This window comes from Collinsella sp. AF11-11, assembly GCF_003465485.1.
Taxonomy (GTDB): Bacteria; Actinomycetota; Coriobacteriia; order Coriobacteriales; family Coriobacteriaceae; genus Collinsella.
Map to the genome: position 1 here is coordinate 1 of NZ_QSAS01000012.1, position 50,296 is coordinate 50,296.

Below are 50,296 nucleotides of genomic sequence, written 5' to 3' on the forward strand. Positions count from 1 at the left end.
TTTTACCAGCTAGTTCCTCTTACTCGTCTAGGAGATCCTCTGGCATGTCGTTGCCGTCGCCTAGATCGACAGGGGTTTCTTCGGGGGCAGAGCCGTCTTCTGTGGCTTCACCTTCGGGCTTCTCCTTGGCGGCCGTCATGCGGGCTACGGCGCAGATGCGGTCGTTGTCGTCGACGGTCATCATCTTGACGCCCTGGGTGGCGCGGCCGGTCTGGCTGATCTCGTCGGTCTTGACGCGAATGACCGTCGCGCCCTCCGTCACGATGAACAGCTCGTGCTGCGGGCCCACCGTCTTCATGGCCGCGAGGTTGCCCTTACGCTCGGTCATTTGGATGGTGTAGACGCCCTGGCCGCCGCGATTCTGCTCCGGGTAGTCCGCGACCGGCGTGCGCTTGCCGTAGCCGCGCTCGGTGATGACGAATAGATCGCCGTTGCCGTTAGTGACTTCCATGCCCAGAACGCTCACGCCGTCCTTCATACCGATACCGCGAACGCCGCTGGTATCGCGGCCGGTGGCGCGCACCTGTTCCTCGGAGAACATGATCGCCTTGCCCGCGGTGGTGGCCAGGATAATCTTGTCTCCCTCGCGCACGCGGCGCACGTTCAGCAGCGCGTCGTCGTCACGCAGGTTGATAGCGATCAGGCCGTCGCGGCGGCTGCGGTCATATGCGCTCATTACGGTCTTCTTGACCATGCCGCTCTTGGTGGCAAACATCAGGTACTCGTCGGCAGGGAACTCGCGGCAACTGATGACGCTCGCGATCTTCTCGCCCTCCTCGAAGGGCAGCAGGTTGACGATCGCGGTACCGCGCGCCTGGCGCGTACCCACCGGCAGCTCGTGCACCTTCAGGCGATAGACCTTACCCTTGTTCGAGAAGAACAGCACGTACTCGTGCGTGGACGCGATGAACATCTCGTCGATGACGTCGTCCTCTTTGAGGTTGACGCCCGACACGCCCTTGCCGCCGCGCTTCTGGGCGCGGTAGGCGGCCACCGGGATGCGCTTGACATAGCCGGTGTGGGTGATGGTCACGACCATGTCCTCATCGGCAATGAGGTCCTCGACGTCCAGGTCCTTCTCGACATGGCTGATCTCGGTGCGGCGCTTATCGCCGAACTTCTTGGAGATCTCGCGCATCTCTTCCTTAATGACGCCCAGGATCTTCTCCTCGTGCGCCAGCAGGTCCTCGTAGTAGGCGATGGCGCGGCGCAGGCCGTCCAGCTCTTCCTGGATCTTGTCGCGCTCCAGGCCGGTCAGGCGGCGCAGCTTCATCTCGAGGATGGCCGTGGTCTGCTCGGGCGTAAAGCCAAAGCGCTCGATCAGGCGGCTGCTGGCCTCGGAGTCGGTCTGCGAGGAGCGGATGATGCTGATGACCTCGTCGATATGGTCAAGGGCCATCAGGTAGCCCTCAAGGATATGCGCGCGGGCCTGGGCCTTCTTAAGGTCGAAGCGGGTGCGGCGGGTGACGACGTCGACCTGGTGGTCGATGTAGTGCTGCAGCATCTCGCGCAGGCTCAGGCATTTGGGAACGCCGTTGACAAGCGCCAGGTTGTTGGCGCCAAAGGTCGTCTGCAGCGAGGTGTACTTGTACAGGTTGTTGAGCACGACCTGCGGGATGACGCCCTTCTTGAGTTCGATGACCAGACGGATACCCTTCTGGTTGGACTCATCGCGCATATCCGAGATACCCTCGATGCGCTTGTCGTTGACGAGCTGGGCGATCTTCTCCTGCAGGGTGCCCTTGTTGACCATGTAGGGAATCTCGGTAAAGACCAGGCGGCTGCGGCCGGTCTTGGTGGACTCCACGTGAGCCTTGGCGCGCACGGTAATGGAGCCACGGCCGGTCTCGTAGCTCTGCTTAATACCGGCACTGCCCATGATGATGGCGCCGGTGGGGAAGTCCGGACCGGGCATGATCTGCATGAGCTCGTCGACAGTGGCGTCGGGATTATCGATCAGGTAGCAGGTTGCCTCGATCGCCTCGGTGAGGTTATGCGGGGCGATATTGGTGGCCATGCCGACGGCGATGCCCTGACTGCCGTTGACCAGCAGGTTGGGGAAGCGCGCAGGCAGCGCCTGAGGCTCGGCGAGCGATTCGTCGTAGTTGGGCTGCCAGTCGACGGTATCCTTCTGCAAGTCACGCAGGAGCTCCATGGCGGGCTTTGCCAGGCGGCTCTCGGTGTAACGCATGGCCGCCGCGCCGTCGCCGTCGATGTTACCGAAGTTGCCGTGACCGTCGATGAGCGGCGTGCGCATGGAGAACCACTGCGCCAGGCGGACCATGGCCTCATAGACCGCGAAGTCGCCATGCGGGTGGTACTTACCGATAACTTCGCCGACCGTCCAGGCCGACTTCTTGTGCGGGCGGTTGGGGTAGATGCCGCTCTCGTTCATCGCGTACAGGATGCGGCGGTGCACCGGCTTTAAGCCGTCGCGCACGTCCGGCAGGGCGCGCGCCGTAATGACCGACATCGAATACTCGATAAATGACTGCTTCATCTCGCGGCCAAACTCCGAAATCTGGAGCTGGCCGCCGTTGATATCCTCGCCGGCCGAGGCGCCACGGTCGACTTCGCCAAAGCTCTCCTCGAGCTCACCGTCGTCGTCCTCTTCCTCTTCATCATCGGCATCGGGGTTATAGGCGTCCGGATCGCCGTCCTCGCCCTGCTCAGCACGGGCAAGCAGGCGCTTCAGATCATCGGGCATACCGGCATCGCCGGCCTCGCCCATACCCTCGTTATTGTTGATATCGTCTGCCACGTTACCTCCTCATGGTTTGCGTGGTCCATTAATCATCCTGCCACGGAGACGGCTTTTCCAGGTGCCGCAGATTCGCTCGAAAGAGGAGGGAAGCGTACTTGGGTACGCGACCGACGATTGAGGGCGAAGGTGCGGTGGCTGGGAAAGCCGAACAGGTTAGGCGTCTAAGAAGCGCGCGTCGTGCGCGTGTTTTTCAATGTACTCGCGGCGATAGCCGACCTCGGAACCCATCAGCTCGCGCACGGCGCGGTCCGCCACCACGGCGTCCTCGATCGACACACGCTGCAGGATGCGGGTCTTGGGATCCATCGTCGTCGAGGCAAGCTGCTTGGGGTCCATCTCGCCCAGGCCCTTGTAGCGCTGGACGGTATAGCCCTTGCGCTTCTTGGTGATCTTGCCATCCTTGGCCTTGCCGGCCTCGTCGTTGTCGTCGGGGTTCAGGCCCAGACTCTGGATGGTGTCGCGCAGGATCTCGTCTTCGGGCTGGCGGCCGTTGGGATACACGTAGTGGATCTTGTTGCGCACCTTAATGCCAAAGATGGGCGGGCAGGCAACATAGACGTAGCCGGCATCGATCAGCGGACGCATGTACTTGTAGAAGAACGTCAGCAGCAGGATGCGGATATGCGCACCGTCGACGTCTGCATCGGTCATGATGATGATCTTGTGGTAGCGCGCCTTGGTGATATCGAAGTCGCCGCCGTCGCCGGCACTCGTCGTGACGCCGCAGCCGATCGCGGTAATCAGCGACTGGATGGTGTCACTCGAGAACGCGCGATGGTCACCAACGCGCTCGACGTTCAAAATCTTGCCACGCAGGGGCAGAATCGCCTGGATGTCTCGGCGACGGCCGTCCTTGGCCGAACCGCCTGCCGAGTCGCCCTCTACGATGAAGAGCTCGGTCAGCTCGGCATCGCGCACCGAGCAGTCGGCGAGCTTACCGGGCAGGGATGCCGTCTCGAGCAGGCTCTTGCGGCGGGTCGCCTCGCGCGCCTTGCGGGCGGCGTTGCGCGCCTTGCAGGCCTGTTGCGCCTTCTTGACGATCTCGCGAGCAGGCTTGGGATGCTCCTCGAGGTAATCGGCGAGGCCGTCGGTCACGATCTTGAGCGTGAGCGCGCGCATATAGGAGCTGCCGAGCTTTGCCTTGGTCTGGCCCTCAAACTGAGGATCGGGCAGCTTGACCGAGATAACGGCCGAAAGGCCCTCGCGCACATCGTCGCCGGTCAGGTTGGCGTCTTTTTCCTTGAGCAGGTTCTGCTTGCGCGCGTAATCGTTGATTACGCGGGTGAGCGCGGTGCGGAAGCCCTCAAGGTGCATGCCGCCCTCGGGAGTGTAGATGTCGTTGGCGAACGACATGACGTTCTCGCCGTAGCCGCTATTCCACTGCAGGGAAACCTCGACCTCGCCCATCTTGGTCACAGGCGCGTCCGGATCCGATTTGCCCTCGATGTAGATGGGCTCCTTAAAGGCCTCGGGGACGTCCTTGCCCTCGTTGAGGAACTTGACGAAGTCGATGATGCCGCCCTCGTAGCAAAACTCCTCCACGTGGGGAGTCGCCTCGCGCTCGTCGGTCAGCACAATCTTAAGGTTCTTATTGAGGAACGCCGTCTCCTGCAGACGGTTGTGCAGCGTATCGAAATCGTAGATGCAGGTCTCGAAGATCTCGTCGTCGGGCCAGAAGGTGACGGTGGTGCCCGTTGAATCCGAGGTGTCCACGACCTCCATCTTCTTGACGGTCTTGCCGCGCGAGAACTCCATCTCGTAGGTGTTGCCATCGCGGCGAACCTGAACGACCACGCGCTTGGACAGTGCGTTGACGACGGAGATGCCCACGCCGTGCAGGCCGCCCGAGACCTTATAGGCCGAGTTATCGAACTTACCGCCGGCGTGCAAGATCGTCATGACGACCTCGAGCGTCGGGATCTTTTTAACAGGGTGCTCGTCGACGGGGATGCCGCGCCCGTTGTCGACGACCGTGATGGAGTTGTCGGCGTGGACCGTCACCTGGATCTCGGTGCAGAAACCGGCCATGGCCTCGTCGACGGAGTTGTCAACGATCTCCCACACCAGGTGATGCAGACCGCTGGCGCTCGTCGAGCCGATATACATGCCCGGGCGCTTACGAACGGCCTCGAGACCTTCGAGAATCTTAATCTCGCCGCCATCGTAATCGTTTTCGTTTGCCACACGTCCTCCTTCAGTCAAGAAAATGTGTACAGCCTTACTAGTTTATCGTAAAAAAATACCATCGGGAACGAGGGTATTTGGCTCTACAAGGCCACCAGATGCGATTTAAGGCTCTTTTTTGCTTTGCACGCCCTTGGCCCACTCGGCACTGGCTCTCATGGCATTCTCGAGGGCCTCGCGCAGTTTTTGGTCTTCGATGGGCGCCACTTGGCGCTCAATCTCGGTGCGCTCGGCCTCACTTAGGTCGGCATACGGGGCCGGCGGTCGCTCGGTCGTCGCCGGGCGCAGGCGCTCCTTGGCGGCGGGCGGCGTGTGACCGGGCGCGGTGGTTTTGAACACCAGGCCGTCCACATGCGCACCGGCGCGCTCCATGCGCGCGCGGATGATCTCGCGCAACAGCGTCATTTCCTGCGTCCACGAGGGCGAGTCGAGATACACCAGCAGCTCATTGGACTCGGGCAGGTAACGCAGTCCCGTCACATGCCGCCCCTCGCGCGTGCCCGAGCACACCGCGTTCCATGCGCGATAGACCGTGCGCGACTCCTCGGCGGCCTCCATCTGCGCACGGCGCTTAGGCGTTGCAGCCGCCAGGATGCGCTGGCGCTCTGCGTTCAAAAACCCGCTGAAGGCGACTGTCTCGCTCTCGCGCTCGTAATTAGCACGTCTCACCCATGCTCACCACCTTGGCTCGATCAAGCAGGTCATCGGTAAAGTACCCCAGGTTGGTCGTGGTTATGACCGTCTGGATATCATCGCCGATCAGCCGCAGGAAAGCGCCGCGACGCTCGCCGTCGAGCTCGCTCATCACGTCGTCCAGAAGCAGCAGTGGGGCGGTGCCCAGGACATCGCGAGCCACGGCCACCTCGGCCACCTTCCAGGACAGTACCAGCGTGCGCTGCTGTCCTTGGCTGGCAAATGAACGGGCGGAGCGACCCGCCACGGTGAACTCGATCTCGTCGCGATGCGGTCCCACCAACGTCACGCCGCGGCGAATTTCCTCGTCGGCATGCTCGTCAAGGGCGGCCAGCATGCGCTCGTACGCCCAACCCTTCAGCTCTTCGCGATCCTCGACCTGGGGCAAATCCCCCAGCGTGGACGCATAGGTCACGTTGACAGCCTCGCCGGACGCCACTTGCCCGTAGGCAGTGTGCACATGGCCCGCCAGCCGGTCGAGTAGGGCCAACCGGTGCACGAGCAGGGCCGAGCCCGCGCGAGCAATCGAATCGTTCCACGCGCCGAGCATCTCGCGACAGCACCAGGTCTCCTTGAGCAGGGCGTTACGCTGGGTCACGCAGCGCCCATAGGTGCTCGCAAGATCGGCATAACGCGCGCTCAGCTGCATGCCAAAGTCATCGAGGGCGGCGCGGCGCACACTGGCGCCTCGCTTAACCATGTCCAGATGGTCGGGGCAAAACAGCACGCTCGGCAGAATCCCGCGCACACCGGCGGCAGAGCATCTCTTGCCGTTGCGACTAAACGAGCGCTTACCGTCCTCCGCGCTCAATCCCATATCAAGCACGCGGCCGTCGCCCTCGAGCCTCAGCTCGATCTTGCACGAGCCCACGCCGTCATGGACGAGCTCGGCTGCGGTCGGATGCCTAAACGAGGCGCCGCTCGTCAGCAGCTGCAGCGCCTCTATGAGATTGGTCTTTCCCGCCGCGTTGGGTCCCGCAAGTATCGTCACGCCCTCATCCAGGGCAAGGCGATAGCTATCGAAGCTGCGGTAGTGCGCGACGGAAAGATCGCGGGCGAACATGGTCATGGCGCAGCGCTAGATGCGGACCGGCATGACCAGGTACAGGTAGTTGATCTTGTCGTAGGACTTGAAGATGCCCGCCTGCGAGTAGCTCTTGAGCTCCAGCGTGATCTCCTTCTCCTTGGACAGGGCATTGAGGCAGCCGAAGATGTAGTGGTAGTTGAAGGCGATAGTACCCGACTCGCCCTCGGCCTCGACATCGATCGTCTCCTGCGCAAGGTCCTGGTCATTGGAAATGGAGGACAGGCCCATCTGTCCGTTCTCGACATCGATCTCGAACTTGACGGCGGGGTTGGCGCTCGCGATAACGGCCACGCGCTTGAGGGCGGCGTTAAAGGCGGCGACGTCGATCTTGACGCTCGTCACGCACGAATCGGGGATGAGCTGCTTGTAGTTGGGGTACACGCCCTCGATGCGGCGCGACACGTAGGTGGTGTTGCCGGCCTCAAAGACGACCTGGGTGTCGGTGGCCCCGATCATGATGGTCGCCTGGCTGGCCATGATGTTCAGTGCGTCGTTAAAGGCGTCAGCCGGAACGTTGAGCTCAAAGGAGCCCTCGAGGGTCGAGGTCTCGACCTGCGTATCGCACACGGCCAAGCGGAAGGAATCGGTCGCCACCAGGCGCACGGTGTTGTTCTCGACCTTCATGTGCACACCACCCAGGATGGGGCGGGCCTTGTCGGTCGAGGTGACGCGCCACACGCGGCCGACCATTTCGGACAAGATATCGGTCGGCAGCTCCACGGCACTCTCGATGGCATAGGCCGGAAACTCGGGGAAGTCATTGGCATCGAGCGTATTCAGGCGGAAAGAGCTCTTCTCGCAACCAATCAGCACCTGGCGCTCGGACAGCTCAAAGGTGACCGGGGCATCGGGGAGGGTCTTGGTGATATTGGAGAGCATCTTACAGGGGATAACCATCTCGCCCTCTTCTTCGACATGCGCCGCGATGCGATGACGGATCGAGATGGTGTAGTTAGAGGTTTGGAATTCCAAGATGCCGTCTTGGGCCTTAACGAGCACGCCCGACAGGATGGGAAGGGTGGATGCCGAAGCGACACCCTTCATAACGACGCCGATGGCTTGTGTAAGCGAACTCTGGCTGACGGTGAACTTCATCTTTTAATACCTTTCTATAGATATAAATATCTTAATAATAGTAATAGCACTGACGAAACTGTTGATTACTCCCAAAGACGCAGGTCAGACCTAGAAAGAGAATCGACAGCAACCTGTGTGCAACAAGGGTGGTTTTCCACGTTCAAAACCTGCGCAAAACTTTTCATCACCGCGGATTGGGTTTTAGACACCTTATGCCCGTGGTTTCGACAAGTTTTCAACAGGTGTCTCTATTTCCCTACGAGCGCAGTGTAATTTTATCGCGCAGCGACTTGAGGTCTTCGGTGACGGTGCGGTCTTCCTGGATCATCTTCTGGACCTTTTTGTAACTCGTGCTGACGGTCGAGTGGTTGCGATTGCCAAATTCGGCGCCCACCGCCGTGGTCGTCATCTCGCACATCTCGATGGCCAGATAGATGGCAATGTGGCGTGCTTTGGCGATATTGGCGTTGCGACGCGGGCCGATGAGCTCCTCGTGCGTCACGCCGTACTGCTCTTCGATGACGGACTGAACCGTCTGGACGTTGATCTTTTTGGCCGATGTGTCGAAGTACTGGCTGGCGATGGCGTCGATATCGTCAAAGGTGAGCTCCCCGCCCTCGCGCTCGCGGTCGCCCGCCTCGCCGGCGCAGCGCTCGCAAAAGCTCTCGAGTTCGCGGATGTTGGTGCCCGACACCTCTGCCATGTGTTTAAAGTGCTCGTCGGTCAGGTGCCCGCCGTCGCCCCCATAGGCCGCCAGCAGCGAGTCGTCGCCTGCCTCGGGAGCGGCGACGATGGTGTTCTCGTAATAGCGCTGCAAGATCTTGTATTTCATCTCGTAGCTGGGCTCTGCGACCAGGCAGAGCATGCCGGCGTTGAAGCGGCTGGTCAGACGCTCGTCCATGCTCAGGTCCTTGGGGGCGCGGTCTGCCGCGATGACGACCTTCTTGTTGTTGCGGATGAACTCGTCCATGAGCTGGAAAAAGTAGTCCACGCTCGCGCGCTTGCCGATGATGTTTTGGATGTCATCGATGATGAGCACGTCCACGCCGTGGTATGCCTGCATGATGGGGGCGTTGCTCTTCTTTTGGCGGTCGAACTCGGTCATCAGGTCGTCCAGATATGCCTGGGAGTTGGCATACTTGACCTTGATCTCGGGCGACTTCTCGGCGAGCTCGTTTTTGATGGCAAGCAGCAGGTGCGTCTTGCCCAGGCCCGATTTGCCGTAGATGAACAGTGATGTGCACGTGCCACGCTCGTCCGCGAGGGCGGCAAACTTGAGTGCCGAGCGATAGGCATGGCTGTTCTCGGGGCCGTAGACAAAGTTCTCAAAGGTAAATTTTGAGTTCGCGGCGAGCGGGGCTCCATCCGCATTCTGCTCGGCCGGTACGGTCGGTGCCGGCATGGGTGAAGCGGGGGTCGCAGCTTGCGTGGACTTAGTCGGCGCTCCGCCCTTCATCTGGTTCATCATGCGACGAAAATCATCGGCCGAGAGCGTGTTCTTGATTGCAATGCCCGAATCCGCGCCCGCCGCTGCGTCGTGAGCGATAGGCATGTGCGTGACGGGTGCGTTCGTTGACGTCGCCGCCGCGGTCGGCAACGGTGCCATGGTTTCACGGGAAACATCGCCGTGCTGGTGCTCGATTGTCGGCACGTCGCCTGCGGAGGCCGGCACCGCCGGGGAGGCAGCGGGAGCCGCGGCGGGCGCCGTCGCAGCAGCGGCTCCCGCCACGGCTCCTTGCGGTGCCACGATGTCGAGCGCAATCGGTGCAAAGGCGATTTCTTCCAGATAGGCCTCAATAGTCGGCTGATGCTTTTTGAGCTGCGCGATGGCAAAGCGCGAGGGGGCCTCGATCGTGAGCGTATCTTCGGTCAGGCTTATGGCGCGCGATTGCCCCAGCATGTTGATGAGGCGTGCATCTTGGCCGTCGCGCTGGCAAAAGGCGATGGCATCCCCCAGGATGATGCTTGCTTCCTCGTCCACTGTCTCTCCCGTTCTTTAGCTCTGAGCTCGCACGCGAGCGGCGCCGAGTTCGGTCAGATGGTATTTCTGGCCATGCTTGATGACCAAGCCGGCCTGCGCCAAGTCATTGAGCGTGCGTGACCAAGTGGGGGCCGAGTTTCCAAACGCCCTCGCCAGATCGGTAGCACCGCACGCTTGATTTTGCGCCAGATAGCCCAGCGCGGCGTTGCCGCGATCGCTTACGAACACGTCCGGTTGTGGCTGCGCATACTGATTTGCTGCATTAGGATACATCATTTGAGCTGCTGGTTGTTGAGAACTCTGCATCGGTGGCATTTGCTGTTGAAAACTTTGAGGCCACTGTTGGTAAGGCTGCGGAGTCATCTGCTGGGCCCAGGGGTTGTACTGCTGCTGCGGCATCTGCTGGTACGGCTGCTGATATCCCTGCTGGTACTGCTGCGGGAACTGCTGGCCATACCCCAGTGGCGGCATCTGCTGATATGGATATCCCTGTTGGTACGGCTGATAGCCCATTTGCTGGCCACCCGGTGCCCCCGTCGCCTGCTGCATTGCTGCTGCATCCTGATCCGCCAGCGGCATGGCCTCTGGCGCGTTTGGCGGCATCGACATCGATGCCGCCTGGGGCTCTTGTGTAGGAAGCATTCCGGGCTGCTGCATCTGTCCCACGGGGGGCTGCATCTGTTGCGTTGCCATGGGCTGCTGCGCAAAAGCTCCCGGCAGGGGATATGTGGGCTGCTCCGTCTCGGGCCGCACGGCAGCACCGCGTCCGCCGGCACGCTCTATTTCCTGCACGCGTTTAGGGTCCAGGCTTACCGTAACCACGGTGCCGTTGCCCATGTTGTCCTCGATGGACACGGCCCCGCCGGCGTTTTCCAAATACTCCTGCACCATGGGAAACCCTGCTCCGGTTCCACGGATGTAGCGCTTCATCTTGCTGTTTGCGCTGGTAACGCCAAAGTCGAAAGCACGCTCCTTGTCGTCGATGCCGGGTCCTTGATCAGCGAAGCGGATGGTGTCTCCGCCGTCCAGAATCGAGATGATGGGCTCGGCAAAGTGCGCGTGGATAAAGTTTTCGACAATCTCGCGGATGACCATGAGCGAGATATGGCCACCTTGTTCTTTCATGCACTGGTAGACGGTGTTGGTCGTCTCTTCCAAATACGTGCGGACATCTTGCGGATCAATGACGATCACACGCGGTGTCGACAGCATATCGTCATAGACGGCGATCCGCGCGGCGTACATGGCTTTTGGCGCCTGCGTGGTCGTCTGCTCGCCTTCCTCACGCTCTTCGCGCACGCCGGTGATGTGCTCGTTGTCGGGTGCCGGGTCTCCGGAATCGACCATGGTGTAAAAGTCGTCAGACATGCCGCTCGCAATCTTTCAAAAGGTTTCGAACAAATAGTAGCTCACCGTGCAATGTTTCTCATCTTTCGACAACTTTTCAAAACCTGTTGAAAACTTTGGAAAACGGACGAAAAGTTCTCAACATTGCCAACATGACCTGTTGAAAACTCGATGAAATATCGTGAAAAGTTGCCATGCACCGCTAAATCGAGCTCGGCTTATGGGGGAACCGTGTGAACTGCGCAACCTTTTACCTTTGATTTCTTGACATTTGAACATTGATTTCCCTACAATCTTCAAGCTCACGTGTCTATATCTGCGTCCGCGCCCCCGCGGACACTCGAAATGCAGCAGGAGGAACTTAAGATGAAGCGTACGTATCAGCCTAATAAGCGTAAGCGTGCCAAGACCCATGGCTTCCGTGCCCGTATGGCCACTAAGGGTGGTCGTGCCGTGCTCGCCCGTCGTCGCGCCAAGGGCCGCAAGCGTCTCACTGTCTAGCAGCGATACACACATCTCGCATGAAGACTATTAAGTCTCGGCAAGATTTCGAGCATGTGTTCAGTCAGGGGCGTCGTTTCAATCACCCTCTGATTCGAATGACCATATGTGAATCGGTTGGCGAAGGCGACTCCGGAAGGGTCGCCTTCGTTGGTGCTAAACGGCTCGGTTGTGCTGTCGTGCGCAGCCGTTCTAAGCGTGTGATGCGCGAGGCCGCCCGCAGCTGTGGATTTCCCGTTGCGGGTTATGACATCATCTTGTTCGCAACTCCCAAGACGAGGGTTTCTTCGCCTCAGGAGATGGACAATGCATTGCGTTCGCTTATGAAACGCGCCGGCGTTGCCGGGGAGGAGCGATGAGCAATCACGTTTTGCGACGTGTTGCCATCGCTCCTATTCGCATATATCAACAGGTTATTTCGCCCTTATTGCCTGACGCCTGCATTTATTACCCAACGTGCTCGCAATACGCCGTCCAGGCGATTGAGAAGTACGGTGTTTTGAGAGGCTGCTGGCTTGCCGTGAGGCGCATCGCTCGCTGCAATCCCCTGCACGTCGGCGGTTATGACCCTGTGCCCTAGCGGGCACTCGCTATCGGAGGAAAACTTACATGTGGGATTGGATCGTTAACATCCTTTTCGAGCTGCTCAAGCTCATCCAGACCTTTGCGGTCGACTGGGGCCTGTCCATCATCATCCTGGTGGTCATCATCCGTCTGCTGCTGACGCCGCTTATGCTCAAGTCGACTAAGTCGACGGCACGCATGCAGGTGCTGCAGCCCAAGATGCTCGAGATCCAGGAGCGCTATGCCGACGATCCCCAGCGTCAGGCCGAGGAAATGCAGAAGTTCTACAGCGAGAACAAGTTCAACCCGATGGCTGGTTGTCTGCCGCTGTTGATTCAGATGCCTGTCCTGTTCGCCCTATTTACGCTGCTGCGTAACCTGCCGGACTACTTTAACGACGGCACGTTCTCGTTCTTTAATATTCTGCCCGACCTGACCACCACGCCGAGTGCCTCCTTTGCCGATGGCTTTATGGTCGCGCTGCCTGCGCTGGTCTGCCTGATCCTGTTCGCTGTCCTGACCCTGATTCCGCAGCTCTATATGTCGCGCAACCAGACCGGCCAGCAGGCTCAGAGCATGCGTATGATGGCCGTTGTCATGACGGTCATGATGCTTTGGATGGGCTGGAGCCTTCCCGTTGGTGTTCTGCTGTACTACGACGTCTCGTCTGCTTGGCAGGTTATCCAGCAGATTTTTGTGACGCAGAAGGTCATCGACAAGGCGAAGGCCGATGAGGAGGAGCGCCTTAAGAACGCGCCGCTGCAGGTTGAGGTCACTCGTCGCGAGAAGAAGCCGCGCCCGCACAAGAAGAAGTAGCGGGATATCAATCTTATTTAGGTACCTAACTTTTGGAGTACGTTATGTCTGAAGAGATCATCGAGGATATGCTTGAGGAGGTTGCCCCGCAGGTCGCGGGCGATTATCCCGAGATTGCACAGCGCTACAAGGCCGGTGAAGAGCTGACCGACGAGGAGCTCGACACCATTGCCGATGTCGCGATTTCCATCCTGCGTTCCATCCTTTCGCACTTCGATGCCGCCAACTCTCCTATCGATGAGTATGAGGGCGACGAGGGTGAGCTGATTCTGGATGTAACGGCTCCCGACCTTGCTGTTCTCATTGGCCGTCATGGTCGCACCCTTGATGCCCTTCAGGTTATGTTCTCTTTGCTAGTGAGCCGCAAGCTTGGCTTTAGGTATCCGGTTGTAGTGGACGTCGAGGGATACAAGAGCCGCCGTCAGGACAAGGTTGCCTCCATGGCTCAGTCTGCAGCCGAGCGTGCCATCCGCACTCATAAGAGTGTTTCGCTTCCGCCCATGAATGCCTATGAGCGTCGACTGGTTCACATTGCACTTCGTGGCAATGATGCCGTCGATACTCATTCTGAGGGTTCTGACCCTGATCGCCATGTGGTGATTGTTGCTCGATAATCTGCTCGAGCTTATGCTAAGGGGACGTGGTTTCCACGTCCCCTTTTTTTGTCAAAAGTTCTCGATACACTGATTTTTGTCAGAAAGGAGCTTTCGTTGTTAGTACTTACTGATCAGCAAGCTGACGAGATGTTGACTCGTCTAACTTCCTATTGCAAAGAGTATTCCTTGAGCGTATCTGATGTTGAGCTGAGGAAATGTATTCAGCATTTGGATTTGGTTCTGGAAACAAATAAGACAACTAATCTCACCCGTATTCTTAACGTAGAAGATGCTGCGGTACTTCATATCCTCGACTCACTTGTTTTGCTCCCCTATATCAATAAGGCTCCTGAGGGAGCTTTGCTCGATATGGGGACAGGTGCGGGCTTCCCTGGTATTCCGTTAACCATAACCACGCATCGTAAAGCTACTTATATTGACTCTGTTGGTAAGAAGGTTGATGCCGTCAATTCTTTTGTTCATGCTCTTGGGTTGAAACATGCTCATGCGGTCCATGATCGTCTTGAAGAATATGCTCGAAGCCATAAGAAGCAGTTCTCTGTCGTAACTGCCCGCGCACTGGCTCCTCTACCGATTCTTGTTGAGTATGCAGCTCCGTTCCTCAAGGATGGAGGGCTATTTGTTATCACCAAGGGCAATCCTTCGGATGAGGAGCTTGCTTCTGGCATGTCAGCAGCTAAGATTTGTGGCTTCACTTTGCTTCTGAATGACGCAATCGATTTGCCTGAGGGCTTGGGCCACAGGGAGTTCATTGTTCTTAAGAAGAGTCATCCAGCATCTGTTTCATTGCCTCGTGCAAATGGCATGGCAAAGAAGAATCCGCTTGCCTAGATGTTTCACGTGAAACATAATGGATACTAACAACTTGCAGTGTTTCACGTGAAACATGGCAGTTGATATCGAATCGGAATGTTTCACGTGAAACATCCTCCGTTTGACAGCTTTAATACACACCAGGAGGGACCGTGGGATTTCGCGACGTTAAGCGTTCTAAGAACGCAAAAGACACGCGTATCATTGCAATCATCAATCAAAAAGGCGGCGTCGGTAAGTCAACAACGGCTGTAAACCTTGCAGCAGCACTGGGTGAGCAGGGTCGTAAGACACTGATTGTCGATTTTGATCCGCAGGGAAACAGCACCAGTGGATTTGGAATTGAAAAAGAAGACCTTGATCAATGCATCTATGATGCATTGCTGAATGATGTGCCCGCAGAATCGCTTGTTCTTGATACAAATTGCAAAAAGGTATTTGTAATTCCGGCTACAATTCAGCTTGCAGGCGCCGAAATTGAGCTCGTAAGCGCAATTGCTCGTGAAACCCGCCTCAAAGATTTGCTTGAGCCGATTCAGGACGAGTTCGATTTTATTTTCATTGACTGTCCTCCTTCGCTCGGCTTACTTACCATCAACGCCTTGACCGCAGCAGACAGTGTTTTGATTCCAATCCAGTGCGAGTATTACGCACTCGAGGGCGTTACGAAGCTGCTTGAGTCAATGAAGATGGTCAAATCACGTCTGAACAAGAGTTTAGACACCTATGGTGTGCTTATGACCATGTATGACTCGCGTACTTCTCTATCGAATCAGGTTGTTGAGGAGGTTCAATCGTACTTTGGGGACAAGGCGTTTAAGACGCTGATCCCCCGTACGGTTAAAATCTCCGAAGCTCCGTCTTTTGGAGAGCCAGTAATTACCTATGCACCTCAAAATAAGGGTGCAAAAGCGTATATGAACCTTGCAAAAGAGGTGATCAAGCGTGCCTAGTGTAAAGAAACGTGGCGGATTGGGGCGTGGACTCAATGCTTTGGTCTCTGAGGCCGAGTATGAGACCGGTAGTTCGTCTGCACCTGCTTCAAATGCTGCATCTGAAACAAAACTACCTATTGAAGATATCGTTCCTAACCCTAATCAGCCGCGAATTCACTTTAACGAAACTGAACTTCGTGAGTTGAGCGAGTCAATCCAAGAACATGGCGTTTTGCAGCCGCTTTTGGTTCGCAAGAATGGAAACGGCTATGAGATCATCGCTGGAGAGCGTCGTTACCAGGCGTCAAAGCTTGCTGGTCTTGAGGAGCTGCCTGTCATCATTAAAGATGTTAATGATGAAGAGATGCTGGCTCTTGCTCTTATCGAGAACCTTCAGCGTTCTGATCTGAATCCCGTTGAAGAGGCTAAGGGATATCGCCAGCTCATCGATGCCAGCGGTATGACCCAGGAGGCATTGTCGAAGGCTGTAAGTAAGTCACGCTCTGCAATTACAAACTCGCTGCGCCTTCTCGATCTCCCTGAAGTTGTTCAGCAGATGATTTTTGAGGGTAAACTTACTGCTGGTCACGCACGTGCGATTCTTGCAGTTCCCTATGAGGATGCTCGAATTCGACTTGCAGAGAAGGTTATTGCGGAGGGCCTTTCCGTAAGAGCGACAGAAAATCTTGCTCCATTGTTTTCTGCCGGAGAGACACCTAAGGCGCCGCGGCCTGCAACGCCTCAGTCTTTTAAAAAGGCCGCGCGTGTACTTCGTCAGGTGTTTAATACCAACGTGCGTGTGAAGAGCTCGCGTGGAAAGAATAAGATTGAGATTGAGTTTAAAGACGAAGAAGAGCTCTCTCGTATTCTTGGTGAAATGATTCAGTTTGATCAAGGAGGCCAAGATGAGGAATAAGATTCTAACTGCAATTGCATTGGCGACGACTGTCGCGGCTGGTGCCTTTGCTGGATATAAGATCGCGACAGACGATGAACTTCGAGGTCGTTTGCTTCGTGGCGCGCAAGATATCGTTGATACGTCCAAGAAGAAAATGGATGTTATGACAGAAGATGTTGCCATGCGCACTGCTCAGGTAACGAAAAATCCTAAGATTAATCAAGGTTGGGTTAGCAACCAATGGGAAAATGTAGGCTATTAGGTACCTAACAATTACTCAGCATATTCTAAGGGGCCCTTGTCTGATTCATGAGACAAGGGCCCCTTATTTTGGCCGTAAAAAATGGGACAGGAAGCAACTGATTCAAAATTGAGGTCAATAAATGAAACGGCCCCGGTTGCATATCCTGCAACCGGGGCCGTTCGATGTTTCACATGAAACGTTTTGGAGTGCGACTCCCCTATGCGTTCTTCTGAACTTTGAAGCGCTGTTTCAGCTGTCCGCAAGCGGCGTCAATATCGTTACCACGGGAGTTACGAATCGTGGTCTCGATGCCACGGGACTCAAGACGACGCTGAAGATCCTCAACCTTATGAATCGGCGACGGCTTGAGCGGGCTGCCCTCGATGTCGTTAAGTTGAATCAGGTTAACGTGGCACAGCGTTCCCTCGCAGAAGTCGCAGAGTGCCTGCATCTCGGGATTCGTGTCGTTGACGCCTTCGATCATGGCATACTCATAGGTCGGGCGGCGGCCAGTCTTCTCGGTGTAGAACTGAAGCGCTTCGTGAAGGCGAAGCAGCGTGTACTTCTTAACACCGGGCATGAGCTTATTGCGCGTCGACTGGATGGCGGAATGCAGGGAAACGGCAAGAGTGAACTGCTCGGGGATATCGGCAAATTTGCGAATACCGGGAATAACGCCGCTGGTAGAGACGGTGAGGTGACGAGCGCCGATACCGATGCCATCGGGGTCGTTGAGGATACGCAGTGCCTTGAGAACCTCGTCGTAGTTGGCAAACGGCTCGCCCTGGCCCATGAAGACAACGCTTGTGGCACGCTCGCCAAAGTCGTTGGATACATGAAGCACCTGGTCGACGATCTCTTGAGCGGTCAGAGAGCGCTTGAGGCCGTTGAGACCGGTAGCGCAAAAGGCGCAGCCCATGCCGCAGCCTGCCTGGGTGGAAACGCAGACGGAAAGTTTGTTACGACGGGGCATGCCGACAGTCTCGACGGAAATGCCATCGTGGTACTCGAGCAGATACTTGCGCGAGCCATCTTTGGAAACCTGCTTGGTGAGTTCAGTCGGCGTATCAAAGGCAAAAGCCTCTTTAAGCTGCTCACGGAAAGCCTTGGGAAGGTTGGTCATATCGTCAAACGAACAAACGTTCTTCTCAAAGACCCATTCGATGAGCTGCTTCGCGCGGAAGGCGGGCTGGTCAAGTTCGGCCACGAGCTCGCGAATATCGTTTTGGCTCAAGTCGCGAATGTCCTGAGATTTAGTCCTGGGATTCATGGAAGCCTTTCGATTTTGGGGAAACGTAGAGGGTATCGCTACAATATGGTATCAGCTGCAGAAATTATAGAGGAGGAGTCTGCCCATGCCGGGTAAAAGCCTAGAGAACATGCACGTAGCGGTCTTGGCGGGCGGTCATTCCGCCGAGCGTGAGATTTCGCTCAATTCGGGAAAGAACGTCGTGGTGGCACTGAAGGAGGCCGGCTACACCTCGGTGGAGCTGCTTGACACGGCCGCTGATGACTTTATGGTAACCATGGCGACCGGCGGATTCGATGTGGCATTTATCGCCATGCACGGCGCCGGCGGTGAGGATGGCGCCATGCAGGGTGCCATGGAGACCCTGGGTATCCCCTACACGGCCTCGGGCGTACTTGCCAGCGCCTGCGGTGCCGACAAGGAGGTCTCTAAGCTCCTATACGCCAAGGCGGGCATTCCCATTGCCCCCGGCCTTGCGCTCGAGGTGGGCGACGAAGTCGATATCGATCATATCGTCGAGGTTTGTGGCGAGCGCTGCTTTGTGAAGCCGGCCGTCAACGGTTCCAGCTATGGCATTTCCCTGGTCCATGAGCCCTCCGAGCTGCCCGCGGCAATCGCCAAGGCGTTTGAGTACGGCGACAAAGTGCTGGTCGAGAAGTGCATCGAGGGTACCGAGGTCACCGTCGGCGTATACGGCGAAGATGACGTGCGCGCCCTGCCGATTGTCGAGATTCGTAAGCCCGAGGACTGCGAGTTCTACGATCTGGACGTGAAGTATGTCGACCCTACGGATATCCATCGCATTCCGGCGCAGATTTCACCCGAGAATTACGCTCGCGCTCAGGAACTTGCCTGTGCCGCTCACAAGGCCCTCGGTTGCCTGGGTATCTCGCGCAGCGACTTTATTGTGAGCGAGGACGGCCCCGTTATCCTCGAGACCAATACCATTCCCGGCATGACCGATACGTCGCTGTATCCGGATGAGATCCGCCACACCGACGACATGACGTTCCCGCAGGTCTGTGACAGCCTGATCCGTATGGGCCTTCGTCGAGCGGGCATTGCATGCTAATCGAGGACGCGGTTTCGTCAGGAACGCCGCAGTTTGTCATCGACTCCTATGCCACGCTTGCCGACCGCGCCAAAACGCAGTCCTTCGGCCTTATCGAGGAAGATGTGATTATCCTCGATACCGAGACCACGGGTCTTTCGGTGCAGGACAACGAGCTGATCGAGATCTCGGCGGCCCGTCTTTCGGGCCGCGAGGTCATCGACCGCTTCGATACCTTCGTGCATCCCAGGCAGCTGATTCCCGCCGAGATTACCGAGCTCACGAGCATTACAAATGCCGATGTTGCAGATGCCCCGTCGGCGGTTGAGGCCGTCGCCGCTCTCGCCGATTTTGTCGGTGGCTGCCCGGTGATCGCACACAACGCCACGTTCGACCGCTCGTTTATCGAGTCGGTCAAAGGCGGCGTCAACGTGAGCGATATTTGGATCGATTCGCTGGCGCTGTCGCGCATCGCGCTTCCGCGCCTGGCCTCGCACAAGCTGTCTTTTATGGCCGATCTGTTTGGCTGCGACTCGGTATCACACCGTGCCAATGCCGACGTCGACGCCCTGTGTGGCGTATGGCGCGTGTTGCTCGTGGCGCTCACCGACTTGCCCCAGGGCTTCATGGCGCGCCTAGCCGACATGCATCTGGACGTGCCTTGGTCCTATCGTCCTATCTTCTCATTCTTGGCAGGGCAGAACCCTGGTTCCATCTTCTCTCTCAGCGCCGCTCGTGCTGACGTTCTCAAGGCCGATCGCGCCGACGATCGGGTGGACGCCGATGAACTGCCGGTTCTCAAGATGCCGAGTCGTGAGGAGATCGAGGCAGACTATGCGCCAGGTGGCCTGGTCAATCGCATGTATCCCACCTACGAGCCGCGTGATGAGCAGATCGCGATGGCGCTCGAGGTCCGCGATGCGCTGGTCACGGGCACTCATCGAGTAATTGAGGCAGGCACCGGCGTCGGCAAATCGATGGCCTATCTGGTGCCTTTTGCCGAGGCAGCACGCCGTAACAACATCACGGTTGGTATTGCGACCAAATCGAACAATCTTGCCGACCAGCTTATGTACCATGAGCTGCCAAAACTTGCGGAGCAACTGGACGGTGGTCTGTCATTTTGCGCTCTCAAGGGGTATGACCACTATCCGTGCCTGCGCAAGCTTGAGCGCATGAGCCGCGGCCAGGTCGAGATTACCACCAAGCGCGATCCGGCGGACACGCTCACGGCGGTCGCGGTCATTATGGCGTACGTCTGCCAATCAGCCGATGGCGACCTCGACTCGCTCGGCATTCGGTGGCGCAGCGTCAACCGTCCCGACTTTACGACGGCCTCGCGCGAGTGTGCTCGTCGCCTCTGCCCGTTTTTCCCTGATAAATGTTTGGTCCATGGCGCTCGCCGTCGTGCGGCGCATGCCGATGTGGTGGTCACCAACCATTCCCTGCTGTTCCGCAACGTCGCGGCCGAGGGCAGGATTTTGCCGCCGATTCGTCATTGGGTAATCGACGAGGCCCATTCCATCGAGCGCGAGGCGCGCCGTCAGTGGGCGCGCGTGGTGTCGGCGGACGAATCACGCGTCCTGTTCGAGCGCCTGGGTGGCTCGAGCACCGGCGCGCTAAGCCAGGTTTCCCGTGATTTGGCAACCTCCGAGGGCTCTACGCTCTATCTGGGCCTTACTGCCAAGGCGACGTCGACGGTTGCCCGCGCGAGCATGGCAATCGCCGACGTGTTCGATGGCGTTCGCGAGCTCGGCCGCCGTGCGCGTGGGGGTTATGACAATGCCAATCTATGGATTGGCCCCGAGCTGCGCGAATCAGACGACTGGCATGATTTCTTACAGTCGGCCTACACTGGCATCGACGCATTGGAACAAGCTGACAAGAGCGTCGACGCGCTGGTGCAAGCCGTCGCCGCCGACAAGCCCGAGGTTGTTGTCGACCTGGGTGATATCTCGCGCCGCCTGCACGAGCTGGCCGAGAACCTCAAACTCATCATTGATGGCACCGATGAGCACTACGTGTATTCGCTGCAGGTCAATCGCAGGCTGCGTGCCGGCGGAGAGTCGATGACCGCAGAGCGCATCGACATTGGCGAGGCCTTGGCAACCGAGTGGCTGCCCGAGGTTCACACGGCTATCTTTGCCTCGGCGACCATGACGGTGTCCAAAAGCTTTGAGCACTTTAACCATGCGGTCGGCCTTGATCGCATCGGTGCTTCAACGTCGTCATCGCTGCACTTGGATTCGAGCTACGACTTCGATTCGAACATGGCTGTAGTCGTTGCGGGCGATATCCCCGATCCGCGCGATCGTGAGAGCTATCTTACGGCGCTCGAGCGCGTACTGGTCGACGCCCATCTTGCCATGGGCGGATCGGTGCTCACGTTGTTCACCAATCGGCGCGACATGGAGGACCTATACGCCCGCGTTGAGCCCAAGATGGCCCGTGCGGGTCTGGAGCTCAACTGCCAGCAGCGCAACTCATCTCCTCGTCGCCTGCGCGACCGGTTTATCAACGAACCGACCTCGTCGCTTTTTGCGCTCAAGGCCTTCTGGGAGGGGTTTGATGCCAGCGGCGAGACGCTGCGCTGCGTCATCATTCCCAAGTTGCCGTTCTCGAGCCCCACGGACCCGCTCTCGTGCGAGCGCAACCTGCGCGAAGACCGCGCATGGGCGCGCTATTCGCTGCCCGAGGCGGTGCTCGAGGTTAAGCAGGCCGCGGGGCGTTTGATTCGCTCGTCGACCGATAGCGGCGTGCTGATCTTGGCGGATCCTCGCCTGGTGACGAAGGGCTATGGCAAGAAGTTCTTAACGTCGCTGCCCACGAGCTCCTACCAGCGCATCGAATCGGCGCAGATCGGGCACTATCTACAGCTGTGGCGTGCACGCCACGAGCGGCGGCGCTAAAGCGGACAGACGAGGGTTTTTGCCATATCGCACAGACGCTTTGACAGGGCGGGGTCATCCAAGATGCGGATGGCTCCGCCCGCTGCGATTATCTGGCTCAGCAGCCAACGCTCGGAGCCGTAATGTACGGTTACCGTTGCCATGTCTGTCCCGCTGCGTTCGATTAGGGTGATGCCGGCCCAGTCCAGATGCTCCGCCATATCGAATGGCATCAAGAGCTTTGCGCTACGCTGCGTCCGGGCAAGGGAATCGTGGAGGGATGCAACGTCCGGTGCGTGAGGCACGACGGAGTCTTCCGTCAAGGCGAGTCCCTCGATTTTATCCATGCGATAGGTGCGCTGCTCATCGACCGCGATGTCCCAGGCAATCAGATATGTTTGGTCGCCGTTTGCTGTAATGCGCAAGGGGTCGACCAGACGCTCGCGTGGCCGCGCATCGTCCATCGAGCGATACGAGATACGACAGCGAACGCCGTCCTGAATGGCGCAGCTCAGCTGCTGCCAGTGCGACCCGTGGTTGACGGTGTCAAAGACGTGCTGGTTATAGCCGAGCTCTTCGGGTAGAAGAGCGTGTCGAATCCGAGCTGCCGTCTGCGGCTCGATCCCCAACGATTCAAGTTCGTGGTTGAGCACAGCGCCCTCGGCGGTACTCAAGCGCAGCGGTAGCACACGTCCGGCGTCACCGGTGAGGATCACACGCTCGCCGTGGCATTCGCAGATGATGCGCGCACCCGATTCTCGGTCCGCGAGCGTCGAGACGATCTCGAGAATCTCGTCGAGCGACACTCCCGTGATGTCAAAGCGACTGCAAATCTCAGTTCGTGTCATGCCGCTCTCGCCGGCGGCGTAGAGGGCCTCCATGATGTCGATGGCGCGCGAGAGCCTCTGCTCGCTGGTGAGTTTACGCACGGGCATGCTCGTGCACCGTCCTTTCAATGAGGTGGTTCCACGCCTGCTTGAGCGATTTGGGGGCCATGGGCCTCATGCCGTCCATGGCGTGGGCCATGCAAAATGAGGCGGCGGCTTCAAGATCGCGCACGTCAACGGTCCAAGTCCATCCCGAATCGGTGTGTGCGAGCTCACCTCGCCCGCGCGTGAGGCCGTTGATCATATCGATCTGCGTTTGCGGGGCGAACGAGAACGTAGCCGCAACGGGCGGGCGGTCGGCAAAATCGAATTCAAAGAACAGGTAGTCGCTGAGGTTGAAGTCCGCAGGGATAACGTAGGCCTTCGAGGGGCGCCAAGCGCGAACGATACGGTCGCAGCGGAATGTCCTGATGTCGTCGGTGGCATTGTCGAGGCCGCAGAAGTACGCAACGCCCTCGCGCTCGAACATGCCGTAGACGCAGACGGTACGCTCTTTCTGCTCACCGCGTCCGTTCTGATATAAAAATCGCAGCGCGCATCGCTCGGCAAAGGCGCTCCATACCGCATCGACGGTGGGAGAGCGGCGGATCGGTGCTTCGTCTACCGCCGACATGCCGGTGAGGTAGGCAATCTTGGAACGAATATCGGCAAGCGGCGCGGCAAAAGTGGATGAGCCGGCCGCTATTGTCTGGTCGATAGCGTTGAGCAGGATATCGGCGTCGTCTGCGGTGATGAGGCCGCCTGCCGCAAACGTGTGCTCGCGGTCGATTGTCCACGAGCTTTCCTCGGTCTCCTGCGCGCCGGCGGGGCGAACCTCCTTGATTAAGATGCCGCGTTCGAGCAGTTTGTCACGATCGCGCCGAAACTTGCGCTTATCCGAGTCGATATTGCCCGAGCCATATCCCAGGTCAGAATCCAAGACGATCTGCTCGGTCGTCAGCGGTTCGGGGGAGCTGTTGAGCACAAAGAAAAGATTGAGGATGCGCTGAGCCGTTTTATCGAAACTGGGCTCCGAATTCCCCTTTTTAATTGTCGCGGTCGCGTCGCTTGCCGTCATAGAGTCCTCGCATGAGAAGGTGGTTTGCTGCCATGATTTTAGTCCGATATGGAGATTAGGCTATATCCTTGTCCGCTCGGGGCGTTAAGATGGCCCGAATTCGGTCGTTTGCGCTCGCTCGGGGTATACTTTCGACTATATACGGTTCTAATGTGCATACATTGGGCCTATTTGTCGGATTATGGATGTGGAGCGCACATGGCGAACACCCAGAACTATATTAACCACCTGCTGCAGAACACCGGCATTACGCCGGCATGCAGCGAAGAAGAGCGCTTGGCTGCCGAGGATATCGCTCAGATCTTCCGCAACCACGGCTTTGATCCCGAGGTTCAGGAGTTCAATGCCCCAGCGCCCAGCAGGTTGGCATTTGCCGTTACCGGCATTCTTGCGTTTGCCGGCGCCCTGCTGATGGGCATCGGCGGCGGCATCGGCTTGGTCGGCACCTTGCTGGCCATTGTCGGCGCCGTTCTTTACGTGCTCGAGCGCACGGGCCACCCCGTGGTTTCACGCCTGGGCAAGACGGGCGTGAGCCAAAATGTCATCGCCTACCACAGGGCCTCGGGCCCGCTCGCGTCTCCGCGCAACCGCCCGGTGGTCGTTGTCGCACACTACGACTCTCCCCGTGCTGAGCTGCTCGCTCGCGAGCCCTATGCTTCGTATCGTGCGCTCATCGCCAAGCTGTTGCCCGTTGCCACGGTTGCCCCTGCTGCCGTTGCCATCTTGCGTATCCTGCCGCTCCCCGGCGCGCTCAAGGTTCTGCTGTGGATTGTCGCGATCCTCGCTTCCCTCGTTGCGCTCGCCAACGCGGCAAACATCATTTCTAACCGCTACATTCTTCCCTATACGTCCGGCGCGGTGTGCAACAAGTCTTCTGTCGCCGCTATGCTCGGCGTTATGGACAACGTTGCTCCCTTCCAGGGCGAAAACGAGTTTCCCGACGATGTTCCGTTCGATACCTATTTTGGGGAGCAGAAGCGTCGTGCCGAGGAGATGGCGCGCGCAGCAGCGGAGTATGCCGCGGCCCAACAGCAAAACGACTACGGCAACACCATCGAGTATGAAGAGCCTACCTACGCCGAGGATGAGTTCGGTCAGCCGATTGCTCCCGACGCTCAGGCCGAGCCCGAACAGGGTGAGGATTTCGACGAGCAGATCGAGGGCTTTGAGGGTGCGTCTGCCGACGAGACGCTGATTGGCGCCATTGTGCCCGAGGATCAGAATCAGGCTGTCCAGGCCGAAGAGTTCAATGACGAGGTTTCCGCTGCCGAGCCGGCGGAGGAGCCTGTCGCGGCCGAGCCCGAGCCCAAGCTCTATCGCAATGCCGCCGGCAACATCCGCTTTGGTTCGGATGCCATCCGTGCGCTCGGGATGCTTCCCGAGTCCTGCACGCTCGATTACGAGGAGGGCGAGGAGCCGACGTTTGAGCCCGAGCCTGCCCCCGTCGTGACTGCACCTGCGCCCGCCGTCACCGTGGATGATGAGTCTGCCGCGGTTACCGCTGCCGTTGCCGAGCCCGAGGCGGTGTCCGCGATCGATCCCGCGGCAGGACTGGACATTTTGGCCCCCGCCGCGTCGGCGCAAGACGTTGCGGACGAGCCTGACGACGATTACGTTGAACAGCCGAGGCGCGTGTCTTACGAGAGCGATACTGATTTTTCGGCCGAGATTCCCGCGGCAACGCCCCATGCCGATATTGCATCCGCGTTCTCTTCGATTGGCGCCAGTGCTTCCAACTTCTTTAAGGGTGCGCTTGCAAAGGGCAAGAAATTTGTCGACGATTTCGAGGAGAAGCGCGCTGCCGCACGCGAGGCTGCCGAGCAGGAGGCCATCGCTCAGCAGCAGGCAGCCGAGGCGGCACGTGAGCGCGCGGCGCAAGAGCTCGAGCAGAACGAGGCTATGCAGTCCGTGCCCGTCGACGCTGCCGAAGCTACAACGTCCTTTGAGTCCCAGCAACCGGCGTCCACGGATGTTGTTGAGGCGACGACGTCTTTCGAGGCTCAGCAGCACATCGATAGCACCATGTCGTTTGATGCCGCGCAGTTCGATTCCACGATAACGTTTGAAAAGCAAGGCACCGCGATTGCCGGGCCCCTTCCTGTTTCCGATGAGCAGGGCGACGCGGCAGACGATGGCGAGCCCATTGATGCTGCCGAAATTCAGGATGCTGCCGAGGACGAGTCCGTCGAGGCCAACTCTGACGAAGAGCAATACGCGGCAGCTGATCAAGGTGATTCGGCCGAGGTCGAGCAGGAGGAAGTGCCTGCGGTTTCCGAGGCTCCCGAGACAGATGAGTCGAGGCCTTACTCCACGCAGATTTTCACCATGCCGGCCCCGAGTGGTTCCGGTGCCACGGTTGCCGATGTCGCTCCCACTCAGGACGAAACGGTCGATTCCCTTATGGCCCAGATTTCCTCCCAAGCATCGCCGCGTCCGCAGATGAATGTTCCCGATCCGGCGTCGGCACCGTCGCCTGCACCCTCCTCGTCTCCGCTGGCTTCGGTTCCCGATCCGTCGCTGCCGTCGATGAAGCAGACAAACGTTGCGTCTCGCACGTCGCTGTTCGACCTTCCCGATCCCTCCGCACAGGTCAACGACCCCTTTGCTACCGCTCAGGGTCCCGAACCCACATCGGCACCCGTTGCGCCTCCTATGCCCGTTGCGTCGGGCGCACAGCCGATCGAGACCATTTCGGCTCCCGCCCCTGCGGCACCTAAGTCTCGCAAGCGCGGCCTGGGCGGCCTGTTCGGTCGTAAAAAGAAAAACGAACAGGACAGCATGAGTGACTGGCTGGGCGTCGAAGACGATTACGATGCCAAGAAGTCCGGTCGCGGCATCGGTTCGTGGGATAATTTCGAGGACGATAACGATGGCTGGAAGGGCGGCGCTACGTCTTCCGACGGCGCTTCTTCCGAAGATATGCTCTCGGCTGTCGCCTCTATGGGCGACGATGAGCTGCTCGGTCACGATATCTGGTTTGTGGCAACGGGCGCCTCGGATTGTGATGGCTCCGGTATGAAGGCCTTCTTGGCTTCGCATCGCGATAAGCTCCGCGGCGTCTTCTTCATCAATCTTGAATCCGTCGGCGCCGGTAGGCTTTCGGTGGTGACGGTTGAGGGCGAACAGCAGCTGCTCAAGGGCGATCGCCGCATCATGAACCTGGTCAGCAAGGTGTGCAAGTCGTTCCATGTCGATTGTGGCGCGCTCGAGATGCCCTATGCCAAGACCGATGCCTACGCCGCGCTCGAGGCGAGCCGCCGAGCCCTCACCATCGCCGGCGTGGACGGCACGCGTCTGGCTTGCGCTCGTACCGAGGACGACCTGCCCCACAATGTCAACCCGACGAACATTGCCACGGTATCCGAGGTCGTGACCGAGGTTATCCGCCGTTCGTAGACGGAGCTCTAAGGAGTCAACGTGTTTTCGTATATTAAGCGCCATTGGCCTGTCTACGTGATTTTGACCTTGATTGCCATTGCGTTAGGGCTTGGAGCTGCCTACATCGTGGGCGCGAAGGGCTCGACCCCCGCCTCCGCAATCAGCGAAGAGGTGGAGCAAGAACAGAGCACGGGTGCCGATGGGATTCCTGAGTCCGAGCAAGCAATCGTTGATGGTGGATCTTCGTCTGCAGAGTAGATGCGGCGATTTAAATGATTGAAAGCGGGCGAGCCGGGGGACTGGCTCGTCCGCTTTTTCATCGTGCTAGCGCTTCTTTGGGATTGACCTAAGGCGAGCGAACCATAGGGCTGCGGCACCCGAGGTCAGGAGCGCGGTGATGCAAGCGGCGATGGGAGCTGATCCTGTTGCCGGTAGGTCCTGCGGTAGGGTACAGCGTTGAATGACACGGTCCTCGTCATGTGACTCAAGTTTATCGCCGCCGCCGTTGCGGCAAAGATCGACGCGTGCGCTGTTGGTGAGTGCAGTTTGGGGTGTGTAAGCCGACGTTGCCTGCATGTGCACGACTGCGCCCCGAGCATCTGTGCCAAGGATTGCTTTGGCATCGTCAAGGTCGTCGTGCTCATCTTTGAGATCATCACGGGTCCAAGAATCCGTATCGCTTCGAGTCGTAAAGTCGGCGGCTACCGCACCGTATTCAATGCGAATGCCCGTCACGACGGTATTGGATGCAAGGTCGAGTTCTTTCGCCTCGAGTGTGGCGGATTCCGTGGTCGAGACATCCGCCTTCCAGAGGTGCCAGCCGTCGTAATCGACGAGGCGGCAATCTTCACCCAGACTCTCTTTTACTTCGTCGGACTCAAGCCAAGGATTTTCGTGCCCATCGTCAAGCGTCGCGTTTGCCGGCTCATCGACGTCTGTCGAGTCCAACGGCGTCGTGCGATACCACACGTTGCACAGACCGTTGAGGTCGCCGATGGCGACGGGGGTTTCGATTGAGACGAATCTCGCCGTGCCGTCTTTGGCGCACTCAAGATCATCGGTAATCGTAAACTCATCAACCCAAGTAGCGGAATCGTTTCGAGCATCGATGGTATAGGAGAAAAGCCCATCCGTATTGGTTTGCATCGCGGCGCGGTTTTTTCCATCGCCGTTAGCCAACAGACCCTTCCCGATAGGTTGGACAAGTTCCTGACGCTTGTCGACCTGTCCTTTGATCTCGATGGGCGCATCCTTCATCGCGACGGATTGGACTTCTCCCGTATCCTTTATTTCAAACGTTATCTCTTCGGCAAGGTCATAGGTCCGCGGAGACATCGTTTCGCGCAACGAGTAGGTGCCGGGTGCAAGATGTTCGATGCGGTGCGGCTTGTCGGATGAGGTCCAGGAGTCTATTTCGGTTTTATCGGGACCATACAAGGTGAGCTGTGCGCCTTTCACTTCCTGCTCTCCGCTTGCATCGACCTTGGAGATATCAACCTTGGTGTAATCGTCGGATACGTTAAGCCGTGCTTCCACAACGGGTGTTTTCTGGTCGGCATAGGTAAGGTCGACGATATGATGCGTCCGGTCGAGCAAGAAGCCGGTCGGCGCTTGAGTCTCGACAACCTCGTAGCGTGCGGTGCCAGATCCCAGCGGGAGGTCGTCCGCGCGTGCTTCTCCAGTTTCATCCGTCGTGACGGTCGCGACGGTCTCACCGTCGAGCGCGGCAATGCTACCGTCGGGGCGCACGATATCACCTGAGGCACGGATCTCAAAGATGGCGCCCGCGAGGCTGCTGCCGTCTACGGCATCGGTTTTAACGATCCTGATGTTTCCGGTCGCGGCGTGGTTATAATACGAGACGATTGCAACGGGCGTTAGGTTTATATCGGCGGGTATGTTTACCTCGATCTCTCCGCCGACAAGATAGGGCTCTTTGGCCGAGGTTTCGCGTACATAATAGGTGCCCGGCACGAGCGATTCGGGCAGTGTGACGGTCCCGGTCGCGTCAGTCGTAAAGGTGTCCATTACGTTATGTGCTGGATGCCAGCAAGTTTGTGAGACAGGTTTGTGATTGCTGTCGAGGAGTTGGAAGGTGAATCCGGCTAGGGGAACAGAAGCGCCTGTTTGGGCATCGCGTTTTACAATCTGGAGATGCGTCGACAGAGCGTGGTTGTCCACGATATATTGAAGCTCGGCGCCGTCGGAAATCTGATTGGCCTCGACGGTCCATTCCCCTGCACGTTTAAAACCCTCTGGGACGGTTTCCGGAACCTCACGAACGGTGTAGCCGGCGCGGTCGTATGGGATGGCTCCGTGGACACCGGCGGGTCGCTTGCCTGCGCCAAACCATGCTTCGGGCTGATCTTTGGTGGAGGCAAAGCCATAGATGTTTGTGGTCAGTGTGCCAACAACCTGCTGAGAGCTGTTGCTGACAACCTCAAAGACAACACCTCCTGCCGGCTGCTCCAGGCCGGATTGATCGCTATTGCCGTAGTCCTTGAATTTGGAAATCTCTAGGTCAAACGCAATGGGGATATCGGAAACGCGCGATTCGATCTCGACCACGCCTGAATCACCGAGCTGGTCGGCTCCAACGGTATAGGACCAGCTGTCGTTGGCTGGCAGGTAGCCCTCGGGGGCTTTTGACTCATAGATGGTAAAGGTTCCTAGGGGGACATCGGTGAGGGTAGCTCGACCGCTTTCATCGGTTGTGAGGGTTTGCGCCCATCCGGGGGTGGATTGCGACACGCACGTGAACTCTGCTCCCGCAAGTGAAGCTCCAGCCTGGGGTCCGGCATTCGTCGCGGCATCGAGTTTTACGACATGCAGGGTGATGGTGCCGGGTTGTTCATCAACGGCGACCTGTCCACCGTCATTCCCCGTGGTAAAGGCGATGCGATCACGACGGGGGACATAGCCGGCCGGCGCCTTTGTTTCAACTAGGTAGTATGCCGTGTTGGGCAGAAGTGCTGCCTGCGCTCGACCGTTGCTGTCCATCTGGATGGTGCCGACACGCGCGCCGCTGGCGCTCTCAAAAACATCGAATGTTGCCCCGTCAAACTGATAAGTATTGTTTCCGCTGGTAATGGCAGCGTTTGCAGACTGCTTTTGGAAGGAAACAGAGACCGCCGGCAGCACATAGAGCATGTCTTGACGTTTGCTGCCGCCCGATACGGCTCCTAGATAGCGCCGCGCGCGGTGCGGAGCGGCTTTGATGCTTCCTGATTTTGCGCTGTCGTGGAGCCATCGCGCAGCCGCCACGACTTCATTGTCGGCGGTAAAGTGTCCACTCTTGGTTTTGCCCTGAGCGGTCGTGTAGGAGTAGGTGCCGTCGACATGGGTAGTGCCGTTGAGCATCCATACGGCAAGCTGGGTGGCGGCGCGGGCGCGATCTGGTGAAAGATGGTAACCGCCAAACGACGTGGCGGTAGGATATCCGTGACAAACGATTGCCGCGAACTCGTCGTCGAGCCACACCCAGCCTTGATCAAAGTTGAGCCATGGGCCGCCCGGCTTGGTGGGGCCGGGGCGCTCCTGGTTCATGCAGTAGGCAATCGAGGCGTCTTGAGCTTCATACTTGCCGATGAAGAAGGGCCCACAATCATCGCTAATAGTGCGGAAGCCGAGCTGGTCGTAGCCATCGACGGCAAATGCGGCTCCCGGTGCCAGGCAGCCGAAAAGCAGGAAGAGGAGCAGGAGCAGCGGACCTGTTGTGATTGCGCTGTGGACAGAGTGCGTGGGTGCGTTGGACATGGCTGCTCCTTATCCCTCGTGCGCCGCACGGGGAGGCTGCGACGCGTAGGATGAGGCTACCCCCGAGGTTCATGCGGGTAAGTACCGGAGCCTGACCAAAAGCTTGCCCAATTCCTGACAAATTGAGCTCAAATACAACAATCAAGCAAAAGCGGAGGTAGAAGATAGGGAGAACAGGAGGTCAAAGGTCCTCATCTCCACAATTGACGCGATTTTCAAACGAATCTCCACAGTTAAAACAAGCATTACCACCCTTGTATCGAACAAGACAACCGCGTTATACTAGCCAACACACAAGCGGGCATCGCCAAGTGGTAAGGCATCAGCTTCCCAAGCTGACACTCGCGGGTTCGAGTCCCGTTGCCCGCTCCAGTTAAGAGCACAAGCACGGCACCATCACGGTGCCGTGCTTTTTTCAATAAAGTGCTGGGACTCGAACCCAACAGGGTGCGAGCGTTAATCAAATGTCCAAGTGTGAATTCTCACACTATGCCGTTAACCAACTTACTACGATACGCGTTGCATTTTGTTTGTGTTGAGGCTATAGGCTTAACGGCGGTTAAAAGGTCGCCTCACTAGGTGTTGGAGACAACCTTCTCGATGGCGATATCGACCTGCTCCTGTGCCAGCTTGGTAGCCTCGTTCTCAAGTTGGTCAGCCTTGGCCGAGGTGCTCACGCTCCTGTCCATAAGGTCGGCGATGGCAGATTCGACGTCCGCGCCAAGACGGGGAACGCGAATTTTTTTGATATCGATAGGGCTAAGTTGAGGCACCGAGGTTCCGTATGCGCAACGAACGACCGACGGCCTGCCAACGGTGGGACTGTTCAGAAAAGCAAGCAGGTAGCCAGTTCGAATCTTTGTAACGTCGGGATAGATTCTCAGCAGATGGTTGCTGCCAAACATTCCCTCATGATTCTCCGTGAGCAAAAGAGCTCGTCCTAGGATGCCGTACTTTTGACCAGAACATGCCATGACGAGAGTTCCCGGCTTTAGGATGTAACGCTCCCAGTTTTTAATGAGCTTGGCGTAAACAAATTTTGTCGGTTGAGTGTTAACGTCAAAGACCTCGGACACACCCACAAAGGGAACGTTGGAATCGCCATAAAACCGCTTGAAGCGAGGAAGCTCTTCGACGTCCTCTACAAGTTCAGCAAGTGGCGCATACTCCATTACGTCAACCAATGAGTCTACGGCGCTTATAGAGCCGGCATAACTGTCAGCATCAAGGCGCGATCTGTTGTCAATAACTTTGGATAAACTCACCACGCATGTTCCTGCAGGACTTTCTGCCTCACAAGCAATACCGACCTCCTTCTCCAACAGCTTAAACGCCCCGTCCCGCAGCTTCCAGGCCTCGCCGCGCAGGCGCACAGCCTCGGCAGCTTTGTCGCCGATGGCTTTGCGCGTGGCCGCATCGGGCATGATGACCGGAAACTCGTTGGCGTGGGCCACCTCGATGTGCTTGATCATGTGACCGTACTGAGACGCTCGTGCGATCTGCTTGAAGAAGTCCGTCTTCATATACGCGTAGAGCCAGCCGTACTCGTCTTGGTCCTTCGGCTCGATGCGCAACAGGTCGTCCGTGATGACCTTGTTCAGGTGATGCGGGTACACGGCGGTAACGTTGCCCACCACGCCCGAGCGCGAAAGCAGCAGCCAATCCTGATTGACGAATCTAGAATCAGCCTGGGGCACGAAAGGCGCGGCGAGCCACTTCCTCACTCGGGGAAAGTCCTCGAACACCTGGCCGGCGGTAAAGAAGGGTAGCCCTTTGCCTTCCGGCACGGTATACCCCGTCAGTCTGCTCGGCTGCCAAATGTCGGTAAGGTCACCGAGTCTCTTGTGGTTGTCGCACTGGTTGGCAAGGCGTACGAAGCCGTACCCGTCGCGCAGGTAGGTTGACGCCTCGAGCCTCACGTCGCCGCCCAGCACGGTGGAAAGTCGGACGCTCTTCACCAAAGGCGCGATCGTCATTGGTCTCGCCTCCATTCAAAGAAGGCGCCGGCGATCGCCATCGTCTCGTCGTCCACCACGCGCTCCTTCGAGGTGTGGCTGCTCTCCTCTTCGGAGCCCACGTTGCCCGTCACCGCGGTGGTCTGCTCCTGCACAATGGGGTAGCCGTCATCGTCGCGTACATAGGTGGTCTGACCACGCTTGTCGTGCCCTACGTGGTCACAGATGGCCATAAATATCTTGTAATCCTGGAAGGTACCGTCCTTGCAGTATGCCTCTTCCTCACTGTCCCAGCGTCTCAGCACAAGGACGGATGTCTGCACGCCCACGTTGGGTTGGAACGCATCCGGGTGCATGTCTACCGAACCCAGGATCTGCGCATGGCGCAAAATCCACTGGCGCACGTAGCCCAGACCCGGGTTGCCCAGGATGCCGTTGGGAATGACGAGCGCCGCCACACCCACGCCGGGCTCAAGCAGGCGGATACACCGCTCGATGAAGAGGATCTCGGGCGGCTGAGATGAGAAGAGCTTGGGTTCCATGCTCCACTCGGCATCTTCCTCGGACCACGACCAGGTGTGTCCAAGGTCGAAGGATTCCAGAATCGCCGGGTCTTCGATAGGAATCTTGGAGCCAAAAGGTGGGTTGGTCATAATCGCCGTAACGCCGTGCCCCGGCTGCAGCGCCTTATTTGCCGCAACGTCGGCGGCGTCCAGGCGCAGCGCCTTTTGCAGTTTGGGTTCAAAGCCCGAGAACGGCTCGAGCGAGTTGGCGTGGAACAGCTGTCCGGTGCCGTCGTTGTTCATAACCATATTCATCTTGGAGGCACGCACTAGGATGGGATCAAAGTCGATGCCCACGATATGCTTGGACAGGAACTCGCGCTTGCGTGCGATCAGAGCCTCTTGCTTGGCTGCTTTGCTGCGCCCGCTCACCTCGACGGAGTCTCTGATCTTCTCAAGCACGTAATTCATGGCCGTGACCAAAAAGCCGCAGGTGCCCATGGCGGGGTCGAGGATGACGTCGTTTTCGGACGGGTCGACCATCCGCACCATCATGTGGCACATGTTGCGCGGCGTGAAGAACTGGCCCTTGTCACCACGCAGGTTGGAGCCCACGATTGTCTCGTACGCGTGGCCCTTAACGTCCACGTCGCTCTCGAGCAGGGAATACATTTGCAGCTGCGCCACGATGTAGGCGAGCACATCGTCGGTTAATGCGATGCGCTCGTCGGCCTTGAAGATGGTCTCGTACGACTGCTTGACGTTTCCAAAGAGTGCCTCGATGCGCTTGCGGCACTTCTTCTTACCCGCGGCGCCCTGGCGCTCGGTTGGCGTGATGTAGAACGTTGGCGTCTCGGAGTCGCGCTCATCCTGGATTTTGCAGAAGATGATCTTGAGCAGTTCAAGGAATGCCTCGGCCTTTTGGATGCCTTGGTTTCCGGCGATGTAGTTGTGACAGCGGCGGAACGAGTACAGCAGCGAGTCACTGGCGGCGGGGCGCAACTGGTCGAAGCGCGGCGCGTCGTCGGATACCTCGCCACCAGCATGTGGCAGATCGGGCACGGCCTCGGGGCCGCGCTTGCCGGCATCGTCCACCACGTAACGGAAGGTAAGCAACTCGTCGCCGTTGGTCCACATGCCATAGGTCGAGTTCATGCAGGCAGACGCATAGGAGTGCATTTGATCTACGCCGTCTTTTTTGCCTTTGGCCTTGGTCTTGGGGTCTTTGCACTCGACGATGATGTGGATGTTTTCCTGGGTGTGCGCTTTTCCCGGCTCCCAGATGGCGACGTCGACCGCTTTTCGGTTGCTGCCGAACTTGATCGACTCCTCGACCCCGATCTGCTCCTTCTTGTAACCGTACTCACGCACGAGGGACTTTAGGATTTCCTGGCGCACTCGCTCCTCGGGGGTGTCCCTGCGCTGCGTCACGCCGTCGATGAAGTCCAGTATAGTCTCCGGCTGGATGACCGAAGTCTTGCTCACTTGCGACATTACGATTCCGTCCTTCCAACCTTGGTGTTGGTATCAACGCGTGCGGGGCCGCCCGATGCGACGCCCATCTCGCGGCTAATCAAATCTTTAAGAAATCCCTGCTTGTTTTCCTGTGCGGAGAGGAATGACCAAATCTCCTCTTCGGCGGGATAGAACCGCAGACAGAACTGCTGGGTCTTGTCGTGCTTGTACTTACGATCGGCTCGCTTCTGAGCTTCTGACGGCATGGCACCTCCCAAGGACATAGCTTAGCCATAATAGGAATTAGTATAGGTCTACACCTATATGTAGACAAGCAAAATATCACGAATCAGCAGGTAAAGGATGATTTTTAATTAAAGAAATAGAAGCCAACAAATGTAAAAACGGCCTCTAAGACATTGGACGTTTTTACGGTTGAGGAAGGTGGAGCTTGAGAAATGATCCGCCATGAGCGCTCCCTGCCGCTCGTGCATGGAGTGGCAGGGAACTATTTTTGTTGTATGAGACTGCCGTCTCGCAAGGTTGCAATGCCCGATTGGATGTCGACTTCAGTTGGATCAACCATATGCGCTGTTGCCTGACGCTGCGCGATGCCAGGCGACGGAGGATGCGTCCTATCACGACTGGTAGTCAGGCACATTCTGGGCTAGTTGCGAACTTGGCTTGGAATGTGCCTGTTTGGCAGAATCGAAATCGCGAGCCATATCACTCGACTATGTGCCACTCAGCTGCCGAAGTGCTTCCAGCGTTGGTGATGCGGCCAGCTTTCCGTAGGCTTTGGAGCAGATAGCTTACATGGTCGCCTTTTTGCTTTGCCGTAAGGTCTGCCGGCAAGGCATGATCCAGCCCTGCGATAATCTCCGCTCTTGAACATGGGCGCACGCGCAGGAGCTCCAAGATCAACTCCTTGAAGACGCTATTGTCTACGCCCTTGTTTCGCACATACTCGCTGTGGGCACCGGTGGCTGCTGCCACCTCGGCTGAGACCGTCAGTTTGGGGTAACGGCCCCTAACGAGGCCTTGTTCGTGAAGCAGACGTGACTGTTCCTTTGTGACGGGTAGTCCCTTCTGAACGAGGTCCAACAGCAGCACTGTCACCAAATCAAGATTTCGATTGCTTGCGAGAAGTCGAGAATAGTCCTCGTTGAGAACCGTACCGTACAGCGTTACGGCAACGCGCCCAATCTCAGATAGATCGTAGGTGGGCATTGGTAATAGGCGGTTGCGCTGAATGTCGAAGACGTTGCGAATGCCTATGGCGTTGCGGTCCATCATGCCTGTTTTGTTCATAGCGCTTGAAAGCAGGGGGTTACGGTAGTAGGGCGGCTTGTAGCCGCTCGCGAGCGCGTTCTCTATCGTCTCGGGGATAAAGGCACCCTCGTTCTTGAATATAAGCTTGTCCTCATACTCAAGGACATTGATCTTTCCTGACATCCTGAAATCTTGATGCGCAATAGCGTTGTGGAGAAGTTCTCGAATGACTTCGGGACTGTAGCGATGCGCTTCGGTGGGAAATAGCGTCTCTTCGCGGTCGAAGAAGCGATACTTTTCGTTTCTTATCTTTCCCAGGATACGATCGACCTGCAGAATGAAGGGCGGCTCAAAGTGTTCATAGGCCATAGTGGAGCCGTCGCTCGCGTAGAGCGTCCAAGTGATGCGCGGCTCAATGCCACCCAGAAAGACACTCGATTCCGGTTTGCCCAGAAGAACGAGCGCCGCATTGCTCACGTGGCCGTGGATCACAAGCGCCATCTTGCTAAGGATAGATTCTTCGTCGAGGCTACGAACGGCAGGCTGGCTTTCTCCGAACTTTTCGACGAATTTGGAGCATGCAAAGCTAACTGCATCTGGATCAAGGTCACCGAAGTTTGCCTCGTAGGCAATCTGGCGCGACCAGTCGGGCCGGCTCTGCCCGTAAATGGCGTCGAGTTTGAACTTGGGCATCTCTACGAGGGACTCATTCTCTCGTGACCAAGGGATTCCGTGCCAAGTCGTTGGCGTTGCGAAGCTGCCAGCCGGTATCTGGAAAGCAATGACTCTTTTGTCATCAACCTCAAACTCGTAAATCTCTTCGAAAGTCATGCCGTTGTTGGTGTATTGGGCGATTTCGTGCTTTAGGCGTCGCAGGCCGACACTTGGCGATTGGGGTTCTTTACGGTAGGCGGTTCCCTTTATCTTGCGGTCGTTTGAAATGCCAAAGAAAAGCCATCCGCACTCTGCCTTGCGTAAATTGGCCTCGTTGCTGAGGGCGGAGAAATACCTGCCAATGTCCTCGAAGTCATAGTTCTGCTTTGCTGCCTTGTATTCGACGACCTCGGTCTCGACGTCTGCAATGATGCGCAGAAGTAGGGAGGGCATTTCGCTCGTTTTCCGTATCATGACACTCCATATAATGTAATTTTATCCGCAACTAATGTAATTATATCTCCTGTTACATTAGCCGCCCGTGCATAAGGCTGTAGGCCGACTGTAAGGTCATATATTTCAGTGCATATAATGTCTGTACTTTTAATTTACCTCGCAGATTAGCTGCCAGGGGAAACGGAAAATAATGTGTCTTCTTCTAATGTAATTTCGCATGTAGCTTCGCGGATAACGCGTGAAATTACATTAGTACACGGAACTATTGCCGCCTGCTGCGGTGACGCTGCTGTCCATCTTCGTTGCCCGCTCCAATTCCAAAATGTTAGGTTAATGCCTGCTGCCCATACTCGCACCCGCGCACGGTACAATGGTTGAGTTACGACCAACGTGCCAATAACCAAAAAGGAGCCGCTATGATCGATCGCTATACCCGCCCGGAGATGGGACATATCTTCTCCCTCGAGAACAAGTATGCCATTTGGCAGGAGATCGAGGTTCTGGCCTGCGAGGCCCAGGCGGAGCTCGGCAAGATCGGCATTTCTAAAGACGAAGCCCAGTGGATCCGCGACCATGCCAACTTTGAGAAGGCGAAGGTCGATGAGATCGAGGAGGTCACGCGCCACGATGTCATCGCCTTCCTGACCAACATGAAGGAATATATCGACGCCGATGTTCCCGAGGGCGAGCCCAAGCCTAGTCGCTGGGTTCACTACGGTATGACCAGCTCCGACCTGGGTGATACTGCTCTGTGCTATCAGCTTACTCAGGCGTGTGACCTGATTATCGAGGACGTCAAGAAGCTCGGCGTGATCTGCAAGCGCCGCGCCTTCGAGGAGCGCAATACGCTCTGCGCCGGACGCACCCATGGCATCCATGCTGAGCCGATGACCTTCGGCATGAAGTTTGGCTCTTGGGCATGGGAACTCAAGCGCGACTTTGATCGTCTTGAGGATGCTCGCAAGAACGTTGCCTTCGGTGCCATCTCCGGTGCCGTCGGCACCTACAGCTCCATCGAGCCGTTCGTCGAGGAGTACGTCTGTGAGCACCTGGGTCTGGTTCACGACCCGCTGTCCACGCAGGTCATCAGCCGCGATCACCACGCCTATCTTGCCGGCGTGCTTGCCACTACAGCGGCCACCTGCGAGCGCATCGCGACCGAGGTCCGCAACCTGCAGAAGACCGATACACTCGAGGCCGAGGAGCCCTTCCGCAAGGGCCAAAAGGGCAGCTCCGCCATGCCGCACAAGCGCAACCCGATCACCATGGAGAAGGTCTGCGGCCTGTCACGCATCGTGAAGTCCAACGCCCAGGTCGCCTTCGACAATGTCGCCCTGTGGCACGAGCGCGACATTTCGCACTCCTCTGCCGAGCGCGTCGCCCAGGCCGATAGCTTCATCGCGCTCGACCACATGTTCCAGTGCCTCATTCGCGTTATCGACGGCCTGCAGCTGTATCCGGCCCGCATGATGGCCAATCTCAACAAGACCCGCGGCCTCATCTTCTCCTCCAAGGTCCTGCTTGCCCTCGTCGATACGGGTATCACCCGCGAGGATGCGTACGCCATTGTGCAGGAGAACGCCATGGCCACCTGGCACGAGGTGCAGGATTGTGTCTCTGGCCCCACCTTTAAGGAGCGTCTCGAGGCCGATCCGCGCTGCACCGTCAGCCAGGAGAAGCTCGACGAGATTTTTGATCCGTGGGACTTCCTCACCCGCATCGATACGGTCTTCGATCGCCTGGAGCAGCTGAGCTTCGAGTAGGGTTAACCTAATTCGATCGCTTGCGGATGCATTTCAGCCTTTGGCGCCTTGCCCGTCTTGGGCGAGGCGCTTTTTTTACTGTCGCATATGCGCCCGGGTAATAAAATGAACTCCGACTGCTGTTTCGATGAAAGGGGGCACGTGCCCAGACGCATCAAGCGGGCCACCATCGTCTCGTTTACGCTCATACTCCTTGTTACCGTCTGTGCGGGCGCCCTGACGTATACCGTTCGAAGCAGTTCTTCCTCCTCGAATGAAGCCGATAGAGATCTCCCGGTGCTCAAAATCGGCGTTACGGATAACGACCCCTATGTGTATGTCGATACCACGGGCGATTACGCCGGTATCGATATCGACATCGCCCGCGAGGCCTGCAAGCGTGCGGGGCTCAAGCCACAGTTTGTCGATATTGACTGGAACGATCGCGACCGGCTGCTCAAAAACGGTGATATCGATTGCCTGTGGTGTGACTATTCTCCCTGTTATCGCGAGGATAAGTATTACTGGACCGAGCCGTATCTAACCGTGACGGTCTCGGTTGCCGCCAAGAAAACGAGTGGCATCAAGTCCTTGGCACATCTCGATGGAAGTAAGACCATTGCGGTGATTGCGGGTTCGGTGAGTGAATGCCGATTGCTTGCGGGGGATCTGGGGGTCTCGTCGGACGTTCAAATCAAATCATATGGCTCTGCCGAACTCTGCAAAGCCGCTCTAGTCAAAGGGTACGTTGACTGCTGGATGGCGGATGTCCAGTCGCTTGACCGACTCGTTGCTCAGTATCCCGGCGTTTACCGTGTGTTTGCCGACAATGTTATGACGGTTGACCTGGGCGTCGCGTTTGATGACAGCTATGAAGGATCGGTCGTAAAGGATCTCAATACCGCGCTGTTCGACATGGATCGAGATGGCACGATTGACCGTATTGTGGGCAATTACAAGACAGGAGCGACGACGGGCGGGCAAGGAGGAAATTCATGACAACTGATGAGCACCGCTTGAGTCGAAAGACTCTGAACGTCATAGCTGCCAGCGTTATTGTCAGCGCCGTCTTGTTAGGCCTGTTGTATACGGTTGGAACCCATCGCTGCCTCGAAAAAACGCTTGGGTTTGGCCAAGAAACCATGGAGTTTTTGGAGAACGCTTGCGAAAAATATGACCGCTACGAACAGGGGAGAAAAACCGAGGCGACGCACGATTTGCTCGCCGCGGTCGAATCGTTTGTGACGTTCCTGTCCTCTGATCGCGTTGAGGTTAACGACGATCTTATCGAGCAATTTGTCCATGCCGAGAACCTTTCGGGGCTGATGGTCATGGACTCCGATGGCCATATGGCTGCCCACTACGACATCGATGGTCGCGATCCGCTCATGTTGTGGCGAGATGAGTTGGCCTGTTCGCCGGTCGCATCGATGTATCAAGGTTCCAAAGTGACCTACTCAACTGTCGATGAGCGCCGTGGTGTCGTTTTTGCCGTCTGTGCTGTTCCGTATGGCGACGGCGTTGCCCTGGCATACCGCTCACTTGTTTCCGATACGGCGGACGACTATTCATATGCCATAGCCGACGTGCTTTCGAATAGTACCTTCCACCAGGGTCCCACGGTGCTTGTTATGGAGGATGCGGAGATTGTCTCATCCAACAGTGCCGATGCTGACGTGTCGCTCGCCCGACTCCTCACCAGCGTAGGAGTTGAGTGGAAAGACGACGGCCTGACGCGCATCGAATATCGAGGAGACGAATGGTATGCCGTGCGTGCGGCATATAAGGACTACCGCCTGTTTGCGCTATATCCCAAATCTGAGGTCATGTCTGACAGGATTTCATTTGTCGCCGTCGGCGTCTTGGTGTGTCTTGCGTTTTGGGTCGTGGTGCTGTTGGCTCGAAATATCGTTGACCACCGCAATTTGGTCGAAAAGGATAAACAGCTCGGCATTATCAATGCCATAAGCGCCATCTACGATTCGACCTTCCTTTTGCATCTCGACACCCTCGAGATCGAGGGGATCAATATGTCGCCGGCGATAGCGAAGATATTTGCCGAGCACAGCGAGGCATATGACTTTATGGACACGGTCTGCCGGGATATCGTGAGCCCCGAAAGCCGCGAAGCGGTTATGGGACTCGTAGATATAAGTTCGCTTCGTGAACGTATGGAGGGCGTACCGTACTTGGCTGCCGAGGTGCGAGATTGTCGAGGCGCTTGGTACTCGCTACAGGTTGTCCCCCAGCATCGCGATGAGCAAGGCCGGCTGGAGTCGGTCGTCGTGGCGACGCACAACATATCGATGGTCAAGCATGCCGAGGAGCTGTCATATCAAGACAAACTGACGGGGCTTCGCAACCGCAACTATCTTGAATCGCGCGGAGATAGCCTGGTAAACGAGGACTTGCCCGTGAGCGTGATTATGTTGGACTGCAATTATCTCAAGCGGACCAACGACATCTATGGTCACGAGATGGGGGATGAACTGCTGCGACGGACGGCGTCCGTGCTGCGGCGGGTGGCTGGTGCGGATTATCTGCCGATGCGCCTTGGCGGCGACGAGTTTTTGCTGGTTTGCCCCCATACTGACAACGAGTCTGCGCTCGGGCTGGAACAGGATCTTCGTCTCGGTCTTGCCGCGGTAAGCGATGAGGCCCTGACGGTCAGCGCATCGATTGGCGTGGCGACCGTCGAGACGGCTGGAAATACGCTGGCCGATGTATATCGTGTCGCCGACCACAATATGTATCGGGAGAAGCGCACGGTCCACGCACAGGGTGCGGACTGCTAATCTTGCCCCCGCGAGTCCATGCATCGTAGGATGTTGAATCGGTGCTTGCGATAATAAGTCGGCCCAGGCGGGGATAATAGACGTCTGAAATTTCTTTCTGAGAGGGGATCTCAATGATTAGTTTTGACTACAAGCCGCAGGGTGTATGCTCTCGCAATATTCACCTCAATCTCTCTGACGATGGCAGCAAGGTGCTGGGCGTTGAGTTTACCGGCGGCTGTGACGGCAATCTCAAGGCAATCTCCAAGTTAGTCGAGGGTGCTCCTGCCGATCGCGTAATCGAGGTTCTCGCCGGTAATACCTGCGGTATGAAAAAGACCTCTTGCGCCGATCAGCTTACGCGCGCTATCGAGGCCGCTCGCGCCGAGATCGCCTAATGGGTATCGCCGACCACATCAAGAATGGAATATCGCGCCGTGGCTTTGTGCTCGGCGGTGCTGCCGCGGGCGCTGCCACGGTGCTTGCCGGTTGCTCGAAAAAAACGGGCACCAGCGACGATGCCGCCGGCGAGCCGCAGGTTATCAAGGACGATTCGAAGATTGTCTCGATCACTGATGAGTACGAAGCTGTTGATATCGATCTTGAGCCGGCGGCGTCGTGGACGCTGCCGCTGGGCACGCTGCTGTACTACTGCGATGGCGACTACGCCGCCGCGATGATGGCGCCTGCTTCTGCCCTGCATGCCAATACGCTTGGTGTGCTCAACCTGGGCGATGGCTCGCTTACCACATTAATCGAGGATCCTATCGAGGGCACGGGATATGCTTTTTACGATGTCCGTGCCGGCGATGGCGTGTTTGCGTGGGTTGAGATGAACTTTGCCAATTCATCGTGGAAGCTCTACGCTCAAAATCTGTCGGGCGCTTCGCTCTCTGGCGACGTGGCTGAGCTCGATCGAGGTGGCAAGGACTATGATCCGCCCCTGTTTACGGCGTTCGGGTCATCGGTCATCTGGTATAAAATGCCTTCGGCAGGCGGCAATAAAACGAGTAGTGATTCGTTTTGCTATCGTCGCTCGCTTGATGAATCCAAGGCCGAGACAATTTGGAAATCGACGGGCCGCTTTGCGTCGGCCCCGCGCGTGAGCGACGGCATTTTGACCATCTCGCCGCGTGTCCGCAACGACGAGGGCGTCTACTACGGCATAACGGCAATCGATCTGACCGATGGCAACAACACCAAACGTGCCCAGCTAGTCCTTCCCTCGTCAGTCTCGCCTTTCGAGGCCGTATATATGGGCGATACCTTCGTGTTTTCTATCGAGGCGACCTATAGTGGCGTGGGCAGCCTGGGCAACATGGGCACGTATATCGGTAATGAGGGAGGGCCATACCTCTTCCTGTCCCGCGAGCCGCTCGCATGTGCTGCCGGCAAGAAGAATAAATATCTCGTTAAGGTACAGGCATCGCATTTTCTCATCGACACCTCTGCCAAGACCTATGGCTCGCTGCTGTCGCCCGACCGCGCTTTGGAATATGGCGATTATCCAGCTACGGCGGGAAAATCGGACTCATTTCTTACGTACGCCACGGTGCGCAACAGCCAGGGTATACCCGAGACGGTCACCGCACGCCTATTCTCTCTTTAAGCTTAGAGGGGTTAAAAAGGCGCCAACAGGGGAATAAACGCGTTGTAATTGTGAGTACCGCCCGCCGAGCTGCCGCGTCATAGTGGCATCCGGCGGGCTCAGGTGCGTTAAAATGGGCTTGTTCTTAGCTGATTGAGACAGGGGGGCCGTGTTATGGCTTCAGATGCAAAAAAGATTCTGCTGGTCGAGGATGAGAAGGCAATCCGTGACGCCGTCGCTGCCTATCTCGAGCGCGAAGGCTACTGGGTTGTGGGTGTCGGCGACGGTCAGTCCGCGATCGAGGAGTTCGAGAAGCATCAGTTTGACCTGGTCGTGCTCGACCTTATGCTCCCCAAGATCCCCGGCGAGCGCGTTTGCCGCACCATTCGCGATACCTCGGATGTCCCTATCATCATGCTGACTGCCAAGGGCGAGATCGAGGACCGTATTATCGGTCTTGAGCTCGGCGCCGACGACTATCTGATTAAGCCGTTCTCGCCGCGCGAGCTTGTCGCCCGCGTACGCGCCCTGTTCCGTCGTGCCCACCAGGCCGACGAGCCCGCCGTCGAGGTACTCGACTTCGGCGATCTGGTCATCGATATCTCGGGCCACAAGATCTTGGTCGAAGGCAAGGAAGTCGATCTGACGGCTTCCGAGTTCAAGCTGCTCACCACGCTTGCTCGTCATCCCGGCCGTGTCTACAACCGTATGGAGCTGGTCGAGAAGGTGCTTGGGTACGACTTTGAGGGCTATGAGCGCACCATCGATAGCCACGTGAAGAACCTTCGCGCCAAGCTGGGCGATGATCCCAAGAAGCCCAAGTGGCTCTACACCGTCCACGGTGTCGGCTATCGCTTCGAGGCTCCGGCCAAGACCGATAAGTCGGACGAGAAATAGGGAAATCACATATGACACCTGCGCGCTTTGAAATCGGACAAAAGCACAAGCAGGAGAGCGAGGCGGGTTCCAAGGCTAGTTGGAACACGCCTCGCTCCGATTCACGGCCAACGATGAGCTATCCCTCGCGCATGGCACTTGCTTTTGCTCTGACATCGCTCATGACGGTATTGGTGCTGGTGGGCGTGGTCTCTGTTGTGTGGGGCACGGTCTTTTCGGATTACACGCGCTCCAATATCGTCGAAATCGCAAATTCCGCTGCCGAAAAGCTTGCGACGTCGTATGAGGAAAACGGCAATTGGACTGCGGGCGAGCTACGTACGGTCGCGACATCGAGTTTGGTGTCCGACGATTTGGGTATGCAGGTCGTCAACAAGAAAGGCGTTGTCGTTTATGACGACTCATGGCCTTCGGCAAGCGCGACCGCCGATGTGCGCGAGAACGAATCGCCGTCGAGCAGCTCGAGCGGGAAAAAAGCATCGCATAGTCCGGTCTCGTCGGCTCCCACCGGCTCCGATAGCGTTGCAAACGTCGAAATCATAACGTCTTCCGGCGAGCATGTCGGACAAGTAAAGCTGTGGGCCATCGGCTCCGATGCCTTGCTCACCAAGGCAGATTCTGCGTTTAGGGAGAAGACCTTTAACGCCATGGCCCTTGCTGCGGTTGTTGCAGTTTGCATTTCGGTCGTTATCGGATCACTCGTGTCGCGCATGCTCACCAAGCCGATTCACCGTATTACCAGCACGGCCAAGCAAATTCGCGATGGCGATCTGTCTGCTCGTACGGGCTTGCGCGGCGATGACGAGATCGATCAACTGGGTGAGACCTTCGATGAGATGGCCACTTCGCTCGAGAAGGATATGAAACACGAGAAACGTTTGACCTCGGACGTTGCACACGAGCTTCGCACGCCGCTTATGGCCATGCTCGCAACGGTCGAGGCCATGCAGGATGGCGTATATCCTACCGACGATGAGCACTTGGAGACTGCTGCTTCCGAGACGCGTCGTCTGGCCCGTCTGGTGCAGCAGATGCTCGACCTGTCGCGCATGGAAAACAGTACCGCGCCGCTCAACCTGGAGCCGGTGGATATGGTGCCGTTTGTGCGTTCGATTGTGAATGGACAGGAGCGCCTGTTTGCCGACCGTGACCTGCGTTTGCGCTTTGCGGATGAGACGCAGGGCCACGATGACGTTGTCGAGGCAGATCCCGACATGATCACGCAATGCGTTATTAACCTCATGAGCAACGCCATGCGTTACACCCCCGAGGGGGGTTGGGTCGTGGTGTCGGTGCTCAGCGACCGCAAGCACGTCGATATCGCGGTTTCGGATACGGGCATCGGTATCGCCAAGGACGATCTGTCGCGCATCTTCGGTCGTTTTTGGCGTGCCGACGCCAGTCGCGCCCGCGAGGCGGGTGGCCTGGGCGTGGGCCTCGCCGTGACTAAACAAATCGTCGAGCGCCATCATGGCTACATTTCCGTGGAGTCGGAGCTTGGAAAGGGTACGACTTTTACAATTCATCTGCCTCGCGAGCACACGGCGGATGCGGCATCTACTACAATGGAGCACTAGCTTTTCGCTATTCGGTGAAGGAGGGGTTTCGTCCCTGCCGCTCCGAGTTTGCGAAAACGTGCGGGAAAGAACCCGCATTACTGTCGTATTTTGGTAAGGAGTGACTCACGTGACAACGATGGAGCGTCGTCCGGATTCCCGTGGCAAGGTTCGTGATATCTACGATGCCGGTGAAAACCTGCTGATGGTCGCCACCGACCGCATTTCTGCGTTCGACTTCATTCTTCCCGACGAGATTCCGTTTAAGGGAGAGGTGCTCAACCGCATCTCGGCATTCTGGTTCGATAAGTTTGCCGACATCGTTCCCAACCACCTCGTTTCCATCGACCCGGCGGATTTCCCTGAGGAGTTTGCTGAGTATCGTGACTACCTCGCCGGCCGCGCCATGCTGGTTAAGAAGGCCCAGACGATTCCTATCGAGTGCATCGTCCGCGGCTATCTGACCGGTTCGGGCAAGAAGACCTACGACGAGAACGGCACCGTCTGCGGCATCCAGCTGCCTGAGGGCCTGACCGAGGCTTCCAAGCTTCCTGAGCCGCTGTTCACGCCGTCCACGAAGGCCGAGATCGGTGACCACGACGAGAACATCTCGTTCGAGCGTTGCTGCGAGATCGTGGGCGAGGACATCGCCACGCAGATTCGCGACCTTTCCCTCAAGATCTACAAGGCCGCTGCCGAGTACGCCGCGACCCGTGGCATCATCATTGCCGACACCAAGTTCGAGTTTGGTGTCATCGATGGCAAGGTCACGCTGGTCGACGAGTGCCTCACGCCCGATTCCAGCCGTTTCTGGCCTGCTGCCAGCTACGAGGAGGGCAAGATCCAGCCCAGCTACGACAAACAATTCGTCCGCAATTGGCTCAAGGCCAACTGGGATATGACGGGGGAGACCCCGCACCTGCCCGCCGAGGTCATCGATGGCACGTCCGAGCGCTATCGCGAGGCCTTCCAGATCATCACGGGCTCCCAGTTCACAAGCATGAAGGAGAACGCATAAGTGAGTACCCGTAGCGCCACGAACAAGCGCACGCAATCCCACGAGGTTACCGGGGTTGCGCGCAAGTCCGCCGCATCCGCCAAGCCCGCCCGTCAGGCAGCGAGCTCTGTCCGCGTCGTGCCGGCTTCGTCTAAGGCACGCCGCAAAGAGCTCGAGAAGGGCGAGAACCTCGAGGGCCTCTCTAAAGAGGAGAAGCGCGCCCGCAAGGCTAAGCAGCGCGCCAAGGAGGATCGCATCTACACGGTGTCGAATATCCTTCTCAAGCAGGATGAGGACTACACCAAGCGCCGCCGTATCTGGTGGGCCGTGCTCGCCATCGGCATGGTGCTCGTCGTGGCCATTTGGGCTTCGCTGTACTTCGCTCCCGCTGGCATGGTGTCCAGCCCTGTCCAGATGGTCGGCATCGTTTTGTCCTACGTCGTCATTTTGGGTGACTTTATTTACGACTTCGTTCGTATTCGTCCCCTGCGCAACATGTATCGCACGCAGGCCGAGGGCATGTCCGAGAACAAGCTCAACGCCCTTATCGAGCGCTCGGCTGCCGAGGAGGATAAGAAGGACTCCAAGAAGAAGTAGCGTTTGCATGCATACTTATCGCTAAGATATAGGCGCGTCGTTTTTGCGGCGCGCCTTTTTACTGTTCTATAGATAGATGGAGTGGCACATGATTCGAGCTGCCCTGACGGTCGAAGAGGCTCTGGAGGGTATGAAGGCCCTGGAGCCCAAGATTAAAAACTACGCGCGCCTGATTGTTCGCAAGGGCGTAAACGTCAAGCCCGGCCAGGAGGTTGTCGTTCAGTCTCCGGTTGAGTGCGCGCCGTTTGCGCGCGTGGTGGTCGCGGAGGCTTATGCCGCCGGTGCCGGTCACGTGACGGTTATTTGGGCCGATGACGCCGTGACGAGGCTCACGTACGAGCATGTCGAGAAAAGCTATTTTGAGCAGACGCCCGAGTGGAAGCGCCTGCAGCTTGATTCACTGGCCCAGGATGGTGCCTGCTTTATCTTTATCGAGGGTGCGGACCCTGCCGCTCTTAAGGGCATCGATCCCGCTAAGCCTGCTGCAGCTTCTAAGGCAAGGAACACGCAGTGCAAGGTCTTCCGCCGCGGACTGGACTACAACATCAACCCGTGGTGCATCGCCGGCGCGCCGGTCGTTGCCTGGGCTCGCGAGGTGTTCTCGGGCGATGCGGATGAGGTTGCGATCTATAAGCTATGGAATGCGATTCTACACACCGCTCGTGCCGATGGCCAGGACCCGGAGAGCGACTGGGAGCTTCATGACGCGGCGTTCGAAAAGAACCTGCGTTTCCTGAACGACAATCGTTTCGACTATCTGCATTACACCTCGGCAAATGGAACCGATCTGACGATTGGCATGACGAAAGGTCACGAGTGGGCCGGCGGCAAGGGCAAGACGCCCGATGGACACCCTTTCTTCCCCAACATTCCCACCGAGGAAGTCTTCACCTCGCCTGATCGTATGCGCGCCGACGGTATCGTGTACTCGGCCATGCCGCTCATTCACCACGGTAACAAGGTCGACGATTTTTGGATTAAGTTCGAGGCCGGCCGCGTAGCGGACTACGATGCCCGCGTGGGCAAGGCGACGCTTGCGAGCATCATTGACACCGATGAAGGTGCCGCTCATCTGGGTGAGGTCGCGCTTATCTCCAAGAACACGCCGATCCGTGAAAGTGGCGTTCTGTTCTATGACACGCTCTATGATGAGAACGCCAGCTGCCATCTCGCGCTGGGTGTCGGTTTCCCCGAATGCATCGAGGGTGGGTATGACATGTCCAAGGAGGAGCTCCTGGAGCATGGCGTTAACGTCTCGAGCACGCACGTCGATTTTATGATCGGCACGGACGATATCGATATTACGGGCATTACGCCTGATGGACGTGAAGTTGTGATTTTCCAGAACGGCCAATGGAGTTGGGAATAGCCCCAGACCGTGGTACAATGCCACCCGCGGGCCGTTAGCTCAGCTGGCAGAGCAGGGGACTTTTAATCCCAAGGTCCAGGGTTCGAACCCCTGACGGCCCACCATAGAATAGAAAAGCGACTGGCGGATGCCGGCCGCTTTTTTGTTGCCGCGACATGGGTTCGAACCCGAAAGGGCGCGGAGCTGAGTAAACGCGTGAGCGTTTGCCAGCGCAGCGCGCAAGGCGCGAAGCGCCGCAGCGGCCGTCTGCAGAGCAGGCCGAACCTCTGACGGCCCACCCAAAGAAAGGAAAACGAAATGAAAACAGATAGATACGGAATTAGCGGCAGCACATTAAAGATAATAGCGGCCATTTCGATGGTTCTCGATCATGTAAGCAGGATCGTCCTGACCAATGGAATCATGACTCACGCATCGTACAATCAGATATCAGACGAACAGTGGGCGATTCTAAGCGAGGCTTCGGATGTGCTTCATGTTCTTGGCAGAATTGCATTTCCCTTATTTTGCTTTTTGATAGTTGAGGGATTTTTGCATACTCATGACATAAAGAGGTACCTGCGAAATATGCTTGTCTTCGCAATCATTGCGGAGCCCATATACGATTTCGTTCAAACCGGGCAACTATTTGACCTTCGGCAACAAAATGTTATGTGTGAGCTCCTGCTTTGCTTGGTCTTCTTGATAATTCTGGAAAAGATACAAAGCCTTTCAAAATGGAAGAGGTACATCGCAGAAACTGCTCTGATTGTTTTGACAGCACTGGCAGCTGAATACACTAAACTAGATGGCGGTGTGTATGGCATTCTGCTTGTGGCTGCATTCTATTTATTCCACGACAGCAAGGCCAAGATGTTCTTTGCTGCAGTATGCGCAGTGCTCCTTTCGTCATGCCATATAGTTGGCGGCGGATTTGAGTTTGCTACAGCTAATATATTTAATCCTGATGTTGCTGCCGCGGTCGTTTCGTTGCTGCTTATCAATCTTTATAATGGTAAGCGAGGGCTGAAGCTCAAATATTTCTTCTACATTTTCTATCCGGCACATCTTGCTCTGCTTTATGGTGTCTCACTTATTGTTTTGAACTGTCTTTAAAAACTCTCAAACAAGTCTCTGAAAACGGAAACAAATTGACTCTAAGACTGCTTGTGAATTTCCGGAAGACCTGAGAGATGCGAGGATAGGCAACGAGGGCTGCAGAGAGATGCTTCTCAGTTCTCTGGCGGATCGCACGTATCTGTATGAGGATCACTTCCACACACTCATTAATAACAGTGATAAACACGGCAGATCCTCAAAACATGAGGCTGTGGAGGTCGAACGATGCTTCGAAAGCATGAATGGCAGCGAGAAAATGAGTTCGGAAGCGCCCTCTGGATGATCCAGCATAGAATAGAAAGCGATCGGCTCCGGCTGGTCGCTTTTTTGTTGCCGCGCCACGGGTTCGAACCCGAACTTCTCTATATATAAGAACGCTTGGCGAACAAAACCTGCCTTTTACCGACGGGAAACAAATAGCTGATGCTTTTGGAGTAAAGTGGCGCTCCAGAGATGACCGATGCCTTAACACCTATAAACCAGCTGGTCATCGCCAATATCAGAAGCCAATGCTTCAGTTTTAACCTCAGTGATGCGACTGAGGGACCTATTCATTTGTGAACAAAATATGGAGTGCGCGATTCCCGCCCCCGGGG

39 protein-coding genes and 2 tRNA genes are annotated in these 50,296 nt (G+C 57.3%); 26 read left to right on the forward strand and 15 right to left on the reverse strand.

Annotation, left to right across the window (positions count from 1 at the left end; genetic code table 11):
- Positions 1-19: 19 nt before the first annotated feature.
- From gyrA to DWV58_RS07615, 7 genes are all read right to left on the reverse strand, one after another.
- The gene (gene gyrA, locus DWV58_RS07585) at positions 20-2,731 is read right to left on the reverse strand and encodes a DNA gyrase subunit A (protein ID WP_199586042.1); all 2,712 of its coding nucleotides are present in this window, start codon (positions 2,729-2,731) and stop codon (positions 20-22) included.
- A gap of 186 nt (positions 2,732-2,917) precedes the next feature.
- Positions 2,918-4,948, reverse strand: a complete 2,031-nt coding sequence (gene gyrB / locus DWV58_RS07590; protein ID WP_117776710.1) for a DNA topoisomerase (ATP-hydrolyzing) subunit B — start codon at positions 4,946-4,948, stop codon at positions 2,918-2,920.
- A 105-nt stretch (positions 4,949-5,053) separates the two neighbouring features.
- Positions 5,054-5,617, reverse strand: coding sequence for a DciA family protein (locus tag DWV58_RS07595; RefSeq protein ID WP_117776711.1), 564 nt, complete (start codon positions 5,615-5,617; stop codon positions 5,054-5,056).
- Entirely contained in the window at positions 5,604-6,710 is a 1,107-nt protein-coding gene (locus tag DWV58_RS07600; RefSeq protein ID WP_117776712.1) for a DNA replication/repair protein RecF, read from the reverse strand. Before DWV58_RS07600 ends, DWV58_RS07595 begins: the two co-directional genes overlap by 14 nt.
- Before the next feature lie 9 nt (positions 6,711-6,719).
- Positions 6,720-7,823: a DNA polymerase III subunit beta gene (gene dnaN / locus DWV58_RS07605; protein ID WP_022094338.1), complete on the reverse strand. Its 1,104-nt coding sequence runs from the start codon at positions 7,821-7,823 to the stop codon at positions 6,720-6,722.
- 238 nt (positions 7,824-8,061) lie between these two features.
- Complete coding sequence (locus tag DWV58_RS07610; RefSeq protein ID WP_117776713.1) at positions 8,062-9,786, reverse strand: DnaA ATPase domain-containing protein; 1,725 nt, start codon at positions 9,784-9,786, stop codon at positions 8,062-8,064.
- 15 nt (positions 9,787-9,801) lie between these two features.
- A complete protein-coding gene (locus DWV58_RS07615) occupies positions 9,802-11,154 on the reverse strand; it encodes an ATP-binding protein (RefSeq protein ID WP_117774222.1) in 1,353 nt (450 codons plus the stop codon).
- A gap of 345 nt (positions 11,155-11,499) precedes the next feature.
- Here DWV58_RS07615 and rpmH point away from each other — a divergent pair, with 345 nt between their 5' ends.
- The 9 genes from rpmH (at position 11,500) to DWV58_RS07660 (ending at position 16,539) form a co-directional block, all read left to right on the forward strand.
- A complete protein-coding gene (gene rpmH, locus DWV58_RS07620) occupies positions 11,500-11,634 on the forward strand; it encodes a 50S ribosomal protein L34 (RefSeq protein ID WP_019127408.1) in 135 nt (44 codons plus the stop codon).
- Positions 11,635-11,654: 20 nt separating this feature from the next.
- Positions 11,655-11,993 (forward strand): ribonuclease P protein component, encoded by a 339-nt coding sequence (rnpA, locus tag DWV58_RS07625; RefSeq protein ID WP_117776714.1) that lies wholly within the window; start codon positions 11,655-11,657, stop codon positions 11,991-11,993.
- A complete protein-coding gene (gene yidD / locus DWV58_RS07630) occupies positions 11,990-12,214 on the forward strand; it encodes a membrane protein insertion efficiency factor YidD (protein WP_022093804.1) in 225 nt (74 codons plus the stop codon). Before rnpA ends, yidD begins: the two co-directional genes overlap by 4 nt.
- Positions 12,215-12,243: 29 nt before the next feature.
- Positions 12,244-13,014 (forward strand): YidC/Oxa1 family membrane protein insertase, encoded by a 771-nt coding sequence (locus DWV58_RS07635; RefSeq protein ID WP_055251326.1) that lies wholly within the window; start codon positions 12,244-12,246, stop codon positions 13,012-13,014.
- Positions 13,015-13,058: 44 nt separating this feature from the next.
- A complete protein-coding gene (locus tag DWV58_RS07640; protein ID WP_022093802.1) occupies positions 13,059-13,628 on the forward strand; it encodes a R3H domain-containing nucleic acid-binding protein in 570 nt (189 codons plus the stop codon).
- 168 nt (positions 13,629-13,796) lie between these two features.
- Entirely contained in the window at positions 13,797-14,462 is a 666-nt protein-coding gene (rsmG, locus tag DWV58_RS07645) for a 16S rRNA (guanine(527)-N(7))-methyltransferase RsmG (RefSeq protein ID WP_233540538.1), read from the forward strand.
- Between the two features lie 134 nt (positions 14,463-14,596).
- Positions 14,597-15,397, forward strand: coding sequence for a ParA family protein (locus DWV58_RS07650; RefSeq protein ID WP_117776716.1), 801 nt, complete (start codon positions 14,597-14,599; stop codon positions 15,395-15,397).
- Entirely contained in the window at positions 15,390-16,295 is a 906-nt protein-coding gene (locus DWV58_RS07655; RefSeq protein WP_199586040.1) for a ParB/RepB/Spo0J family partition protein, read from the forward strand. The genes DWV58_RS07650 and DWV58_RS07655 overlap by 8 nt, the downstream gene beginning before the upstream one ends.
- Positions 16,285-16,539 (forward strand): hypothetical protein, encoded by a 255-nt coding sequence (locus tag DWV58_RS07660; protein ID WP_022093798.1) that lies wholly within the window; start codon positions 16,285-16,287, stop codon positions 16,537-16,539. Before DWV58_RS07655 ends, DWV58_RS07660 begins: the two co-directional genes overlap by 11 nt.
- A 199-nt stretch (positions 16,540-16,738) precedes the next feature.
- On the opposite strand, the gene rlmN is transcribed toward DWV58_RS07660, so the two are convergent.
- Positions 16,739-17,791 (reverse strand): 23S rRNA (adenine(2503)-C(2))-methyltransferase RlmN, encoded by a 1,053-nt coding sequence (gene rlmN / locus DWV58_RS07665; protein WP_117776717.1) that lies wholly within the window; start codon positions 17,789-17,791, stop codon positions 16,739-16,741.
- Between the two features lie 85 nt (positions 17,792-17,876).
- Here rlmN and DWV58_RS07670 point away from each other — a divergent pair, with 85 nt between their 5' ends.
- Together DWV58_RS07670 and DWV58_RS07675 are read left to right on the forward strand one after the other, a co-directional pair.
- Positions 17,877-18,842, forward strand: a complete 966-nt coding sequence (locus tag DWV58_RS07670) for a D-alanine--D-alanine ligase (RefSeq protein WP_117776718.1) — start codon at positions 17,877-17,879, stop codon at positions 18,840-18,842.
- Positions 18,836-21,730 (forward strand): helicase C-terminal domain-containing protein, encoded by a 2,895-nt coding sequence (locus DWV58_RS07675; RefSeq protein WP_117584019.1) that lies wholly within the window; start codon positions 18,836-18,838, stop codon positions 21,728-21,730. The genes DWV58_RS07670 and DWV58_RS07675 overlap by 7 nt, the downstream gene beginning before the upstream one ends.
- Here DWV58_RS07675 and DWV58_RS07680 read toward each other — a convergent pair.
- On the reverse strand, positions 21,727-22,644 hold the full coding sequence (locus DWV58_RS07680; protein WP_117776719.1) for a YafY family protein: 918 nt from the start codon (positions 22,642-22,644) through the stop codon (positions 21,727-21,729). The genes DWV58_RS07675 and DWV58_RS07680 overlap by 4 nt on opposite strands.
- Positions 22,631-23,653 (reverse strand): YafY family protein, encoded by a 1,023-nt coding sequence (locus DWV58_RS07685; protein WP_117776720.1) that lies wholly within the window; start codon positions 23,651-23,653, stop codon positions 22,631-22,633. The genes DWV58_RS07680 and DWV58_RS07685 overlap by 14 nt, the downstream gene beginning before the upstream one ends.
- A 198-nt stretch (positions 23,654-23,851) precedes the next feature.
- Between DWV58_RS07685 and DWV58_RS07690 the strand changes: the two genes are divergently transcribed.
- Positions 23,852-27,049, forward strand: coding sequence for a hypothetical protein (locus DWV58_RS07690; protein ID WP_117776721.1), 3,198 nt, complete (start codon positions 23,852-23,854; stop codon positions 27,047-27,049).
- A gap of 21 nt (positions 27,050-27,070) precedes the next feature.
- Positions 27,071-27,289 carry a hypothetical protein gene (locus DWV58_RS07695; protein WP_117776722.1) on the forward strand — a complete coding sequence of 73 codons (219 nt, stop codon included), beginning with the start codon at positions 27,071-27,073 and terminating at the stop codon, positions 27,287-27,289.
- A gap of 66 nt (positions 27,290-27,355) precedes the next feature.
- On the opposite strand, the gene DWV58_RS07700 is transcribed toward DWV58_RS07695, so the two are convergent.
- Complete coding sequence (locus DWV58_RS07700; protein ID WP_117776723.1) at positions 27,356-30,787, reverse strand: SpaA isopeptide-forming pilin-related protein; 3,432 nt, start codon at positions 30,785-30,787, stop codon at positions 27,356-27,358.
- A gap of 297 nt (positions 30,788-31,084) precedes the next feature.
- Here DWV58_RS07700 and DWV58_RS07705 point away from each other — a divergent pair.
- Positions 31,085-31,159 (forward strand) — tRNA-Gly (locus DWV58_RS07705).
- 203 nt (positions 31,160-31,362) lie between these two features.
- On the opposite strand, the gene DWV58_RS07710 is transcribed toward DWV58_RS07705, so the two are convergent.
- The 4 genes from DWV58_RS07710 to DWV58_RS07725 all read right to left on the reverse strand — a co-directional run bounded on the left by DWV58_RS07710 (position 31,363) and on the right by DWV58_RS07725 (position 37,079).
- The gene (locus DWV58_RS07710) at positions 31,363-32,763 is read right to left on the reverse strand and encodes a hypothetical protein (protein ID WP_117634739.1); all 1,401 of its coding nucleotides are present in this window, start codon (positions 32,761-32,763) and stop codon (positions 31,363-31,365) included.
- Entirely contained in the window at positions 32,760-34,739 is a 1,980-nt protein-coding gene (locus tag DWV58_RS07715; RefSeq protein ID WP_117776724.1) for an N-6 DNA methylase, read from the reverse strand. Before DWV58_RS07715 ends, DWV58_RS07710 begins: the two co-directional genes overlap by 4 nt.
- The gene (locus DWV58_RS07720; protein WP_117634743.1) at positions 34,739-34,966 is read right to left on the reverse strand and encodes a hypothetical protein; all 228 of its coding nucleotides are present in this window, start codon (positions 34,964-34,966) and stop codon (positions 34,739-34,741) included. Before DWV58_RS07720 ends, DWV58_RS07715 begins: the two co-directional genes overlap by 1 nt.
- 460 nt (positions 34,967-35,426) lie before the next feature.
- Entirely contained in the window at positions 35,427-37,079 is a 1,653-nt protein-coding gene (locus DWV58_RS07725) for an RNA-binding domain-containing protein (RefSeq protein ID WP_233540539.1), read from the reverse strand.
- Positions 37,080-37,498: 419 nt separating this feature from the next.
- Between DWV58_RS07725 and purB the strand changes: the two genes are divergently transcribed.
- The 12 genes from purB to DWV58_RS07785 all read left to right on the forward strand — a co-directional run bounded on the left by purB (position 37,499) and on the right by DWV58_RS07785 (position 49,697).
- Positions 37,499-38,845, forward strand: a complete 1,347-nt coding sequence (gene purB / locus DWV58_RS07730; protein WP_117776725.1) for an adenylosuccinate lyase — start codon at positions 37,499-37,501, stop codon at positions 38,843-38,845.
- 141 nt (positions 38,846-38,986) lie between these two features.
- Positions 38,987-39,823, forward strand: coding sequence for an ABC transporter substrate-binding protein (locus tag DWV58_RS07735; protein WP_158564545.1), 837 nt, complete (start codon positions 38,987-38,989; stop codon positions 39,821-39,823).
- Positions 39,820-41,619: a GGDEF domain-containing protein gene (locus tag DWV58_RS07740; RefSeq protein ID WP_117776727.1), complete on the forward strand. Its 1,800-nt coding sequence runs from the start codon at positions 39,820-39,822 to the stop codon at positions 41,617-41,619. Before DWV58_RS07735 ends, DWV58_RS07740 begins: the two co-directional genes overlap by 4 nt.
- A 113-nt stretch (positions 41,620-41,732) precedes the next feature.
- Positions 41,733-41,996, forward strand: a complete 264-nt coding sequence (locus DWV58_RS07745) for a TIGR03905 family TSCPD domain-containing protein (RefSeq protein ID WP_089572560.1) — start codon at positions 41,733-41,735, stop codon at positions 41,994-41,996.
- Positions 41,996-43,207, forward strand: a complete 1,212-nt coding sequence (locus tag DWV58_RS07750; protein WP_117776728.1) for a twin-arginine translocation signal domain-containing protein — start codon at positions 41,996-41,998, stop codon at positions 43,205-43,207. Before DWV58_RS07745 ends, DWV58_RS07750 begins: the two co-directional genes overlap by 1 nt.
- Before the next feature lie 153 nt (positions 43,208-43,360).
- Positions 43,361-44,083 (forward strand): response regulator transcription factor, encoded by a 723-nt coding sequence (locus DWV58_RS07755; protein WP_006236208.1) that lies wholly within the window; start codon positions 43,361-43,363, stop codon positions 44,081-44,083.
- A gap of 131 nt (positions 44,084-44,214) precedes the next feature.
- The gene (locus DWV58_RS07760; protein WP_370448363.1) at positions 44,215-45,660 is read left to right on the forward strand and encodes a sensor histidine kinase; all 1,446 of its coding nucleotides are present in this window, start codon (positions 44,215-44,217) and stop codon (positions 45,658-45,660) included.
- Between the two features lie 118 nt (positions 45,661-45,778).
- Entirely contained in the window at positions 45,779-46,657 is an 879-nt protein-coding gene (locus DWV58_RS07765) for a phosphoribosylaminoimidazolesuccinocarboxamide synthase (protein ID WP_117776730.1), read from the forward strand.
- On the forward strand, positions 46,658-47,233 hold the full coding sequence (locus tag DWV58_RS07770; protein WP_117776731.1) for a hypothetical protein: 576 nt from the start codon (positions 46,658-46,660) through the stop codon (positions 47,231-47,233).
- Positions 47,234-47,321: 88 nt separating this feature from the next.
- Positions 47,322-48,602 (forward strand): aminopeptidase, encoded by a 1,281-nt coding sequence (locus DWV58_RS07775; protein ID WP_117776732.1) that lies wholly within the window; start codon positions 47,322-47,324, stop codon positions 48,600-48,602.
- Positions 48,603-48,630: 28 nt separating this feature from the next.
- Positions 48,631-48,706, forward strand: a tRNA-Lys gene (locus tag DWV58_RS07780).
- Positions 48,707-48,899: 193 nt separating this feature from the next.
- The gene (locus DWV58_RS07785; protein WP_117563997.1) at positions 48,900-49,697 is read left to right on the forward strand and encodes a TraX family protein; all 798 of its coding nucleotides are present in this window, start codon (positions 48,900-48,902) and stop codon (positions 49,695-49,697) included.
- Positions 49,698-50,296 lie beyond the last annotated feature (599 nt).

What these genes read in the sequence shown, in the direction of transcription:
- DWV58_RS07745 (WP_089572560.1), top strand. Translation starts at nt 41,733, where the DNA reads ATGATTAGTTTTGACTACAAGCCGCAGGGTGTATGCTCTCGCAATATT.
- DWV58_RS07715 (WP_117776724.1), bottom strand. Translation starts at nt 34,739, where the DNA reads ATGTCGCAAGTGAGCAAGACTTCGGTCATCCAGCCGGAGACTATACTG.
- DWV58_RS07750 (WP_117776728.1), top strand. Translation starts at nt 41,996, where the DNA reads ATGGGTATCGCCGACCACATCAAGAATGGAATATCGCGCCGTGGCTTT.
- DWV58_RS07615 (WP_117774222.1), bottom strand. Translation starts at nt 11,154, where the DNA reads ATGTCTGACGACTTTTACACCATGGTCGATTCCGGAGACCCGGCACCC.
- gyrA (WP_199586042.1), bottom strand. Translation starts at nt 2,731, where the DNA reads ATGGGCGAGGCCGGCGATGCCGGTATGCCCGATGATCTGAAGCGCCTG.
- DWV58_RS07725 (WP_233540539.1), bottom strand. Translation starts at nt 37,079, where the DNA reads ATGCCCTCCCTACTTCTGCGCATCATTGCAGACGTCGAGACCGAGGTC.
- DWV58_RS07755 (WP_006236208.1), top strand. Translation starts at nt 43,361, where the DNA reads ATGGCTTCAGATGCAAAAAAGATTCTGCTGGTCGAGGATGAGAAGGCA.
- DWV58_RS07600 (WP_117776712.1), bottom strand. Translation starts at nt 6,710, where the DNA reads ATGACCATGTTCGCCCGCGATCTTTCCGTCGCGCACTACCGCAGCTTC.
- DWV58_RS07700 (WP_117776723.1), bottom strand. Translation starts at nt 30,787, where the DNA reads ATGTCCAACGCACCCACGCACTCTGTCCACAGCGCAATCACAACAGGT.
- DWV58_RS07640 (WP_022093802.1), top strand. Translation starts at nt 13,059, where the DNA reads ATGTCTGAAGAGATCATCGAGGATATGCTTGAGGAGGTTGCCCCGCAG.
- DWV58_RS07785 (WP_117563997.1), top strand. Translation starts at nt 48,900, where the DNA reads ATGAAAACAGATAGATACGGAATTAGCGGCAGCACATTAAAGATAATA.
- DWV58_RS07635 (WP_055251326.1), top strand. Translation starts at nt 12,244, where the DNA reads ATGTGGGATTGGATCGTTAACATCCTTTTCGAGCTGCTCAAGCTCATC.
- DWV58_RS07690 (WP_117776721.1), top strand. Translation starts at nt 23,852, where the DNA reads ATGGCGAACACCCAGAACTATATTAACCACCTGCTGCAGAACACCGGC.
- rpmH (WP_019127408.1), top strand. Translation starts at nt 11,500, where the DNA reads ATGAAGCGTACGTATCAGCCTAATAAGCGTAAGCGTGCCAAGACCCAT.
- dnaN (WP_022094338.1), bottom strand. Translation starts at nt 7,823, where the DNA reads ATGAAGTTCACCGTCAGCCAGAGTTCGCTTACACAAGCCATCGGCGTC.
- DWV58_RS07760 (WP_370448363.1), top strand. Translation starts at nt 44,215, where the DNA reads ATGGCACTTGCTTTTGCTCTGACATCGCTCATGACGGTATTGGTGCTG.
- DWV58_RS07680 (WP_117776719.1), bottom strand. Translation starts at nt 22,644, where the DNA reads ATGCCCGTGCGTAAACTCACCAGCGAGCAGAGGCTCTCGCGCGCCATC.
- purB (WP_117776725.1), top strand. Translation starts at nt 37,499, where the DNA reads ATGATCGATCGCTATACCCGCCCGGAGATGGGACATATCTTCTCCCTC.
- DWV58_RS07670 (WP_117776718.1), top strand. Translation starts at nt 17,877, where the DNA reads ATGCCGGGTAAAAGCCTAGAGAACATGCACGTAGCGGTCTTGGCGGGC.
- DWV58_RS07685 (WP_117776720.1), bottom strand. Translation starts at nt 23,653, where the DNA reads ATGACGGCAAGCGACGCGACCGCGACAATTAAAAAGGGGAATTCGGAG.
- rlmN (WP_117776717.1), bottom strand. Translation starts at nt 17,791, where the DNA reads ATGAATCCCAGGACTAAATCTCAGGACATTCGCGACTTGAGCCAAAAC.
- DWV58_RS07710 (WP_117634739.1), bottom strand. Translation starts at nt 32,763, where the DNA reads ATGACGATCGCGCCTTTGGTGAAGAGCGTCCGACTTTCCACCGTGCTG.
- DWV58_RS07660 (WP_022093798.1), top strand. Translation starts at nt 16,285, where the DNA reads ATGAGGAATAAGATTCTAACTGCAATTGCATTGGCGACGACTGTCGCG.
- DWV58_RS07775 (WP_117776732.1), top strand. Translation starts at nt 47,322, where the DNA reads ATGATTCGAGCTGCCCTGACGGTCGAAGAGGCTCTGGAGGGTATGAAG.
- DWV58_RS07740 (WP_117776727.1), top strand. Translation starts at nt 39,820, where the DNA reads ATGACAACTGATGAGCACCGCTTGAGTCGAAAGACTCTGAACGTCATA.
- DWV58_RS07720 (WP_117634743.1), bottom strand. Translation starts at nt 34,966, where the DNA reads ATGCCGTCAGAAGCTCAGAAGCGAGCCGATCGTAAGTACAAGCACGAC.
- DWV58_RS07675 (WP_117584019.1), top strand. Translation starts at nt 18,836, where the DNA reads ATGCTAATCGAGGACGCGGTTTCGTCAGGAACGCCGCAGTTTGTCATC.
- yidD (WP_022093804.1), top strand. Translation starts at nt 11,990, where the DNA reads ATGAGCAATCACGTTTTGCGACGTGTTGCCATCGCTCCTATTCGCATA.
- DWV58_RS07765 (WP_117776730.1), top strand. Translation starts at nt 45,779, where the DNA reads ATGGAGCGTCGTCCGGATTCCCGTGGCAAGGTTCGTGATATCTACGAT.
- rnpA (WP_117776714.1), top strand. Translation starts at nt 11,655, where the DNA reads ATGAAGACTATTAAGTCTCGGCAAGATTTCGAGCATGTGTTCAGTCAG.